This window comes from Anaeromonas gelatinilytica (genome assembly GCF_016820635.1).
Taxonomy (GTDB): Bacteria; Bacillota; Clostridia; order Tissierellales; family SIT17; genus Anaeromonas; species Anaeromonas gelatinilytica.
The window spans coordinates 1-49,494 of the sequence record NZ_WSFU01000017.1 but is presented as its reverse complement, the minus strand read 5'-3'; the positions used below and the strand labels follow the sequence as shown (position 1 = coordinate 49,494).

Sequence of the window (49,494 nt, the reverse complement as noted above, 5' to 3'; positions counted from 1 at the left end):
TAATCAAGTACAATTTAAGTAAAATTAAATTTTTTACTGGAAATTTGATGCGAAATCTCTGATTATTGCATAAGATTGTTGACAAAAAACAAGAAATTCAATATAATTGTTATGTTGCTAAGCATGAAAGGGTTTGCAAAGGCCATTTTATGATAGCTTTGAATTTTATATAAAATTTAATATTAATTTGAATGTTGATTTTGTTTAAGAAAGTTAATTAACTTAGCTTGAAAAAGGTCAACTTAGGTATTTGTGCCTAAGTTGACCTTTTTTATTATAATATTTTAAATTTATAAAATATAAAAAAATAATTAGTGGGGTGTAGAAATGGAAAGTGTAAAAAAGATTAAGTCGGGAAAAGGGTTAAAGCTTTTTGGTATGCCTGTACATTTATTTGCTATCTTTATAATTGTAATAGTTGCAGGAATGGCTACAGGAACGTTATCATCTGATTTAGCTGGTGGATTTGCAGTATTGTTTTTACTTGGAATTGTATTTGGAGAAATAGGAGATAGGATACCTATATGGAAAGAATATATAGGCGGGGGCTCAATTTTAGCGTTTTTAGGTTCAGCATTTTTAGTATATAAAGGTATATTACCTGAGGAATATGTTGACTCTGTAGGAAATTTTATGGGGGACTCAGATTTTTTAACATTATTTATTAGTGTGTTAATAACAGGATCAATATTAGCAGTAAATAGGAAATTATTAGTGAGATCTTTTATAGGATATGTTCCAGCAATTTTAGGTGGACTTGCTTTTGCTTTTATATTTGGAGGATTAGCAGGACTTGTAGTTGGTGTTCCATTTAAAGAAGTTGCAATAAAATATGTTTTACCAGTTATGGGTGGTGGAAATGGAGCAGGTGCCATTCCTCTAAGTGAAATATGGGAAGAGGTAACAGGACAACCTAGAGATGCATATTATTCTTTTGCGATTTCAATACTTACTATAGCAAATATCGTAGCAATATTTATAGGAGCATTATTAAATAAACTTGGGGAAATGAGACCTTCTTTAACAGGAGATGGTGAAGAAATAATTAGAAATTCTAAGACTCTTTTAACTGATGAAGACAATAGTGAAATACCAACTACTCATAGAGACGTTGCATCAGGATTAATATTAGCTACAATGTTCTATTCATTAGGAAGATTATTTGCAAAACATTTACTTCCATCAATAGGTGGAATAGTAATACATCATTTTGCATATATGGTTATATTTGTAGCTGTATTTAATGCTTTAGGATTGATTCCTGAAGAGTTAAGAAGTGGAGCTAAGAAACTACAAAAATTCTTTACTGGACAGTTTATGTGGGTAATAATGGCTGGAGTTGGTATTGCATATACAGACTTAGGAGAACTAGTGGAGGCAATTACTCTTTCAAATGTATTTATAGCGTCTTTTGTAGTTATTGGTGCAGTATTAGGGAGTGCTATAGTTGGATATTTTGTAGGATTCTTCCCAGTAGATACTGCAGTTACAGCAGGATTATGTATGGCAAATAGAGGAGGATCTGGAGATATAGCAGTTTTAGGTGCATCTAAGAGAATGGGGCTAATATCTTATGGACAAATTTCTTCAAGAATAGGTGGAGGAATAGTGCTTGTTGTAGGGAGTATAGTTTTTGGATTAATGTTCTAAATTAAATAAAATATCTATTTTTAAAACATATATTTATAAAAAATAGATTTACATAATACCTTCAATAAATTAATATATAATTAGTATATATATATATATTAATATACTAACTGTAATAGATGTGATAATATTTTATATGAGAGAAATATTTATATGTTGTAATGCAATGAAATGGAGGTATATAATTTTGAGTAAAGTTAGAGTAGGTATTATTTTTGGAGGTAAATCAGCAGAACATGAGGTCTCTTTACAATCGGCTATAAATATAATAGAAGCTATAGATAAGGAAAAATATGAGATAGTATTGATAGGAGTAGATAAGGAAGGTAAATGGTATTTAATAGAGGATTCTAATGTTTTATTAAATAGTGATGATCCTAAATTAATTAAATTAAATAGATCTGATAAACCTCTTGCATTAATAATGGGAGAAAATTCTAATCAATTATTAAGTATAAAGGATAATAAAACATTAGGAAAAATTGATGTTGTATTTCCAGTTTTACATGGACCATATGGTGAAGATGGAACTGTTCAAGGGTTGTTAAAATTAGCTAATATTCCTTTTGTAGGAGCTGATGTATTGGGGTCAGCTGTTGGTATGGATAAGGATGTTATGAAAAGGTTGCTTAGAGATTCAGGAATACCAATAGCTAAATTTTTAGTATATGAAAATGAGGATACAGACATAGACTATAAATATGTAAAGAAAGAATTAGGAATGCCTGTTTTTATAAAACCTGCTAATTTAGGATCTTCAGTAGGAATTAGTAAAGCTAAAAATAAGAAAGAATTTGATAAGGCTATAAGGTTAGCATTTGAATATGATACTAAAATTATAATCGAAGAAAATATAATTGGAAGAGAAATTGAATGTTCAGTGTTAGGGAATACTGAGCCTATAGCTTCATTACCAGGAGAAATATTACCTAGTGATGATTTCTATTCCTATGAGGCTAAATATATAGATGAAAAGGGTGCTAGACTTCAAATTCCTGCTGAGTTTTCTAAAAAACAGATTAAAAGAATTCAAGAATGTTCTATAAAAAGTTTTAAAGCATTAGCGTGTAAAGGAATGGCTCGTTTAGATGTATTTGTTAAGGAAAACGATGAAATAGTTGTTAATGAAATAAATACTATTCCTGGATTTACTAGAATAAGTATGTATCCTAAATTATGGGAAGTAAGTGGTATAGATTATACGGAATTAATAGATATGCTTATTCAATTTGCTCTTTCAAGATTTAATAATGAAAAAAAATTGAAGACTTCATTATAAAGCAAAAATCTGTTAAGTTTTAACTTAACAGATTTTTTGCTATTTCTTCTAATTTCATTCCTCTAGATCCTTTTAATAAAATAATGGAATTGTCTTTTAAAATTTCTTTAAGTGTATCGATTAATTTAGATTTATCATTAAATGAAAGAACTTTTTCTTTTGATGTTTTGTTTTTTGCTTCTTCTGCTGCATATTTTGCTAAGTCACCAAATGTGAATAAATAATCTATTTTAGTAAAATCAATCTTTTTTCCTATTTCTTTATGCATATTAATTTCTTCTTCTCCTAGTTCTAACATATCTCCAAATACAATAATTTTTTGAGTATAATTGTCTAGAGAAGTTATAGTATTTAGTGCAGCCTTAGTACTATCGGGATTTGAGTTATATGAGTCGTTTAATATATCAAATCCATTTCCATGGATGAGTTCACTTCTCATTCCTGTTAGTTCTATATTTGTTAGACCTTTATTTATCATGTCAAAGGATAATCCAAAATGCCTTGCCACTGCAATGGCAGATGAAGCATTAAATATTTGATGATTACCTAACATTGGCAAGAATAATTTTGGAGAATCAATACTTTTTATTTTAAAATTCAATCCATCTATATTACATGAGAGCATTTTCACCACATAATCATTTGTATCGTTTTTGCCAAATGTTATTTGTTTTTGAGGAATGTCTAAAGTATTTACTGCATTTTTCAAATCTCTATCATCACCATGATATACAAATAATCCATTAGATTTCAGACCTTTTACTATCTCTAGTTTAGCTTTTATAATATTGTCTTTAGTTTTTAACTCTTGTAGATGAGCGGTACCTATATTTGTAATGATAGCTACATTAGGAGAAGCTAAATTAGTTAATAATTCGATTTCTCCTAGACTAGACATGCCCATTTCAATAACTGCGAAATCTATGTCTTCTTCTAAAGATAAAAGCGTTAAAGGTACACCTAATTCGTTATTTAGGTTTCCTTGTGTTTTGTAAGTTTTATATTTAGTGTTTAAAATACTTGATAATATATCTTTTGTAGAAGTTTTACCGTTAGATCCAGTGATTCCTACAACTTTTATATCTAATTGATCTCTATATGCTTTAGAAAGATTTTGTATTGCCTTTAGTGTATTATCTACTAATATAAAAGGGAAGTCGATGTCAGGTATTGGATGTTTTTTATCCCAAAGAGTAGCAATGGCTCCATTTTCTATTGCTTTTTTTATAAATTCATGTCCATCAAAATTTTCACCTATTATAGGAATAAATAATTGCTCATTTTTTATAGTTCTAGTATCAGTAGATACCCCTTTAATGTATACATCATTATATTCATTATTCAGTTCTTGTCCTTTGATCATATTTTCTATTTCTTTTAATTTACGTTTTATCATTCATTTACCTCCAGGATTCTATACTTATTATTTTAATTAATGTCTATGTATTATTTTAATCTAAAATAAGTATTAATAAAAGGGGATAGTAGAAATTTAAATAGAGAAAAAGTCCTTGATTAATCAAGGACTTTTTCCATATATTCTTCTATTTCTTTAGCTGTTCCTATATTTACAACTTTGTTGGCAATTTCTTTAGCATCTTCATATTTTAATGAACGAATTAATTTTCTTGCTGACAGTATGGATATTGGGCTCATACTGAATTCATCTAGTCCCATACCTAGCAATATAGGGATTAATTTTTGATCTCCTGCCATTTCTCCACACATACCTACCCAAATATTCTCTTTATGACCATTATATATTACCATTTTTATAAGTCTTAATACAGCTGGATTAAATGGTCTATATAGGTAGCTTATTTTCTCATTCATTCTATCTACTGCGGTAGTATATTGAATAAGGTCATTTGTTCCGATACTGAAAAAATCTACATGTTTTGCTAATATGTCACTAATTATAGCTGCAGAAGGAACTTCTATCATCATTCCGACTTCAATATCTTTTGAGTACTCTATACCTTCATTGTTTAGATCTGCCTTTACACCTTCTAAAACTTTCTTAGCTTCTAATAGTTCTTCTAAACTAGATATCATAGGGAACATGATTCTAAGATTCCCATGATTACTTGCTCTTAGAAGGGCTCTTAATTGAGTTATAAAAATGTCTTTTTTATCAAGGCAAAGTCTTATTGCTCTATATCCTAAGAAAGGATTCATTTCATTTTCAAATTCAAGATATGGTAGATTTTTATCTCCACCTACGTCTAAAGTTCTTATTACTACTGGATTTGGATTCATTGATTCTAGAACTTTTTTATAGGATTCATATTGCTCATCTTCTGTAGGAAGGTTATCTCTATTCATATATAGAAACTCTGTTCTATATAGTCCAACACCTTCGGCGTCATTATTTTTTAATCCATCAATATCCTTAGGAGTACCAATGTTTCCAGCTAATTCTACTTTTCTTCCATCAGTGCTTATGCTTTCTTTTCCTTTCAGGGATTCTAGTTCTTTTTTCATTTTTTCATAATTTAATTTTAGCTTTTTATATTTTTCAATAGTCTTTTCGTCAGGATTAATAATAACTTCTCCTGAATCGCCATTAAATACTATATAGTCTTCATTGTTTACCTTTTCAGTTATATTTTTAAGTCCAACTACTGCAGGAACTTCTAAACTTCTAGCCATTATAGCTGTATGGGAGGTTCTACCTCCAGTATTGGTTAAAAATCCTAATACTTTGTCCTTGTTCATTGTAGCAGTATCTGATGGTGTAAGGTCATGGGCAATTAATATAACTTCTTCTTCTAGAGTTGCAAGATCTATTATAGTTTTACCTAACAAATGTCTTAAGACTCTATCAGATACATCTTTTATATCTGCAGCTCTTTCTCTCATATATTCATTTTCCATAGATTCAAATATAGTTATGAATTGATTGATTATTTCTTTAAATGCATATTCAGCATTTAAATTTTCATTAGTAATTTTATCTTTAGTACTTTTAATTAGTTCTGGATCATCCAATACCATTAGATGGGCTTCAAATATTTCTGCTTCTTCTTTACCTAGATCTTTTAAGGCCTTTTCTTTGACAGAATTTAATTCTTCTATAGACTTTTCCATTGCATCATCAAATCTTTTTAACTCTTCATCTACAGAATTTATATCTTTTTTTTCAATCACTAGTTCCTCATGTTTTACTATTAAAGCTTTTCCTAAGGTGATACCTGGTGATGCATTAGTACCTGTAAACATCATAAGTCCTCCTTTTATTAATCAAGTTGATTTTCTAATAGATCAACTAATTCATTAAGGGCTTTTTCTTCATCATCGCCCTTAGTTATTATAGTTATTTCAGAACCTTTACTCAGACCAAGGCTCAATAAATTCATTATTGATTTTGCATTTACAATCTTGTCCTGATATTTAATTTGAATATCTGACGCATAATTTTTTGCCTTGCTAACAAGTAAACCTGCAGGTCTTGCATGAAGTCCTGATTCATTAGATACTATTATAGTTTTTTCCATTTTAAATACCTCCTAAGTTTTAATATATCTAAAGGAAATCATAATAAATTATGACTTCCTAATGATTAATTTGATTATAGTTTAATTCTTAATAAATTTTCATTATTATTTACTTTACCCTCAGGTAATACTTCGAAATCTTTGAAGTCATTGATATTTGTAATTATTACTGGAGTAATCATTGATTTAGCTTTATTTTTAACAAAGTCTAAATCAAACTCTATTAATTTATCTCCAGCTTTTACAGTATCACCTTGAGATACGAAGGATTTGAAGCCTTCACCTTTTAACTGTACAGTATCAATTCCAATATGAATTAAAATTTCTATGCCTTCATTAGTGATTATACCAATTGCATGTTTTGTTTCAAATAATTGTGCAATTTTTCCACTAATAGGAGCAGTTATTGTCCCAGATGTAGGATCAATGGCTATTCCATCGCCTAAAAATTTCTGTGCAAAAGTTTCATCTGGTACATTCTCTATCTTTATCAATTTACCAGATAAAGGTGATTTCAATATTATTTCTCCTTCAGTAGAGATAGGAGTTTTACAGGATTTATTAGTTGTAGATTTTTCAGATAAATTATTATCATCTTTAATTTTTATAGCTTGTGTATCACCAACAGACATTATGTCTTTTATTTCTTCTTTTAATTGATTTGATTCTGTACCAAAGATTACTTGAATATTTTCTCCACCAGCATCCATTATTCCTGATGCACCTAGATTTTTAAGCCTTTTTTTATCTACTATAGAAGAGTCATAGAGATTTAATCTTAATCTAGTGATACATGCATCTATATTTTTTATATTTTTAGAATCTCCTAAGGCTTTTAGTACTTCAACTGCCTTTTCTGAGGCTGATACTTCAGGAAGTACAGAAACAGGCATCATTAATGATTTACCTATTTTTTGTAAAGTAGAAAAAATATTATTTTTTACATTACCCATAATTTTACCTCCTAAGATATTTTAAATAATAAAAAGACATGAACTAAGGTATATAATAGTTATTTCCATAATGATAAATAACTATTATATAAAATCCTTAGCTCATGCCTGATCGAATCAGTAACACGCTAATAGAATTATGAATTATTTAATTTATATAAATGAATTGCAATAAATCCTATTTCGTCTTCAGTGATTTTTATATTTAAATCTTTTTTGATAATTTCTGACATATCATAAGCAATTTTATACTCATATGTTATATCTTTTTTTAATTGTTTTAAAAATATATTTTTTATATTTTTATTTTTTTTACTTCTATCTAATACGCCTTTAAGGTGAGTGATAAATCTAATATAATCTAAAGAATTTTCATCTAAATTTAAATTAAGTTTTATTTTAATAAAATGAATTATTTTATTAATGATTTTAGAACTCTCAAGGGCATCATTTTTTGATTTATTATTATTTGCACCATATATATGAAATGCTATGAATCCAATTTCAGCCTCGGGAATATCTATATTTAAATTTTCTTTAAGTATTTTTACTGATCTTTTAGCTAAATCATATTCCATAGGGTAGAGTAGTTTAGTTTCTGATAAAAAAGGATTTACTATCTCGATTCCTTCTTTTAAGCGTTTTATAGCAAAATTAATATGGTCAATTAAACCTAAATGAAAATGAGGGTTTAATTGCTTATTAGTTTCATTAGAAATCATTGATACAATTTTTTGAGTTAATTCAATTATTTTAGGATCAACATTAGATATCATATCATTGAATTCTCCTGAATCTACAGCTTCTAAGGAAATAAAGGTATTTTCAATAGCTTGAGTATTACTTATTAATTGACCTTTTTTCTTTCCAAAACCTATTCCTTTACCTACAAGAATATAATCTTTATTTTGTTTTTCTACTAATACAACATTGTTGCTTAGAATTTTAATTATTTGGTATTTTTCCATTGGAGGCCTCCGGGAAAATATTTTCACAGTACATACTAAATTTGATTTTAATAAAAATAATATTAATTGTCAACTATTTATAAAATAAAATTTTGATTATTGTTGTATATTATTCAAAGCTTTTATAATAATGTTTCTTGCAATTGGAGCTGCATTAGCACCACCACTACCACCATTATTTTCTAACAATACAGATATTGCAATTTGAGGATTTTCAGCTGGAGCAAAAGCAACGAACCATACATGATCTTTACCTGAATTTTGGGCTGTACCCGTTTTTCCAGCAACATTTATACCATTTATCTTTGCCTGAGTTCCTGTTCCTTGATTTACTACATCTACCATCATTTCGGTTATATTATTTGCTATTTCAGAGGTAGTGACAGTAGATAATACTTTAGGTTCAGATTCTTCTATTATGGTACCATTAGAATTAATAACACTTTTTACAAGATTAGGAGTCATCATTTCACCATTATTTGCTATTGCTGAAGTCATTAGAGCCATATTGAGTGGAGTGACTTCTAATTTTCCTTGTCCAATACTTGTACTTCCTATTTCCGCTTTATCCATTTTATTTTTAGGGAAGATAGATTTTTTAGTATTTATATCAAAAGGAATTTTTTTATTGAACATAAATTTTTCCGAAATATTGTTTAAATTATCTTGACCTAATTGAACACCAATTTGTCCAAAACTAACATTACAAGATTTTATTAAGGCTTCAGATAAATTTACATTACCATGGGCACTTTGGTCTTTTAATATAAATCCTCCAATATTAATTTCACCTTCACAGTTAAATTGGGTGTCAATACCTTCAGTTTCTAAGGCAGCAGTAGTAGTTATAATTTTATATATTGATCCTGGAGTATATAATCCCTCAGTAGCTCTATTTATTAATGGATTTTCTTCATCAGAAGATATTTTTTCCCAATTGTTACTTAAATCATTTGGATTAAAATCAGGATAATTTACCATTGAAAGAATATCTCCATTTTTAGGATTCATAACTACTATAGAGCCTTTTCTATTACCTAATTGTTCTTTTGTATATTGTTGTAAAGCATGATCAATAGTCAAAACTAAACTATGCCCTTGAGATTCTTTAATTAAAGGTATGTTTTCTTCATTAATCTTGAAATTATCTAAAACTTGAAAAAAGACATTTTTAACATCATCTATAACATTACTGTCAGAAAGGGCAGAATTATATGATTTTTCTAATCCTGATTGACCATATATATTGTCATAATATCCTATAATATGACTATATAAATTATTGTATTCATAGTTACGTACTTGGGCATCATCATTTGATTTAGTACTATATGCTAATAAAGTTTTATTTCTATCATATATTGATCCTCTAAGGACATATTCATCATTAGCAGGTCTTTTATTATAGCTACTATTTTTAACTTCTTCTGCTCGAAAAAGCTCAAAATAGGTTAAGTATACTATTAGAGAAATAAATAATATACTTAAGAGAAAGAGTACTTTAATTATCCTCTTTTGTTCCTTGTTCATAATTCTCCTCCTGTTCTGAGTAAATATATTCTGAGGCAACTTGTAATATTCCTAAAGCTGCAAAACTCATGACTAGTGAACTACCTCCATAACTTAAAAAGGGAAGAGTGATTCCTGTAAGAGGTATAAGTTTCGTAACTCCTCCCAATATTATAAAAGTTTGAAATCCTAAGGTAAGTGTTATTCCCAAGGCAACTATTCTATAAAATTGATTTTTTTGCTCTAAGGAGATTTTAATACCTCTATAAATTAATATTAAAAATAACATTATAACAGCTATACCAGTAAGAATACCTAATTCTTCACATATCGCTGAAAATATAAAGTCAGTTTGTACTTCTGGTATAAAAGAAGGATACCCATTTCCAATTCCTTTTCCTAGAAAACCTCCTTCAGCTATAGCGAATAAAGATTGGGTTATTTGATAACCGTTACCAGATATATCACTCCACGGATTTAACCAAGCTTCTACCCTTATTTGAACATGCCCAAAGGCAAAATAACCTAATATTGCCATTAAAATAGCTGCTATAATATTTATTAATATAAATTTTCTGTCATTTTCATAAACATAAAATATTACAATAAAAACCATATAAAATAGCATTGCAGAGCCTAAATCTTTTTGAATAAATAAAAATCCAATATGAAGATAAACTATAATTGATAAAATATATTTGTTTTCAAATTTATTTCTATTTACATAATAGGATGCTAGAAAGAAAACAAAAAGAATCTTTATAACCTCTACTGGTTGAAATGTATGTCCTCTTATTTGTATCCAGTTAGTTGCTCCTTTGATTGTACTACCAAAGATTAAAGTTAATAAAAATAATAAGAATGATGCTCCAATATAGAGTTTCATACACTTTGGCCAAAATGTTATTTTTTTAATAATAAAATATGTCAAATAAAAAGTCATAATACCTATCACATACCATATAACTTGTGTAAAACCTAGTTCGGGGTTTATACGGTAAATCATTATTATCCCTAAACTCATCATCATACTTACAATTTGGAGAAGATAATGATCTCCTGATGAAATTTTAAGGAGTAATAGATTAGATATATATATTGTTAGTGTAAGCCCAACAACAACTCCAACTGATAATCTATCAAAGCTCTTATTATAGAGTATAACTAATGATAGACTTAATAAGTTTAAGAAAAAAAGAAAGTTTTGTGGGCGCTTAAAATTAACTTTACGAGTAGCCATAAAAACACCTCTTTATTGTTCAGTTACAAATAGAAAATTTATACTTCCTATTGTTATAATATCACCATTTTTTAATATAGCTGCATCCATTATTTCTTCACTATTCAAGAATGTTCCATTTGCGCTATTTAAATCTTCTATAAAATATTGATTTCTTTCTTTGATTATTTTAGCATGTTTTTTTGATATATAAGGATCTTTAATAATAATTTTATTATTTTTTGATCTACCTATAGTTACATTAGATACTAATGAATAAAATTCATCCACTTTAAATGGAAGAGAATCTTTTCTATTTATAAGTTTTAAATATGTATTTCCTCTTATTTCTTTATTTTTAATTCCCTTAATATCTAAATAGATTAATCGAATTATTCCAAACATAAAAAGATATATTAAAAGAATAAAAAGATATCTAAAAATTGAGGATAGTCCTGAAAAAATAATATCAAACATATAATCACCTGCTTTGCATTAATTTTCTTCCTACTTATTTTATCATATTATACAATAAATAAGTAAATAGTTATATAAAAAATAGAGTGGATAATATATACTATCTACTCTATTAAAAATTATTTTAAGGTTATTACATTTAATTATTTTAATTTGAAACTTTTTTACCGTAGAATCTTACTGTCAGATAGGCTAATATAAGACCCGTAATTAGAGATATAGCAGGATTTATACCTAATAGGGCAGCAGGTAAATATCCAGTAATAAGAGCAATTACTGAAACGGTTAATGCATAAGGCATTTGAGTTTTAACATGGTCTATATGGTCCGAAGCAGAAGACATAGAACTCATTATGGTAGTATCGGATATAGGAGAGCAGTGATCTCCAAAAACAGCTCCAGTAAATACAGCACCTATTGTAGCATATAATATTACACCTGTATCTCCACCACTTAAGTTATATACTAAAGGAACAGCTATAGGCATAAGAATTGCTGTAGTGCCCCATGAAGTACCTGTTGAAAAAGCTATTAATGCACCTAAAATAAAAACAGACATTGGTAATATATTAGCTGATATTTTACCATCTAATACTCCAACAAGATAATTCGCAGTTCCTAAGTCAGAACATATACTACCAATTCCCCATGCTAATACAAGAACCATTATAGCCATAATAAGAGATTTTGCTCCATCAACCCAAGCTTCAATGGTTTCTTTAAATGTTAAAATTCTTTGGGCTAAAACTAATATCATTGCAACAATACTACCTAAGAAGGAAGCCCACATCATTGCTACTGCGGCATTAGCATTACCTATCACGTCACGAATGACAGTGAAAGTATAAGGAGATTCATTAAGTCTAGCTATAAGTTCAGTATCTTCTCCAGCTAAGACAGTTCCACGACCGTTAATATATAATCCTATAATAACCATAATAACAACAGTAATGACTGGAATAATAGCGTTGTATGCTCTTAAAGGAGTATCTTCTTTTATTTTCATGTCAGTAAGTTCCTTAGAAGCAAGAGGAGTAGCTTCATCTTCAATTAGTTTTCCTTCTTTTCTAGCTCTTCTTTCAGCTTTAAGCATTGGGCCATAGTCTCTACCTGTTAGAGAAATCATAAGTACAAATCCTAACATAATTATGCTATAGAATCTAAAAGGAATAGATTGTATAAAAGCAGAATAAGTATTTACTTCTATTTCTATAACTGCGAAGGAATCCCTTAATAATCCCATTTCATAGGCTATCCAAGTAGATATTAATGCCATACTGGCAACTGGTGCTGCAGTTGAATCTGTAAGAAAGGCAAGTTTTTCTCTAGATATTTTATGATCATCAGTTAAAGGTCTCATGGTATTACCAACTAATAAGGTGTTAGAATAATCATCGAAAAATATAATTAGTCCCATTGCCCAAGCAGATGCCATAGCTTTTTCAGCAGTTCTTGCTTTTTTTCCTAACCATTCAGCTATAGCTTTAGAACCTCCTGATTTAGCTATTATTCCTATCATGCCGCCCAAAGCAATATCGAATATAATAATTCCTGCATTCCACTCATCGGCTACAGAACCTGCTATATATTTTTCGATAGTTTTGGAGAAACCTGTAAATATATTTCCATCGTGAATAATAGTAGATCCTATAAAAATTGCTGCAAATAATGATGGTAGAACTTGTTTTGTTTTAAATGCTAATAAAATTGCTATAAGTGGAGGGATTAATGATAAAATCCCATAATGTTCCACTACATTTCCCATATACATTCCTCCTTTAATAAATAGTATTATTTTAAAAGAGGAATATTACAGAAAATTAATAGTTATACATAAATAATAATAATATATAAATACTTCAATTTGTATAATATTAAAATTAAATGAGCCTAAATTTAGAATGAAGGAAAAGTGTATGTTTAAGGTAAAAATTAATATGAGTTAGGAGGAAATCAATGAGATTTAAATCTGTAAATGTAATAATCATTATATTCATATCATTAATTTTGACTATGAGTTACGCATTAAAACAAGAGCCATTATATATATTACAACCAGGATTTTATATAAAAAATATAGGTACTTTAAAAGATAAAGATAAGGATGGCATAAATGATGTAGAAGATATATTATCTGGAGCTAGACAAGAAATAAAAAATAAAACGGTATATAAAAATGGGTATTATGAAGGAGGTTATCCTCCAGAATATGAGGGCGTATGTACCGATGTAATTTGGAGAGCATATGAAAATGCTGGATATGATTTAAAGTTATTAATAGATGAAGACATAAGGGACAGTTTAGAAGATTATCCTAGAATTAATGGAAATCCCGATTCAAATATAGATTTTAGAAGGGTGAAGAATCAGCACATTTTTTTTGAGAAATATGGCAAAAGTTTAACTATAGATGTAATTCCTAATGATTATGATAATTTAAGTCAATGGCAGCCTGGAGATTTAGTTGTATTAAAAAAACCCGATCATATAGCTATTGTTTCAGATAAAAAAGGAAAAGATGGTGTTCCATATATAATACATAATGCAAAAGATTATCCTCAGGAAGTTAATCATTTATTGTATTGGAGTGAGGAAGGTAGGATAATAGGTCATTATAGATATTTTGATTGAGTAGAATATAGATAGTTTTTATGATATAATGGACGACAGTAGATTAATAGTTATGTGTGAAATGATGTTAGGAATGGAAATAACATAAATGGATTTTAGAAGATTATTAATTCTGTGGATAAGTCTATAGGTTTTAAAAATGAAAATATAATTAATAATATGATTAGAAAACTTATTTAAGGAAATTATATTAAATAAGTTTGTCTTAATTATAATATGCAATCATAATATGGTATACAGGATTGATTTTGGAGGTAATTATGAAAATTGGAATATTTGATTCAGGAGTTGGAGGTATTACTGTTTTAAAGGAAGCTTTAAGACAATTACCTAATATGGAATACATATATTATGCGGATACTGCTAATGTTCCTTATGGAACTAAACCTAAGGAAGAAGTAAGGGAATATATATTTGATGTAGTTAAATTTTTAGCTAAGAAGAATATTGATGCATTAGTTATAGCCTGTAATACAGCTACAAGTATTGCCGTCAAGGATTTAAGGGAGAAATATAGATTTCCAATTATAGGAATGGAACCTGCAGTTAAACCAGCAGTAGAGAAAAGTGAAGGTAAAAAGGTATTAGTTACAGCTACTTCTTTGACTCTCAAAGAAAAGAAATTTAATGATTTAGTAACTAAATTAAATTCAGAAGATATAGTACAACCATTACCATTACCTAAATTAGTAGAGTTTCCAGAGAATTTTATATTTGATGAAGACATTATTATTCCTTATTTAAAGGGGAAGTTATCTTCATATAATCTAAAGGATTATAGTACTATTGTTCTTGGATGTACTCATTTTCCTTTTTATAGAGAATATTTTAAAAGAATAGTTCCTGAGCATATAGATATAATAGATGGAAATGCTGGAACTATAAATCATTTAAAGAATATTTTAAATATAAAAGATGTTAATACATTGAAAGGTGATACTAAGGTAACCTTTTATTTATCTGGAAAAGAAGATGATGAAATATTAAAGAAGTATTTAGATATCATTGATTAATAGTAAAACTCAGGATTAAATCCTGAGTTTTTATCATTTAAATATTTTGCTGAATTTTCCTTCATTGTATAATTCTACTAGATCATCATATCCACCAATAAATTTTTTATTTACAAATATTTGAGGAACAGTATTACAACCAGTAAACTTTTCTAATCTATTTAATCCTTCTATGTTATCACTTATTTCTATTTCCTCATATTTGATATTTTCCTTATCTAATAAATTCTTAGCTTTAGTACAGAAAGGACAAGTACTAAAGGTGTATAGTTTTACTTCTTTATTCATTAGAATACCTCCTAAATTTATGTTGATTTATTATTATCTATAAATTATAACATTATTATTAATTGAGAATTGCACTTGTTAACTTTCTGTATTATTAATTGACAAGGTTATGGGATTGTAATAGAATGAAGTTGAAATATAATAGAAATCTGGGGAGCTGTATAGATTAGCTGAGAGGAGACTTATTTAGTTTCGACCCATAAAACCTGCACTGGATAATGCCAGCGAAGGGAGAATATTGTCTAATTTATTTTCTGATAGTATATCACCCCTTCGTTATATAACGAAGGGATTTTTTGTATTATTAAAGGAGGGATAAGATGTCAAATGTGAATGTAAGTTTACAGATCTTACCAATGGTAAAGGAAGAAAATATATATGATGTTGTAGATAAAGTTATAGATTATATTGATTCTTGTGGGGTGAAATACGAAGTAGGCCCTATGGAAACAACTATGGAGGGTGAATTTGATAAATTAATAGATATAGTTAAGGAAGCACAGACTATATGTGTAAAGGAAGGAGCTTCTAGAGTTGTATCTGTAGTTAAGATAGATTATAAATCAGAAGGTGTGACAATGAATGAAAAGGTGGGAAAGTATAGAGGATAAAGTAATACCGACAGTATTCTTTGTTGTGTTGATCTTTTTATGGGAATATATTGTACAAGTAGGCTTGATAGAAAGGTATATATTACCTTCTCCTACCGATATTATAAAAGCTTTTCCAGATATGCATCCAGATATATGGAAACATGTAATTACAACTGTCCAAGAAGCTGCCTTAGGATTTGGAATAGCAATTTTATTATCAATTATCTTGGCAATACTAATGGACAATGTAAAAATCATTAAAAAGGCATTATATCCCATAATAGTAATTTCACAAACAGTTCCAATAATAGCTTTAGCGCCATTATTTGCAGCTTGGTTTGGATTTGGTAAACTTCCAAAGATAATTGTAGTAGTGCTTGTATGTTTTTTTCCAATATTAGTTAGTTTAATTCATGGCTTGGAAAGTGTAGATAAGGATTTATTAAATTTGTTAAAGTCTATGGGAGCAAGTAAATTTCAGATATTTAAGATGGTGAAATTTCCAGCTACATTAATCAGTTTTTTTTCAGGGTTGAGAATAGCGGCTACATATAGTATTATGGGAGCCATTATAGGAGAATGGTTAGGGGGAAAGTCGGGTTTAGGTGTTTATATGCTAAGAGTTAAGCAGTCTTTTGCTTTGGATAAATTTTTTGGAGCGATAGTTATAATAGTGGTTCTTAGTATAATGTTATTTAAAATTATTGCCACTTTACAAGGAATGTTGATGCCCTGGGAAAAGGAACAAAATAAATCATAAGAGGTGTTAAACATGAAAAAGATAATTTCATTAATGATAATAATATCTATATTAGGAACAATTTCAGTGGGATGTGAAAGTGAAGATAATACTGCAGAAAATGAAGAATTGGAAAAAGTAACAGTTATATTAGACTGGATACCAAATACTAATCATACAGGTTTATATGTAGCAAAGGATAAGGGATATTATGAAGAAGAAGGATTAGATGTGGAGATAATACAACCTTCTGAGGGAGGTACAGCTGATTTAATAGCATCTGGACAAGGAGAATTTGGTATTAGTTATCAGGAGGAAGTTACTTATGCTAGAACAGCAGAGAAACCATTACCTATAAAGGCAATTGCAGCAGTGATACAGCATAATACTTCTGGATTTGCATCTTTAGAGGAAAAAGGGATAACTAGTCCTAAGGATTTTGAAGGTAAAGAATACGGTGGATGGGGAGCCCTTATGGAAGAAGCTATGTTAAGGGCGGTTATGGATAAGGATGGAGGAAATTTTTCTGAATTGAATATGGTTAATATAGGAAGTTTAGATTTCTTTACAGCGGTAAAAGAGCATGTGGATTTTACTTGGATATATTATGGATGGGATGGAATAGCATCAGAAGTTAAAAATGATCCTATTAATTTTATTAAATTACAAGACTTTGATGAAAATTTAGATTTTTATACGCCTACTATAATAGCAAATGAAGAATTAATAGAAGGTGAACCTGAATTAATTGAAAGATTCTTAGCTGCCACAACTAAGGGCTATGAATATAGTATAGAAAATCCTGAGGATGCAGTAGAATCTCTATTAAAGGATAATAGTGAGATAGACAGAGATATAGCAATAGAAAGTCAAAAGTATTTAGCAAATGAATATCAAGCAGAAGTCGATAGATGGGGTGAAATGAAGCCCGAAATGTGGGCGAATTTCGCCAATTGGATGTATGAAAGGGACTTAATAGAAAATGAATTAGATGTGGAAGAGGCTTTTACTAATGAATTCTTGCCAGAAAAATAAGGTTTTAATAAAAGGAGTAAGTAAAAGTTTTGAAAATTTGCTTATAGTAGATGATATTTCTATAGAATTAAGGGAAAAAGAATTTGTAACTATATTAGGTCCAAGTGGTAGTGGAAAGAGTACATTATTTAATATAATATCAGGGTTAATAAAGCCGGATAGTGGAAAGGTTTATATTGAAGGAGAAGATTTTACTGGTAAAACAGGAAGAGTAAGTTATATGTATCAAAAAGATTTATTATTATCGTGGAAAAAAATCATTGATAATGTATCTATGCCTTTAATTATAAAGGGAGAAAGAAAAGAAGATGCTAGAGAAAAAGTAAAAAAGTATTTTGAGATTTTTGGTCTAGAAGGATTTGAGTATAAATATCCTCATCAATTATCTGGAGGGATGAAGCAGAGAGCAGCTCTTATGAGGACATATATGTTTTCAAAAGATATAATTCTTTTGGATGAACCTTTTGGAGGTTTAGATGCAATAACTAAATCTAAGATGCAGTCTTGGCTACTGGATATATTAGATAGATTAGAAGCTTCAATATTATTTATAACTCATGATATTGAGGAAGCGATATTTCTGTCAGATAGGATATATATTTTGTCTGATAGACCAGCAAGAATAAAAGAAGAGATAAAAATTGATATATCAAAACCTAGAAACAGTGATGTTATAACAACAAATAAATTTAATAATATAAAAAGACATATTCTAGATTTACTATAAGCACAAAGGATGGGATATAAATGGCGTTTTTTGATAGCGAAGCAAAGACCTATGATTCCTGGTATGATACAAAGTTGGGAGAGTTTGTGGATGAGATTGAAAGAAAATGTGCTTTTAATCTTTTTTTACCCTTTGAAGGTAAAAGAATATTAGATATAGGTTGCGGTACAGGAAATTACAGCATTAGATTAGCTAAATTAGGATATGAGGTAGTAGGGATAGACATATCTGATGAAATGTTAGATATAGCAAAAGAAAAGGCAAAAGGAAAGAAACTTGATATTGAATTTTATAATATGGATATATATGATTTAAAATTTGATGATAATGAATTTGATGGAGCCTTTTCTATGGCAGCTTTTGAATTTGTAGAGGATACTGAAAAAGCTTTAGATGAAATATTTAGAGTTATAAAATCAGAAGGACAAGTATTAATTGGTACAATAAATAAGGACAGTAATTGGGGAGAATTATATCTTTCAGAAGATTTTCAAAAGAATTCGGTGTTCAAATATGCTCATTTCAAGACGATGGGAGATTTCACTAGAATATATCAAAATAAAATAGTGAATAAAAGAGAATGTCTTTTTATACCACCATCAATTAATGTAGAAGATATATCTATAGAGAAGGAAAAGGCACTTTCTCATAATGAAAGAGGTGGCTTCATATGTGTTCTATGGAAAAAATAGCCTCTTGTGAAATTTCTTTTATACCTATTAATAGTGGACAGTATCTAAAGGATATTGATAGGGTTTTAGATATAATAAGAGATTCGAAATTGGAATACAATATAGATATCTTATCTACAACAATAAGGGGAAATAAAAATAAAGTATTAAATTTAATTTCTACAATATATAATGACTTAGATTCTCAATGTGATTTCACAATGGATATAAAGATATCAAATATTTGCGGATGTAAAGGATAGCATAAGAAGCTATCCTTTTTGATTATCTTAAAATATTTAATATATATTCTACATTGTATTTAATAATAGTAAAAATCAAATCTGTTTTAGTTTTATTATCTAGAGTAGTAAAATCATTTTTCAAAGTATTAATTAGTTCTATTGGGATTTCTCTGTTGTAATTAGTTAATAGTATCGCTTTTATTATATTATTGGCTAGGGATCTTGATTCTTCAGTATCTTCTAATAGTATTACAATATCATTTATAAATTCTTTTTGGTCTGTATCTATATATTTTTCAATAGCTTTATCATTATTAATTTTATAAATGATTTTTAGATTATTATCATTTATATTTATATCGACTATATCTATTTCGTTAAAATTAGAGTTATCTATATATAAATTTTTTTCTGATTTAGATAATCCTAAAGGGTTTAAAATTAATTTTGGGATTGGTAATTTGCCTATTTTTACATTATTTAAATCAAAATATATTTTATCTTCCTTTATTATAGTTGTTATATCCATAGTTATTGTGCTAGGAATATTCTTAAGTTTTCCTTTTAATTTTATATTGTCTTGGTTTAAGTATAGATATAAATTTTCAAATTTCATATTAAAGAAAATATCTTTTGAATTTAATTTATTCATTAGTTTTGGAATTACTAATCCATTGAATTCTTCTTCTGTAAGTTCAATATTGCTTTCAGAATATATATCCAGTTCAGATTGTAGAATTAATTTATCTATTAAATAGTCTTTGTCTAATTTTTTTGCAGTATTAATTTCATCATTTGAAAACAATAATATACTTGTTATTATAATTACAATAAAAAATACTAATAATGGTTTTCTTAATTTCATAGGTTCCTCCTAAATAATTGTATGAATATATTTTTCTATATAGATTATATATTATATCTGTGGTTATAATCTATATTATAGAAAAAATAAATAGAAAAGTATAGGAGATATTTTGTAAGATGAAATTTATATCAAATAATGAAGATATTGAAGTGATAGCTTATGGTTATTCTCACAAGCCTTATTTGAAAGAAAAGGATAATATTATATATTGCAATTCTGGCAGTGTAGGAAGAAGAAGGTTCAAATTGCCTATTAGTTATGGAACTATGAGTATTCATAAAGATGATATTAATATTAAAATATATGAATTGTTTAATAATGAAATTTTTTTTAATAAAAGTTTTAGAAAAATAAATATAATATAAGGTTATAATAAGAGTTCAAATGATATATAATTAAGATTATTATATATAAAGTAAACTATTATATATAAAGTAAACTATTAAATATAAATAATAGTTTTTCATATATTTGTTGAGATATTCGTAGGGAGGAAAAAGATATGGAAACTAAAAAATTATATTCAAAGGGAGAAGAGATAACTAATTCTATATTACATGGTATAGGATTAGGATTTGCAATAGCAGCTTTAACTCTTCTAGTAGTATTAGCTTCAAATTATGGAGATGTATGGTATGTAGTTAGTTTTGCTATATATGGTTCTACATTAATTATTTTATATTTATCTTCAACGTTATATCATAGTTTTCCTGTAGGGAGTGTAAAGGATATTTTTCAAGTATTTGATCATGCCTCTATTTATTTATTGATTGCAGGTACATATACTCCTCTTACATTAATACCTTTGAGGGGAAAACTTGGTTGGAGTATATTTGGAATAGTATGGGGAATAGCTCTTATAGGAATAGTGTTTAAAATATTTTTTGTGAAGAAATTTGTTATAATGTCAACTATTTTATATATAGTTATGGGATGGTTGATAATAATAGCTATTAAACCGTTGATAAATACTATAAGTACTATTAGTATAGTATTTTTAGTTTTAGGGGGAATTTTTTATACTGTAGGAACTATATTTTTTATAAATAAAAAAATAAAATTTAATCATGCTATATGGCATTTATTTGTATTAGCAGGAAGTGCATGTCATTTTTTCACTATACTTTTTTTGTTGCCAAACATGGGATAGTTGAAATTTTAGAACAAAAAATAAAGATACTTAAATTTAAGTATCTTTATTTTTTGTTCAAACTTATTAATTTACCTCTTTGAGCTACATTATCGGTTTCATTTTCTCTTATTTTTATAATATTAGTTAAATTAATAAGAAAAAATACATTATAAATAACAATAAATCATAATATATATTAGATTATTTTAAATGGGGTGTATATTATGAAATATGATTTACCTTTAGAATTAAGAGAAATTATAGATGGATGTGAAATTACAAAAAATAATAAGGGATGGTCTGAAAGTGATGTATTTCAAATAGAAGATATATTAAAAGAAAAAGAGTATTATTTAAAAATATCTCCTGATGATGATTCTTCCTATTTAATATCTGAGAAAGAAAAACTAGAGTGGCTTCAAGATAAAATTCCGGTACCTAAGATTCATTTTTTTAAAGTAGAAAAGGGATTTCAATATTTATTAACATCTAAAATTTTAGGAGAAGATGCTTTGTCACGTAATGTTCGTAGAAGACCAATTATGTTAATTAAGGCAGTTGCTAAGGGATTAAAAAAAATTCATGCTATTGATATTGAGGATTGTCCTTTTGATGAAAGATTAGAAAATAAGCTAAATTTAGTAAAGGATATCCATATAGAAAATAAGAGGTTAAATTCACCAATAGATAGAATAAGAAATAAGAATATATTGGATTTGTATAATTATCTTATAGAAAACAAAAAAGAAGAAGAAGATTTAGTTTTTACTCATGGAGATTATTGCTTTCCAAATATCATTATAAATGGTGAGAATATATCTGGATTTATCGATGTAGGTAGGGCAGGAATAGGAGACAGATATGTAGATTTGTCTTTGATTATTAGGAGTATAAGAATAAATTATAGAAATAATAAATTGGTAGATAAATTTATTGAAGAATATGGATTAGATTATATAGATTCAGATAAATTAAAATATTATACCCATTTAGATGAATTGATAAATTAATTTTTATAAAGATAGCTTGATTAGTATAATTAAGCTATCTTTTATGATATAATAGAACTAACGTTCTTTATATGGAGGTACAAAAGATGAAAGGCAAGACACATTTAGTATTAGGAATAGCAGCTGGGGTTACAGTTGTCTTAAATAGAGAGACTCATAGTTTGCCTATGATGATATTAGGTACATCAATAGGATCTCTGATGCCTGATATTGATCATCCTAAAAGTAAAATTAATCAAAAACTATTAACACAGAAGAATAAAGCATATAAGATTTTATTTTATTCTTTAGTGGGAATCATTCTATTATATATTTATACATTAAAGAATAATGAGATCTATTTATTGTCAGGTTTAATATCAATTTTGATAGGCGTTTCTAGACATAGAGGTTTTACTCATAGTATTCTCGGAATATTTCTTTTTATGAAATTAGGAAATGAGCTTATTAATAGATTTGGTTATTATGATATATATTTAGGATTCTTAGTGGGTTATATATGTCATCTTTTTTCAGATTTTTTCACGAAAGGTGGAATAGAAGTATTTTATCCTTTTAGTGAAAATTTTTCTTTTCCACTAAATATTAAAGCTGGAGGTATAGTAGAAAATACTATAGTTTTTATAATGGGATTGTATTCATTTTATGTGATATTAAAATATTTAGGATTAGCAGTATAGAAATCTAGCTGTACCACTAGACCAGTTTTAAGGATTAATGATGTATTTATAGATCTTTTAGAAAATAAAGAATATGAAATCGTATATATTGTTGAGTAATTGAATATTTAATCCCTTCTTGTGATTTGAATCACAGAGTTATATTTATAGATATATTATCATGTATTTAGAAAGAAAACAGGGAGGTTGATTAAATGTCAATGTTTTGTTATCAATGTCAAGAGACAGCTAAAGGCCAAGGTTGTACTGTAAGAGGAGTTTGTGGAAAAACTAGTGATGTATCAAATTTACAAGATTTATTGATATATTTATTGAAAGGAATATCATTATACAGTACAGAGGCAAGAAAATTAGGGGTAGAAAATGATAAAGTTAATGTGTTTGTGATGGATGTATTGTTTAATACGATTACTAATGCGAATTTTGATAAGGAATTTTTTATTAATAGGGTGAAAGAAGCTCTTGAAATAAGAGATGATATTAAAAATGCATTTGTAAATGCTGGTGGAAATGTAGAAAAAATAAATCATGATTCAGCTCTTTGGAGAAGTAATGATCGTGATGAAATAATAGAAAAATCAGAAAAAGTTGGAATTCTTCAAACAGAAAATGAGGATGTAAGATCATTAAGAGAACTTATCACTTATGGAATCAAAGGTATGGCAGCTTATACTGAGCATGCACATAATTTATCATATGAAGATAAATCAATTCATGGATTTATGCAAGAAGCTTTAGCAGCTACATTAGATGACAGTTTAACTGCAGATGATTTAGTAGCATTAACATTGAAAACTGGTGAATATGGTGTTAAGACTATGGCGTTGTTAGATGAAGCTAATACTTCAACTTATGGTAATCCAGAAATTACTAAAGTTAATATTGGAACCAGAAATAATCCAGGTATCTTAGTAAGTGGTCATGATTTAAAAGACTTTGAAGAATTATTAAAGCAAACAGAAGGATCTGGAGTAGATGTATATACTCATAGCGAAATGTTACCAGCAAATTATTATCCAGCATTTAAGAAATACGATCATTTTGTAGGAAACTATGGAAATGCATGGTGGAAACAAGATAAAGAGTTTGAAAGTTTCAATGGAGTAATCCTTATGACTACAAACTGTTTGGTACCACCAAAGGCTTCATATAGAGATAGAGTATATACTACCGGAGCAGTTGGTTTTGAAGGATTAACTCATATTGAAAAAGATGAAAATGGAAAGAAAGATTTTTCACAAATCATAGAGCATGCGAAGAAATGTGAAGCTCCTATAGAAATAGAAAAAGGAGAAATTGTTGGAGGTTTTGCTCATGACCAAGTATTTAAATTAGCAGACAAAGTAGTAGATGCTGTTAAGACTGGAGCAATCAAGAGGTTCTTTGTAATGGCTGGTTGTGATGGAAGAATGAAATCAAGAAATTACTACACTGAATTTGCTGATAAACTTCCAAATGATACAGTTATACTTACAGCAGGATGTGCTAAATATAAATACAATAAATTGGATTTAGGAGATATCGGTGGAATTCCAAGAGTATTAGATGCAGGGCAATGTAATGATTCATATTCATTAGCTGTTATTGCAATGAAGCTTAAGGAAGTATTTGAATTAGAAGACATTAATGATTTACCAATATCTTATAACATTGCGTGGTATGAGCAAAAAGCTGTTATAGTATTACTTGCTTTATTACACTTAGGAGTTAAAGATATTCATCTTGGACCAACATTACCAGCATTCTTATCACCAAATGTAGCTAATGTATTAGTTGAAAACTTTGGTATTGCTGGAATAGGGGAAGTGGAAAGTGATATTGAAATGTTTATGAATGGAACAAAATAATTAGAACAAATATATAGATAAAATAAAGGATCCTTAAGATTTAAATCTTAAGGATCCTTTATTTATGATATTAATAATAAAAGGATCATATATATGGCCCTTTCTACTAAGTATTATTTGTTTAATGCTTCCAATAAGGTATTTATATCCATTCCATGAACCATAGCAGCTTGTTCCAAGGATTCCATTTGACTTGATGGACATCCTATACATCCCATGCCATGGGCCATTAATATTTCAGCTGCCTCAGGTTTTGCTCTTAATATCTCAGCTATTAACATATCTTTAGTTATTTTAGACATTGTTATTCCTCCTATTTTTTATTATTTTATGTTCTAATATATCATTACTTAAATTAAATTTGTATGTGTATGAATCATTTGCATTTTCAATGAAGTTTTTAGTCCATAATTTTCTTAAACCATATAAAACATCAAGATTTCCATTAACTGCTTCCCAATATTTCTTATGAAGGCAATTTATTACCTTCCATTGTAATTCGTCATTTTCTTGTAATACTATATTATTTGCATTATCACAAGGCATTCCATCTAATATATAATTATTTAAAGCTTTAAATAATTCTGGAGCTGTAGATACTGGATATTTTTCCTTAGCATCTTCACCACAATTGGTACCTTGCTTTTTAAATTCATTTTCTATTATATTTAAACTTTCTTCTGGGAATTTATCCAATACTGTGGTTACAAAGTCAGCAAATCTTCCTTCTGCTATATTAATTTTATTTTGTAACCATCCATGAATATTATTTGTATCAATTAATTCTTCTAAAGGTTTATTTTCTATAAAATCATCATATTTATTAGTGAAGTATTCGTGAGTTTGTGGTATTTCATTTCCATATTGTTTTTCTAAACTATGTAATATATTCTTTTCTAAGCTTTCATGGGTTTTTATTTTATTAAATAACCAAATATGTATTGGTCCTAAAAATTTACTCAATTAATTACCTCCTCTTTCTTACTTAGTATAAGTATATCTTTAATAAAATATTAAAAAAGTGATTTGCATCACGATTTATATTATTTTTTACTTTTTATATGATAATAGCTGTGATAAACTAAGGAAAATATGATAGTTATGAAGTACCTGTTTTAATTGAAATAGATACTTTTTTATTCTAATTAATCAAATTTGATATATTTATAGAAAAATGAAGGATTTTATGGATTTGTGTCGAATATATGTTCTGTAATGGAGGTGTAGTAATGAATATTTCATTTGTTCATACAGGAGATGTACATATAGGTATGAAGTTTGTAAAAGGAGAGATGAGTGGAGAACTAGGAAATGAAAAAAGAAGAGACATAATGGATACTTTTTTAAAAGTTATTGATAGATGTGATAAAAAAAATATAGATTTTCTTTTTATTGCTGGAGATTTGTTTGAAGATGAAGTTTGCTCTATTGCAGATTTAAAGATAATTAATGATAGATTTAAGCAATTAAAGAAAACAAAAGTAATAATGATTACAGGGAATCATGATTTTTTAAATGAAAAATCTTTATATAAATTGATTGATTGGAATGAGAATGTATATTTACTTGATAATAAAATGATAGAGAAAATCAGCTTTAAGGAAGAAAATATAGATATTTGGGGTATGAGCTGGTATGAAAAAGAGAAAGGAAAAGAAAATTTTAAAAATATAAGTTTAGATCATGATAAATATAATGTATTACTTTTACATGGAGATGTTTTTGATAAAAATTCTAGATATTTTCCTATTAATAAAAAAGATATTCAAGATTTAGGATTTGATTATATAGGGTTAGGGCATATACATAAACCTCAACATATATCTGAAAACATTGTTTATCCGGGAAGTCCTGAGCCCTTAGATTTTGGCGAGTTAGGTGATCATGGAATTATAGAAGGAAAAATATGGGGTAATAATTTAGATACAAAATTTATTCCTATTAGTAAAAGAAAGTATCATATTGTGAATATAGAAATTAATCAAAAAATGAGTTATAACGATGTTATGTCTCGATTATTAGATATAGCTTCTGAAACTATTAAGCAAAAGGATTTTTTTAGAATTATTATTAAGGGTTTTATAGATAGAGATTTAAAGGATAAGATTAAAGAAATGGAGTTTATATTGAATGAAAAGTTTTATTTTATTGAAATAATAGATAAAACAAAACCTGATTATGATTTAGATAAATTGTTAATTGAAAATGAAAATAATATAATTGGTGAGTTTATTAAAGAGATGATAAATCAAGGGTCAGATAATGAAATAATTAATAGAAGTTTATATTTAGGATTAGAAGAGTTACTTAGGGAGAAGGTGAGTTTAAATTGAGAATTGAAGAACTTATTATTCTTTCATTTGGAAAGTTCAAAAATAGAAATATTAAATTATCAGAAGGACTTAATCTTATTTATGGAGAAAATGAAGCAGGAAAGAGTACCATTCATAAATTTATAGAAGGAATGTTTTATGGCTTTTTTAAATCTTATACCAAAACTAAAAGATATAATAATAGTTATGATAGATATTTTCCATGGAATACTAATCAATATAAAGGGACATTAAAATATTTTAATGATAATAGTATTTATAGGATAGAACGAAATTTTGAAAAAGGTAATGATGAAGTTAGAGTATTGGATGAAAAGACTGGAGAAGATATCTCAAATATGTGTGAATATAATCCTATTACTAGAGTTATAGAACCTACCTCTTTACATATTGGAATTAATAAGAGTATTTATAAAAATACTATAAGTATTGCTCAACTTAATAATAAGACCGATGGAAATTTTGGAAGAGAAGTAAAGGATAAATTAATAAATCTAGGGGGAACTTTAGATAATGAGATATCTGTTAAGAATGTGATAGAAAGGTTAGAAAAAAAAGTTGATAATATTGGTACAAAAAATAGATTGAAAACATCTCCTTATGGAAAAGTTATTAGAGATTTAAATAAGTTAAACAAGGAAAGAGATAAATCTTATAAGATGTTTGAAAATACTAAGGAATATCAATATAAGATTACTAAATTAAAAAAGGAATTAGAAAGATTAATAAAGAAAAAAGATAAATTAGAAAATGATGTATATAAATACAAATGCAAAGAGATAGGTGATAAATATATTAAGGTTAAGGATTTATTAAATGAAATCGATGATCTTCACAAGGAAGCATATAAATTAAAAAGGTTTAAAAATATTAAAATAGAAGACTATGGTGAAATAATAAAACATGAAAATACTGTGGAGACAATGGAAGAAAATATATTGAGGATTAAAAAAAACATATTAAATATAGAAGAAAAATTAAATGATATAAATATATTAATGAATGGAGATAATTTATTAAAAGAAAATAATTTATTAAAAGAAAATCTTAGTATATATGAGGGTTTAAAGCATAAAGTAAAAGCAAGAAAATTCTTTTTTGGAGTCTTTTGTTTGATAATAATATTAGGATTATATTCAGGATATTTTTATCATAATATTTTCTATATTTTGTCTGGAATTATATTTTTATTTAATATATATATTGGTTTTAAAATTAAAAGTATAAATAATTCTATATTAGATGAAAAAGTTATAATAAAAGAACTAGAGGATGAAAAGATTAAAAAACAGAACGAATTAAGAGATACAGAGAAATTTCTTCATAATCAATTAATTGAAAAAAATACTGAAATAGAAAGATTGAAAACTAAATTAGCTGAAGAAAATATGGGTATTAAGTTTATATTGAATAAAAATGATTTTAATAATATAGATGATTTGAAAAAGGGGATAGAAAAGAAAAGATTATATGAAGAAGTAAACAATAAGATAAATTATAAAAGAGACATATTAAGTGGTATTTTAATGAAAGATACTTTTGAAGAATTAGAAGAAAAAGTTAAAAAGTGTATGAACGTGTCTATAGAAAATATTAATATTAAAGAAGATATTATGGAAGAGTTGGAAGAATTAAAAAATAGTATTACAATTAAAGATAAAGAGATATCTAATTTAGAAGAAAAGGTTAATACTATGCATTCATTATTTAGACCTATACAAGAAATAGATGAAGAAATATCTATAAAGAGGAGCTTAATAGATAAATATGAAAAAGAACTTGATGCTATTAATATAGCTAAATCTACTATAGAAAAAATTTCAAAAAACATTCATAGAGAATTTGCTCCTAAATTAAATGAAAAAGTATCTAGAATTATTAATGATATTACTTATGGTAGGTATAAAGAAGTAAAAATAACAGAAAGTTTGGAAATGAAGATTATAGATAGAAATAACAATCTAATAGATATAAATTCTCTAAGTTATGGTACTATAGATCAAATATATTTTTCGTTAAGATTTGCTATTATAGATATAATAAAAAAAGATAAGAATATTCCTTTAATACTAGATGATTGTTTTATTCAATATGATGATGAAATACTGTCAAATATTTTAGATTTTATATATAAAGAATCAATGAATAGACAGATTATTTTATTTACTTGTCAAAATAGAGAACAAAATATACTTAATAATAAAGAATATAAATTTAGTTATATTGAAATATAATATAGATGCTGAGGTGAAATAATGGCTATATATGGAATTGCAGATTTGCATTTAGATTCTATAGGTGATAAACCTATGGATATTTTTGGAAAAGAATGGATAAATCATGAAGAAAATATATTTAATAGTTGGAAGAAAAAAATTAAAGAAGATGATATTGTATTAATTCCTGGGGATATTAGTTGGGCATTAAAATTAAAAGATGCTATTATTGATTTGGAAAAAATAGATAAGCTTCCTGGATATAAAATAATTAGTAAAGGAAATCATGATTATTGGTGGGAAACGAAATCAAAACTTGAGGGATTAGAATTGAAAAGTATTCATTTTTTATATAATGATGGATATGAATATGAAAATATAGGGATTGCTGGTACTAGAGGATGGTGTTCAAAGGATAGTGATGATTTTAGAGAAAAAGATAATAAAATATTTAATAGGGAATTAAATAGATTAAAACTTTCTTTGGATCAAATTAAGAATTTATCTAAGAAGATTGTTATGATACATTATCCTCCATTTAATTCTGATGGAACACCTAATGAATTTATAGATATAATGAATCAATATAATGTAGAAATATGTGTATATGGTCATTTACATGCTGACGGACATAGATATGTTAGAGAAGGTATATATAAAGATATAAATTGTATATGTATAGCTAGTGATTTTATAAAATTTAGTCCCATAAAGATTTTAGATTAAATGATTATCAATTTTTTTTTCGGTTATAATTGAGTTAGATTTAATATCTAGTATTCCGTTAGAGAGTATAGTTGCCTCTTTTATATTTTTAATATTGTATATTTCTTTTTTTTGTAATGTGTTGATTAACCAATCTTTATCTTTTTTTATAGTATAAAGATTTTCATATAATATTTTACCATTTTTTATGATTGTAATAGGTAATACTATTTTACAATTGTATTTACTAAATTTTTTAGGTTTAATGATAAAAAAAACTAAAAATGAAATGAATAATAATACTATAATCATAATTATACCTCCAAAGATTATTATTATCGAATTTTATAATATTATACAAAGGAGTGATGAGATGGCTAAGGAACTTGAGGTAAAAGTCTTAGGTATTAATAGAAAAGAAATAGAAGAAAAGTTAACTAATATAGATGCGATAAAAATAAAGGATGAATATCAAAAGAATATAATATTGGATACTGAAGATAATATAATTGAAGAAAAATATAATGGTTATTTAAGGATAAGGGAAACAAAAAATTATATGAATAATGAGAAAAAAATAAATGTAACATTGAAGCAAATATTATCTGACGAGATTTATAGAGAAAATAAGGAATTTGAATCATCTATTGATAATCCTAAAGCGTTATTAGAGATTTTTAAAATATTAGGACTTACCATTAAATATATTGGATATAAGGAAAGAGTTTCTTATAAATATGAAGATATTCTTTTTGAGATTGATACATGGGATAATGATACATATCCAGAAACTTATATGGAGATTGAAATACAACGAAAAGATGATTTAGATAAAGCTATTAATATGTTAAATTTAGATAAAAATTCAATTACTACAAAATCAATAACAGAATTGAGAAAAGAAATAGGAATGGAATAAATAATAGCTAAAAATTCACCTTTATTTATAATAAACATATTATATTTGTATGAGAAGTTATTACAGAATAGAGGTGAATACTTTTGAATAATAAATTACCTGCTACAATGGAAAAATCCTCTTTTCCTCAGATTATAGGACTTATGATTTTTGTGTTTTTTTTATTAACTAAAGATAATAATTTAAAACTTGACATTAGTAAATTAAATTTTAACAAAGACTATAATAAACAAGTTAAAATGATGAAAGGTATAAAAGAGTATTTTCCTGATGAACAACAGGTTCTTTTATCAAAGATACAGGATATTTTTGATGTTTTAAGTAAGATTAATAGGATAAAATCTGATGAATATGATGAAGTAATACAATCTCAAAGCAATTTGCCTAGTATTGATAAAAAAGAGAAAATTCTAGCTGAATTAGGTAAATATAGTGATAGTAAAAATAAAGAATTGATTGATAAAGTAGTTGATACTAAAAGAAATATTTTTAAAACAAAAGATAATATAGAAAGACATAAAAAAATGGTAGAAAGTAAAGAAATGAGCAAATTAGAGTCTATTGCATTATTTATGGATTGTTTTAAACCAATATTAAGGGATGACATGAATAAAAAAGTAAGAAAAGTAGAGAAGGTTATGGAAGCATTAATGATTCCCTATGAAGATATATAAAGTCCATTGATATGAATATTTCTTAGAGGCCATTGGTCTCTTTTGCTTTTATAAATTTTATTGTATTATTTATAAGAGAGGAGGAATATAATGAAGGTTGGATTATGCCAAATGAAAATTAAAAAAGATAAGAGAAAGAATTTGTTAAGGGCTGAAAAGATGATAAATGAAGCTTCAAAATTAGGAGCTGATATTATAGTATTACCAGAAATGTTTAATTGTCCTTATGATAATAGCTACTTTGAAGAATATAGTGAGATAGAAGGAGAAAGTGAAACTTTAAAATTAATCTCTAATATAGCAAAAAGTATAAAGAAATACATAATAGCAGGTTCTATACCTGAAAATGATAATGGACATATATATAATACTAGCTATGCTTTTAATAAAAAGGGAGATATTATAGATAAGCATAGGAAAATTCATTTGTTTGATATTGATGTTGAGAATGGTGTTACATTTAAAGAATCAGATGTTTTAAGTAGAGGAGATAGTTATACAGTTTTTGATACAGAATATTGTAAAATAGGACTCCAAATATGTTATGATATTAGATTTCCTGAATTATCAAGATTGATGGTAAAGGATGGAGCAGATATAATAATAACTCCTGCATCTTTTAATATGACAACAGGACCTGCCCATTGGAAAGATTTATTTAAAGTAAGAGCTTTAGATAATCAAGTTTATACGATTGGATGTAGTGGAGCTTTGAATGAAGAGGCTAGTTATAATTCTTATGGTCATTCTATTATTGTAAGTCCTTGGGGAGATATTATTAATAATTTAGAATTTGAAGAAGACATTTTGATTGAAGAAATTGATTTAAATAGAATAAATGATATTAGAGAGCAATTGCCATTATTAAAACATAGAAGGTTAGATTTATATGATGTAATAAATAAAAAAGATTAGACTTAAGTCTAATCTTTTTTATTTATTCGACTGTTTTATCCCTTTCTCTAAATAGTAAACTAATGGAATATAATCCTGCTAATCCTACTAGACCATATACTACTCTGCTTAAAAAGGTAGTTTGACCGCCAAACAAGGAAGCCACTAAGTCAAATTGAAATAATGCTATTAACCCCCAATTTAATGCTCCTATAATTACAAGTATTAGAGCAAATCTATCCATTAAATATACCTCCTTAAATATAATTAAAATTTAATTATAAATAGTATTGCTAATATTTACATATATTATACATTTCAATATTTTTTATAATTATGCATTGTAACTTTAATAAATATAGTTGAATAATATGAATTGAGAAAATAAAAATATAAAGGGTGATATACATGTATTATTATACAAATAATTATTTTTCTAGAAATAATACTTCATATTCAAGAATATTACATGCTTCCCCAGATGCACCAGGGATGGATATATATTTAAATAATACATTGATTGGAAGAAATTTAACTTATAGAAATTTTACAGAATATATTCCATTAATGAGTGGTAGATATAGATTAGATATTTTTCCTACAGGAACAACTTCTAATCCAGTCATAAGTAGAGATATAGATGTAATACCGGATACTGATACTACTATTGCAATTAAAGGGTTGTTAGAAGATATAGATTTTTTAATAGTAAATGATACTGCTGCTAGAATCCCTTCAAATATGGCTGAAATTAAATTTGTTCATCTTATACCAGACGCACCGAGGGTAGACGTAACACTACCAGATGGCAGAAAACTATTTGAAAATATAGCTTTTAATGAAGTAAGTGAAAAATCAACAATTGAACCTGGTAGATATACAGTACAATTAAGAGTTGCAGGAACTGATAATATAATATTAACTGTTCCTAATGTAGTACTTAATTCAGGAAGATATTATACAATATATGGAGTAGGAACAATGAATGGTGCTAAACCTTTACAGGCTTTAATAGCATTAGATAAAGCCTCTTATTAAAAAAGATGATCGTTAACGATCATCTTTTTTTCCCATTTGATTCATAAATTCCATTGCTTGATTTAACCCATTTATTAATTCTGAGTGGATTTTTTCTTTTGCTGCTTCTTCTTTACCTTCTATTACAGTAATTCTACAAATATTCTTACCTATTTCTAATTTTTTAAAGTCTTCTTTTAGAATAGATTTTAATCCGTCTAATATCATTTTTTTATTTGTTTTTTCCTGTAAATAGGACTCATATTGATTTTGTACTGATATCAAGATTCTTTTTTCTTCGTCAAGTTTTATATATTTAATAAAAAAGTTTAGAGTATCCATATTTAGAACGCCCTCCATTGTTTAATAATTTATTTAATACAAAGTTTATATTATATTAAATAAAATTTCAATAAAATAACGGGGAATTTTTTAAAATTCTTCTATTTTAAATAGAATCCTTGACATAAACGAATATGTGTTCTATCTTATATGTAGGACTAGATGGAGGGAAGAGAATGAGAAAAAAATTTAATTTAGAGATAATAAGTGATAAATTAGCAGAAGAAATGTGGGGAAATATTCAAGAAAAGTTTATTATAATAAGCGGAGTAATATTATATGAGTGCAAAGATTATAAAGGAATAATATTTAATAATAAAGATTTTAATATAAACAAAGATTTTGAAAGAAAAATAAATCCAATGATATTGATTGAAATTTATGAGTATAGAGGGAAAGAATATGTCATTGAGCGTACAAATAAAAAAGAAAAAATTCCTAAAAAATTAGAAAGTAAGTTTAAAAATAAAAAATATAATGAAAGAATATCAATTTTTGCATTAACTGAAGAATATGTGAAACTAATTAAATATTATCACAAAGATATACTGAAGAATATATATGAGAAAAAAATAGATATAAAATCTAAAAAATATAAATCTTTAAATGGATATACAAGTAATGAGAAAAAAGAAGCCATTAGATATTTAGCATTAAATGCTCCAGAATTTATAAAAAGTAAGGATAGAAAGAAAGCTATAAAAGTTTTAGATGAAAAATTAAATAAGGAAATAAAGGATTTAGAAATGAGGAGTGAAAACAATAATATAAGTAAAGAATTATTAAAGGATAAATATCTTCAAAGTAAAGAATTAATCAGATAGGAGACCAACGTGTTCAAAGATAAAAATGATTTATTAAATCAAGATTTTTCTCTTTCATTATTGGTTATAATTAGAGTAATGTTATCTAAAATATAGTACTTTTAAATTTGACAAGGGTAATTTATTTTGTTAACATTAGGAACCGTACAATGAATGGTCGAAGAATGGTCGAAAAAATAGAATAAGAAGGAGGAACCAGATGTCATTGATCGAAGTTAAGAACTTGTATAAGATTTTTGGTAATAAACCAAAAAAGGTAGTTCTATTATTAGAAAAAGGTTTATCTAAAGATGAAATATTGAATAAAACGGGAAATACAGTAGGAATAAGTAATGCTAGCTTTGAAGTTGATCAGGGTGAGTTTTTTGTAGTAATGGGACTATCAGGTAGTGGTAAATCTACATTAATAAGATGTTTAAATAGACTTGTTGAACCAACAACTGGAGAAATAATAATAGATGGTGATGATATTTTAAAGGCTGATAAAGATAAGTTAAAGGATATAAGAAGAAAAAAAATATCAATGGTATTTCAACATTTTGGCTTATTTCCCCATAGAACAGTAATTGCTAATGTAGAATATGGACTAGAAATTCAAGGTGTAGAACCACAAAAGAGAACGGAGAAGGCTAAAGAAGCAATTAAGCTTGTTGGATTAGAGGGTTATGAAGATAGCATGCCTAATGAATTAAGTGGAGGTATGCAACAAAGAGTGGGGTTAGCTAGAGCATTAGCTAATGATCCAGATATATTATTAATGGATGAAGCTTTTAGTGCATTAGATCCTCTTATAAGAAAGGAAATGCAAGATGAGCTTTTAGAGTTACAATCAAAAATGAAAAAAACAATTATATTTATAACTCATGACTTAGATGAGGCATTAAAATTAGGAGATAGAATTGCAGTAATGAAGGATGGTAAGGTTGTTCAAATCGGTAGCGCTGAGGATATATTAACTAATCCGGCTAATGATTATGTTAAGGAATTTGTTCAAGATGTAGATAGATCTAGAGTTGTTACTGCGGAAGCAATAATGAGAAAACCTGATGCTTTGATATCTTCAAAAGATGGTCCTAGAGTAGCGGCTAGAAAAATGAAGGAAAATGAATTTAGTAGTATATATGTAACTGATAAAAATAGAAAGTTGCAAGGTATTGTAAGAATTGAAGATGCTAGTAAAGCAATAGAAAGAGGAGAAAAATCATTAGAAAATATAATAATAAAAGATGTACCTAAGACTTCTCCTGAACAACAGATCATTGATTTGTTGCCTACTGCTAAGACTTCTGATTATCCTATAGCAGTAATAGATGAACAAAATACTCTTCTAGGAATTATAGTAAGAGCATCTATTATATTAGGAATTATAGGAGAGGAGGTTTAATATGTTTGATTTGAACATAGGATCATATTTTGAAATTTTTGTATTATGGTTAAAAGATAATTTTGATTTTTTATTTGATTTCATAAAAAATGTATTAGAAGGATCAATTAATGGCATAGAATACTTACTGAATGTTATACCTGTTATAATTTTAATACTATTATTTGGATTATTAGCATGGAAGGTATCTAGTAAAGGAGTTGCAATATTTACTATTATAGGGTTACTTTTGATAGATTCTATGGGATTGTGGGCAGAGACAGTATCCACACTAGCATTAGTATTAAGTGCATCTTTTATTACTTTAATTATAGGAATTCCTTTAGGAATTATTGCTTCTAAAAGTGATGGTTTTGATAGAATATTGAGACCAATATTAGATTTTATGCAGACTATGCCTGCATTTGTATATCTTATTCCAGCAGTATTATTCTTTAGTTTAGGAAAAGTACCTGGAGCATTTGCAACTATAATATTTTCAATGCCACCAGTTGTTAGACTTACTAATCTAGCTATAAGACAAGTACCTAAAGAAGTAGTAGAAGCAGGTAGATCTTTTGGATCTACATCAAAACAGATGTTATTTAAAGTTCAATTGCCTATTGCATTACCTACTATTTTAGCAGGAGTTAATCAAACCATTATGTTAGCTTTATCTATGGTTGTAATTTCTGCAATGATAGGTTCTGGAGGATTAGGTAAGATAGTACTTAGAGGGATACAAGAGTATAAAATAGATTTGGGATTTGAAGGTGGATTAGCTGTTGTAATTTTAGCTATGATTTTAGATAGAATTACCCAAGGACTTGGGGATATAAATAAGGATAAATAATAAATATAGGAGGTTTTTTTGATGAAGAAATTGGGAACAATTTTATTGGTTTTATTGTTGACAATGAGTTTGGTATTAACGGCATGTGGAGATACTGAGAATTCAGAAGACTCTAATGATAAAGATGGTGGAAAGGTCGAAGAAAAAGGGGAAGTAAAATTAGGAGTTGTTAATTGGGCAGAAGGTATTGCAATGACAAATTTAGCAGAAGCTATATTAGAAGAAAAAATGGGCTATGATGTAACTAGTACTACAGCAGAACCTGGATTAATATTCACATCTCTTGCTGAAGGAGATTATGATGCATTTTTAGATGGATGGTTACCAGTAACTCATAAGAGCTATATGGATCAATTTGGTGATCAATTAGAAGATTTAGGATATAATTACGAAGGAGCAAGAATAGGTTTAGTTGTACCTTCATATGTAGATGTAGATAGCATAGAAGAACTTAATGATAATAAAGATTTATTTGATGGTAGAATAGTTGGAATTGATTCTGGTGCTGGAATAATGGAAGCTACAGAAGAAGCTATAGAAGAATATGATTTAGATTTTGATTTAATGGAAAGTAGTGGACCGGTTATGACAGCTGAATTAGCTAGTTCTATTGATGATGAAGAACCTGTTGTAGTTACAGGGTGGAGTCCACATTGGAAATTTGCTAGATATGATTTGAAATTTTTAGAAGATCCTAAAGGAATTTATGGAGAAGCAGAGAATCTTCATACAATAGCTAGAAAAGGAATTAAAGAAGATATGCCTGAAGTTGCAGAATTTCTAGAAAACTTTAAGATGAGTGATGATCAATTAGGTGAATTGATGGGAGATATAGCTGATAGTGATGAAGAGCCATTAGAAGTTGCTAAAAAATGGATGAATGAAAATGAAGATTTAGTAAATAGTTGGTTACCAGAAAGTGAATAATATAAATTAAAGACTGGGATTTCCCAGTCTTTAATTTATATTATATAGTTTATCTAAATATAAGTATAACTTGATTTTTATAAAAAGATGATATATTCTTTAGGTATAAAATAATAAGTATTTAAATTCAAATTTAACATGGAGGTAATGATATGAAAAAATTTCTTGTTACAGGAGCTTTAGGTCAAATTGGATCTGAGTTAACTATGGAATTGAGAGGGCGTTATGGAAATGAGAATGTAGTGGCTAGTGGAATTCACAAAAGAGATTCAGTTGTAGTGGAATCTGGACCTTTTGAAATTGTAGATATAACTAATTATAATCAAGTGTCAGAAGTAGTAAAAAAATATGATATCGATTGGATAGTAAATTTAGCAGCTATATTATCTGCTGTAGGAGAGGAAAAACCAAGTTTGGCTTGGCAAGTTAATATGAATGGATTATTTAATGTATTAGAGGTAGCAAGAGAAAACGGTTGCGGAGTATTTACTCCAAGTTCAATAGCGGCATTTGGTCCAAATACTCCTAGAGATAATACTCCCCAAGATACCATACAAAGGCCTAATACAATGTATGGAGTTACTAAAGTGTCTGGAGAATTATTATGTGATTACTATTATGAGAAATTTGGAGTAGATACTAGAGGAGTACGTTTTCCAGGTTTGATATCTTATGAAACTCTTCCAGGAGGAGGAACAACTGATTATGCAGTACATATTTATTATGATGCATTACAAAAAGGCAAATTTACCTGTCCATTAGATAAAGATACTTATATGGATATGATGTATATGCCAGATGCAATTAATGCAATTATCGATTTAATAGAAGCTGATGGTTCAAAGTTAAAGCATAGAAATGCTTTCAATGTAACTTCAATGAGCTTTAATCCTGAAAGGATATATAATGAAATTAGAAAACATATACCTGAATTTACGATGGATTATGATGTAAATCCAAATTTACAAAAAATAGCTAATTCATGGCCAAATTCCTTGGATGACTCTGCAGCTAAAGAAGAATGGGATTGGACTCCTAAGTATAATTTAGAAGAAATGACAAAAGATATGCTTAAAAAATTGAAAGAAAAATTAAATGATAAATAGTAAAAATAGAGGCTTGAGCCTCTATTTTTCCATATAAAAAATACCAACAGTTTTTCTTCCACAGTGGCTAGATATTACACAGCCTGCTTCCATAGTTATAATTTCCTTAAAGGAAACATTTTTTTCAAGTTCTTCTTTTAGATATATTAAATCTTCTGGAGAAAAAGAGTCTCCAATTATTATTCGATTTAAATTGATTGAATTTTTGTTTTTATAAATATTATTCAATACTATATCTAAAGCTTTTTGTTTTTTACCTCTTGGTTTCTGACCTACAATAATTTTTCCATCATTTAGTTTAAGTATAGGTTTTATTTTAAAAATACTTCCAACTAAATTTTGTATACCACTGCATCTACCACCTTTGTATAAATAATCAAGAGTGTCAATTATAAAAGAAGATTTTACATTGGAAACATCATATTTTACTTCTTTTACTATTTCATCTAAGGGTTTTCCTAAATTAATTAAATCACTAGCTTTTAAAATTAAAAGACCAATACCAGAGGATAGGTTTTTAGAATCTATTACATGTATATTAGTATTTTCAAATTCAGAAGCTGCTATTTTTGCATTTTGTATTGTAGAAGATAAGTCTGAAGATAATCCTATGTAGATAATGTCTTTTCCTTTTTCTACATGAGGTTTAAAAGCATGATAAAAGTCACTAGGGGTAGGTGCCGATGTTTTAGGCATAATACCTGTTTTATCTACTTTATCATACAACTCTTTTGGTGTTATATCGATACCATCTTTAAAGGATCCTTCATTAAAAACGACATATAGCGGGATTACAGAAATATTATTTGAAGTAAGTATACTTTTTGGTAAGTCACAAGTACTATCGGTTATAAGTTGAATATTATTCATTATTTTGCCCCTTTCATTTTATGAATTAAATATAAGTGCATATATATTATATATATTACTAAATATAATTGAATATATAAAGCAATATGAAGATTAATATGGATATATTATTTCTATATAATAATTATTATTAAAATGGTAATAATTTTTAATATATTTATAGTGAAGCTGTCTGAATTAATAATAATTATAACAAAATAATTAATAATGTGTTATTATATAATTAATATTACAAAATGAAAAGGAGTATTGCAATGAAAATAATCTCAGATAGTGGTTGTGATTTAAATGAAAAAATAAAGAAAAAACTAAATTTAGCTATGGTTCCTCTTTCTATTAGAGTAGATGATAGAGAGTTTATTGATGATGAAAGTTTAGATAGAAAAGAATTATTAAAAGTGATGAAAAATAGTGAAGATTATCCTAAAACAGCGAGTCCATCTCCTAAGAGTTTTTTAGATAAATATAAAAATAGTGAAAAGAGTTTTGTTGTTACAATATCTTCGGCTTTAAGTAGTACATACAGTAATGCAATAATGGCAAAAAATATGATGATGGAAGAAGTTAACGAAAAATTCATACATGTATTTGATTCAGTTAGTGCATCGGTAGGAGAAACATTAATATGTATAAAATTAAATGAATTAATTGATAATGGATTAACTGAAAATGATATTGTGGAAAAAACTAATAATTATATAAAAGAGATGAAAACTTTTTTTGTATTAGAGTCATTAGATAATTTAATTAAAGCAGGAAGAATGAGTAAGATAAAAGGGAGAATTGCTTCTGTGCTCTCTATAAAACCAATAATGGGTGCTACTGATGATGGTAATATAAGATTAGTAAAAAAAACTAGAGGTACAAAAAAGTCATTAAGTAAATTAGTAGATGTTATCGGTGAAGAAGGGAATATTGGTAAATTTAAAGAGAAGATATTAGGTATTTCCCATGTGAATTGTAAAGATAGAGCAGAAAAATTGAAAAACGATATTATGAAAAAATATAATTTTAAAGATATTATAATAGTAGATGCTGGAGGAATAAGTACTGTATATGCTAATGAAGGTGGTATAATTATATCGTTTTAATTGTTAATAAGGACAATAATATAGAATATGTTGATGAGGTTACAAATCATCCAGACTATGATAAAGCATTAGAGGAAATAAAAAAATTAGTATAAATTAGTGAAACAATATGTAATGTAAAATTATTTATTATATAATTGTCTTGAGACATATACATCACTCCTAAATATAATTTAGCGATTATATTTTATCAGAGTTGATGCTTATATGTCTCATTTTTCTTCACCAATACTATATATTATAGACTCTATATCAAAAAAAGGGTTAAATTACTTATTTTTATACAAAAAAAAGAGTCTGTAGATAGATGAATAATTCAAATAATTTTTATCCACAATGGTTATTTTTTAATGTCTTGAAAAAAATGGGAGAAATCTAATGAGTGTAATGTATTGAGGTATTATCTTGAATGTGATAGATTGTAAATACTATCATGATTAAATAAGGTTTAAGAATAAAAAATGGTATTGTTTTAAAATGGGAGGAAATATTTTGTCAGGTAAAAGGAAAGATAACATATCCATAGAACAGATTTGTTGTATCAAAGCTTTTAAAAATTTAGAAAAAGATACTCAACAAAAAATTTTGTCCATTTGTGAAAGTCATGTTTATAAAAAAGGCCAAATTTTATTTTTGGAAAAAGATCAAGTCAATGTATTTTATGCTATTTTATCAGGTAAGGTTGCCATGTCTAGATATTCAGGATGGGGACAGAAACGTATATTTTTTATTCTAGGTGTAGGTGAATTAATTAATGAAGTGGTATTTGATGATTTACCTGTTTCTGTAGTCTGCGAAGTTTTTGAGAATGCTACTATTTTAAAATTTAGAAAAAAAGACTTTTTAAACATTATGAAAGAAGACTTTACTCTTACATTAAATATTATGAACTCCATAGGCAGAAAACAGAGAAGGCTATATAGGCAATTAAAAAATACTGTTCCTATCAAAATGGACAAGAAATTAGCAGCTAAGCTATGGAAATTATCCAGAGATTATGGCATACAAAGGGATGAGTGGATTCAAATCAACTTAAAAATCACAGTAACTCATTTATCCTATATGCTTGGAAGTTCGAGAGAAACCATTTCTAGGGCCATGACCATACTTATTGAAGCTGGAATTATTAAGTGGCAAGGGAAGCAATTGCTTGTAAGGGAGGAAAAACTGTTACAGTATTATCGTAACCCATAAATTATAAATGCTCTTAATAATAATACTTTTTAAACTTAACATAGGAGACCATTCTAAAGAAGATGAGATAATGGCAATCATAAGAATGCCGAAATTAAAAAAATGTATATGCGCTTAGGGTTATTGAATATTATACAAAAGTTATCTAAAATATGGTTATTATATACCATAAGAGATGGTTGATTAATATAAAGAAGAAATGTGTGATGAAAGTCACATATTTCTTCTTGTTTTTCATATAGAATAATAAATAGCCCACATTGATGTTGTTTGTTTAATTTTTGTCAATATAGTGGCTTAAAGGGAGAAGTTTATTTTGTAAAAAGAATAAGGGGGAGTTCAATGTTTAAAGAAACACTCATGAAGCTCGGTAATGCAGCAATATCAAAGGCCAAAATGTCAAAGGAGACAAAGGGTAGCTATATTGTGGCATCGGCATTAGCAGGTTTTTATGTAGGATTGGGTATTTTACTTATCATGACAGTGGGTAGTCAACTATCCATTGCTGGATCAGCGGCTACGAAGATTATTATGGGAGGTTCCTTCGGTATTGCTTTAAGTCTGGTTATTATGGCTGGATCCGAACTATTTACAGGGAATAATCTCATTATGACAGCAGGTGCATTGGAGAAACGGGTGACTTGGAAGGATGCTGGCTGTGTCTGGTTTTATAGTTACATTGGTAATTTCATAGGCTCAGCTGTAGTAGCAGGTCTCTTTGTCATGACTGGGTTAGCCAAGGGTAACACAGGTGACTTTATTATTCAAGTAGCTAGTACCAAAATGGCGGGTGGATTTATACCACTTTTGGCTAAAGGTATCTTGTGCAATATTCTTGTTTGTTTAGCCGTACTATGTTCCATTAAGATGAAAAGTGAATCCGGTAAACTTATTATGATCTGGTGGTGTTTATTTGCCTTTATTACTACGGGATTTGAACATAGTGTTGCTAACATGACTCTTTTTTCCATCAGTTTGTTCATGCCCCATCCTGAATCCATTTCAGTAATGGGTATGTTTAACAACTTAATACCTGTTACAATAGGTAACTTTATTGGAGGGGCCATTCTATTAGGAGGAAGTTACTATCTGTTGGGTAAGGATAATCAAAGAAAGGTGGTACAATATGAAAATAGAGATAAGCAAAGAGGATTTTAATAAAAGTCTTCATAGATTAGGAGATGAATACAGGATTTATGCACCTGTAGCCATGGCATATAAAGGGACTTTTTCTGATACAGATTCCATACGCTATAAGGAGATTAATACTCTTGATGAAATAGAATTCAACCTAAAATCTCATTTTTCGCCTAAAGAAGTCATACTTCCAATTACACAAGTACTCTTTTATTTCACTGAAGATCAATACAAGGAGCCAGAAACGGAAAAGAAAAAGTTATTGGTATTCCTAAGAGCCTGTGATATTCATGCTGTTAAACGCATGGATCAAATCTATCTTGAAAATGGTCAGAGGGATCCTTACTACCAAGAAGTGAGAGATACTGTGAAGTTTGTTTTAATAGGCTGTGAAAAGAGTTATAGAAATTGTTTTTGTGTTAGTATGGGAACTAATAAAACAGAAGATTATAGCTTAGGGATAAAGCCAGTTGGCGATCAAGTTTTATTGGATATTAAAGATGAGGAGCTAAACGCCTATTTTTTTGGAGAAGAAAAAGATTTTGAAATGAATTATGTGACCTCTAATGATATAAAGGTGCTAATACCGGAGCCCCATCAAATAGCAAAAGACATAGCAGAAGCCCCTCTCTGGCGAGAATATGATGAACGTTGTGTTGCATGTGGTAAATGTAATTTTGTCTGTTCTACCTGTACTTGCTTTAGGATGCAAGATATTTTCTATAAAGATAATGAAAATAATGGTGAAAGACGTAGGGTTTGGGCTTCTTGTCAGGTTGATGGCTATACAGATATGGCAGGAGGTCATAGTTTCAGAAAAAGACACGGTGATCGCATGCGTTATAAAGTTTTACATAAAGTATACGACTACAATAAGCGTTTTGGTTATCACATGTGTGTTGGTTGTGGTAGATGTGATGATGCGTGTCCCCAGTATATATCCTTTTCTACCTGTGTCAATAAATTACATGATTTAGGAAAGGAGGAGAGGTAATGATCGATACTAATGTATATATGCCTATAAAATCAAATATTATGGAAATTATTCAGCATACAGATGTAGAGTATACCTTCAGAATGGCTTATAAGGGAGAGGTCAAGCCAGGTCAATTTTTTGAGGTCTCCATTCCTAAATACGGTGAATGCCCTATCTCTGTTTCTGGAATAGGTGAAGAGTTTATTGATTTCACCATTCGTCGAGTAGGTAAAGTAACCGATGAACTGCATAAATTTAAAGTCGGTGATATATTTTTTATTAGAGGACCCTACGGAAATGGATTTCATATGGATGATTATAAGAATAAAGAGGTTATTATAGTGGCGGGAGGTAGTGGTTTAGCTCCAGTTAAAGGAATCATCGATATTATCCATCAACAACCAAAAGACTATGAAGGCTTTAACCTGCTGGTTGGTTTTAAATCCCCAGATGATATACTATTTAAAGAAGAATTAAAGATCTGGAACGAAGACTTGAAGCTTATTTTAACAGTAGATGGAGCAAAGGAGGACTACAGAGGAAAGGTTGGGCTTGTCACTCAATATGTTGATGACATTATTATTAAGAACATGGATAATGTAGCGATTATCATTGTGGGACCTCCCATGATGATGAAGTTTACAGTAGAAGCTTTCTTAAAGCGTGGTGTTGCTTGTGAAAATATATGGGTATCCTATGAAAGAAAGATGCACTGTGGTATCGGTAAATGTGGGCATTGCCGTATGGATGATACTTATATATGTTTAGATGGTCCAGTCTTTAATTTTAGTAAAGCAAAGCATTTATATGATTAGGAGGGAGCTTACAATGGATATTAATACGAAGAAAGTAACGAAAAATGCCTATCGAATAACGAAGCAACGCTATAAAACAGCCTTGAGAGTGAGAGTACCTGGTGGTCGATTAAAGGCAGAGTATTTGGAAATCCTTCAAAAAATTGCTGATGAATATGGTGATGGTGACCTCCATCTTACGACAAGACAGGGATTTGAGATTACTGGAATCGATATGGATAAAATAGATGAGGTTAATGCTATCATACAGCCAGTAATAGAAGGTCTTGAGATTAATCAAATCAATCCCAATACTGGCTATACAGCAGCTGGAACAAGGAATATTTGTGCATGCATTGGCAATCGTGTATGTCCTAAAGCTCAGTATGAAACCAGTGGCTTTGCTAAAAGGATTGAACAGGCCATTTTCCCTAATGATTTCCATGTGAAAGTAGCGTTGACAGGGTGTCCAAATGACTGTATAAAGGTTAGAATGCATGACTTTGGTATCATTGGGATGACTTTGCCCCAATATGATAAGCAACGTTGTGTTAGTTGTGGCCGATGTGTGGAGAAATGTACTAAGCTCTCGACAGGTGCATTGACCATGGAAAATTACAAGGTGACTAGGGAACATGATAAATGTATTGGCTGTGGAGAATGTGTTTTAAATTGTCCAACCAATGCATGGACCAGGAATGAGGAAAAGTTTTATCGTTTAGCCATAATGGGAAGAACAGGAAAAAAGAATCCAAGATTGGCAGAAGATTTTATTCTATGGATTGATGAAGATAGTATTATTAAAATCATAAAAAATACCTATGATTATATTGGTGAGTATATTGATCGAAGTCTACCAAAAGAGCATATCGGTTACATAGTAGACCGTACTGGTTTTATAGAATATAAAAAATGGGCTCTAAAAGATGTAGAGCTTTCTCCTATGGCTAAAGTTGCTAGTAATATTTATTGGGGTGGTATCCGTTATTAAAAATTAATTTATAATATAACTTATAAATGCAACGAAGAATTCATTTTCTCTATGGGATGAGTACTTCGTTCTTTTTTAAAATTCATATTTATGAAAATATTATTATGATATAAAATAGTTTCTATCTAAAATTTCTATTGAAGATACTGGATAGTTTTTCCCACAAGGAGAGTTATAATTGTTAATAAGGACAATAATATAGAATATGTTGATGAGGTTACAAATCATTTAGACTATGATAAAGCATTAGAAGAAATAAAGAAATTAGTATAAAGTTAGTGAATGATGTATTTACAAAAATACTATAATAATATATAATATAAAATTAAATAATGAAAAATTTATGACTAAGATTAGTAGGATTAGATACTGACTATAGCGAACCGATGATGGTGGAAGATCGGTGTCAAGACTTGTCTGAATGGACCTAGGAGATTAAGTTTGAATAATAGTAGGACTTAACGGTATCCTCCGTTATGGGATTTAAGATGACACATTGTCAATTAGAGTGGTACCGTGATTTTACCCATCGCCTCTATGAATTTAGAGACGGTGGGTTTTTATATTTTAGATATAGTAAAGAAGAGAGGATGAAGAAGATGGAAGATAAAAAAGTTATTTTTAGTGGAGTACAACCTTCTGGAGATTTGACTTTAGGGAATTATTTGGGAGCAGTTAAAAATTGGGTAGCGCTACAAGATGAGTATGATTGTTATTATTGTGTTGTAGATCTACATTCTATAACTGTTCCACAAGATCCTAAAAATTTAAGAAGAAGAACGTTAGAAGTTATGGCTTTATATATGGCAGCAGGTATTGATCCTAATAAATCCACAATATTTATTCAATCTCATGTATCATCACATATAGAGTTATCATGGGTACTTGGTACAATGACATATTTAGGTGAACTTAATAGAATGACTCAATTTAAAGATAAGATTCAAAAGAACGAGAAAAATTTAAATTCAGGTCTATTTACTTATCCTGTTTTAATGGCTGCAGATATTCTCTTATATCAAACTGATTTAGTTCCTGTAGGGGATGATCAAAAACAACATTTAGAATTAGCTAGAGATTTATCTCAAAGATTTAATAATAAATATAGTGATACTTTTATAGTACCGGAACCAATGATATCTAAGGTCGGAGCTAGAATCATGGATCTACAGGATCCTACTGTGAAAATGTCAAAATCAGGAGATAATGAAAATGGATATATTTTATTAATGGATGCCCCGGATACTATCAGAAGAAAAATAAAGAGAAGTGTCACTGATTCTATGAATAGAGTTAAATATTGTGATGAACAACCAGGAGTTAAAAATCTATTGACTATATATTCTAAAATAACTGGCGAAAAAATTGAAAATATTGAAGAAAAATATAGAGATAAAGGATATAAAGAATTTAAAATTGATTTAGCAGATATTATAGTTGAAGAATTAAAACCTATTAGAGAAAAATATCTAGAATATATGAATGATAAGAAGTACTTAGAAAAAGTATATAAAGATGGTGCAGCTAAAGCAGAGAAAGTTGCTAGAAAGACATTGAGAAAGGTTTATAAAAAGACAGGTTTTATTCCTAGATAATATTTATTTAATGATTTTATTCCTTAGATAAAATTTTTATTTAAAAATTTTATATGTTTTTTTAATAATAAACTCCCCTTATAATAAATGGTTATACTTTTAAAATGTTTGTTATAAGGGGAGAATATCAGTATCTGCGTTATTTTTTCATTGTTTTTTCGGCAAATTCTGTATTGACTATTTTATCATAAGGAGCTCTTTCATCAAGTTCGCCAGCTAGCTCCATGATTTCCATCATATGGTTTAATCCTTCTTCAGTTAAAATCAAATCAGGTTTCCAAGTATCTTGATCTTTATATCTATCTACTATGGTTATAAGCGATTCTTTATCAGAATCAGGGAATTGAGGTTCAATAGCCTCAGCTATTTCCTCTGAGGAATGTTCATTAACCCAAACCATACCACTATAAATAGCATTAGTAAATTTTTGAATTATCTCTGGATTTTTATCAATATAATCTTTAGTAGCACTATAACAAGTATAAGGAATATATCCGCCTTCTTCACCAATTGAGGCAACTATGGATCCTCTTTTTTCCATCTCTAATTCTGTAGCTACAGGTTCAAAGAGAGCTACATAATCTCCTTCACCACCTAAAAATGATCCTGCCATTGCAGCGAACTGTACATCAGTTCTAACTTCAACATCTTCACCAATAGTTAATCCATTAGATTTAAGAACATATTCTAATGTCATTTCTGGCATACCGCCTTTTCTACCACCGATAATTGTTTTTCCTTTCAATTTATCAAAGGTAAAGGCTTCATCTGGATTTCTACCAACAAGGAAGGAACCATCTTTTTGAGTAAGTTGAGCAAAATTAATTGCAAAATTTTCTCTACCTTCGTTGTATACATATACTGAAGCTTCTGGTCCCATAAATCCAATATCGGCTTCATCTGAAAGTAGTGCTGTCATAACCTTATCTGCACCTTTACCATCGATTAGATCAACATCTAATCCTTCATCTTCAAAGAACCCTTGCGTTAATGCTACATATTGAGGGGCATAAAAAATAGAGTGAGTTACTTCCATTAGTTTTATAGTTTCTAAATTATTGCTACTGCAACCTGAAAATATAGGTAAGATGAATATGAAAATTATTAAAAAAATTGTAATTAATTTCGATTTCATGTACACACCTCCACTATAATATATAGTACATTATATTTTTCAATGTATGAATTGTTACATTATTATATATTGTTTGAAAATAATTAGAAGGTTTATAATTCTTAAAAATAAAAGGATAATCTATTGACAAAAATGATAATATATATATATAATGAAACATAATAAAATAGGTATAGGCTATGAAGAAGAGGAGTAAGTAAGAGAACTTTTAGAGAATGGTGTCCCTTGGCTGGAAGGACCCAAAAGTGAACTTTTGCTGAATGTAGCTTCTGAGCTTTCGGATTGAATTAATAGTAGGTCTGAACGGATAAAATCCGTTAATATAATTGAGAGTCAAGATTTTCTTGAAATTAAGGTGGTAACGCGGGTACCTTCGTCCTTATTATAGGGCGAAGGTGTTTTTTATTGTCTAGGAAAGTTAATTTAACAAAAGTTTTAGACTACTGATAAACACGAGGGTTAATAGTTACAGAAAATATTGGAAGACAATAAAAAAGAGGGGTTGTA

52 protein-coding genes, 1 riboswitch and 2 other annotated features are annotated in these 49,494 nt (G+C 28.0%); of the genes, 34 read left to right on the top strand and 18 right to left on the bottom strand.

Features of this window, described 5'->3' with window-relative positions; translation table 11 throughout:
- Positions 1 to 327 precede the first annotated feature (327 nt).
- Complete coding sequence (gene citS, locus GOQ29_RS01725; RefSeq protein WP_203370807.1) at positions 328 to 1,650, top strand: citrate/sodium symporter CitS; 1,323 nt, start codon at positions 328 to 330, stop codon at positions 1,648 to 1,650.
- A 187-nt stretch (positions 1,651 to 1,837) separates the two neighbouring features.
- Entirely contained in the window at positions 1,838 to 2,929 is a 1,092-nt protein-coding gene (gene ddlA, locus GOQ29_RS01720; RefSeq protein ID WP_203370805.1) for a D-alanine--D-alanine ligase, read from the top strand.
- Between the two features lie 19 nt (positions 2,930 to 2,948).
- On the opposite strand, the gene GOQ29_RS01715 is transcribed toward ddlA, so the two are convergent.
- The 9 genes from GOQ29_RS01715 to GOQ29_RS01675 form a co-directional block, all read right to left on the bottom strand.
- A complete protein-coding gene (locus tag GOQ29_RS01715) occupies positions 2,949 to 4,325 on the bottom strand; it encodes a UDP-N-acetylmuramoyl-tripeptide--D-alanyl-D-alanine ligase (protein ID WP_203370804.1) in 1,377 nt (458 codons plus the stop codon).
- A 119-nt stretch (positions 4,326 to 4,444) separates the two neighbouring features.
- Entirely contained in the window at positions 4,445 to 6,151 is a 1,707-nt protein-coding gene (gene ptsP / locus GOQ29_RS01710) for a phosphoenolpyruvate--protein phosphotransferase (RefSeq protein ID WP_425475061.1), read from the bottom strand.
- A 17-nt stretch (positions 6,152 to 6,168) separates the two neighbouring features.
- Entirely contained in the window at positions 6,169 to 6,426 is a 258-nt protein-coding gene (locus GOQ29_RS01705) for an HPr family phosphocarrier protein (RefSeq protein WP_203370800.1), read from the bottom strand.
- 74 nt (positions 6,427 to 6,500) lie between these two features.
- Positions 6,501 to 7,379, bottom strand: a complete 879-nt coding sequence (locus tag GOQ29_RS01700) for a PTS sugar transporter subunit IIAB (protein WP_203370798.1) — start codon at positions 7,377 to 7,379, stop codon at positions 6,501 to 6,503.
- A gap of 137 nt (positions 7,380 to 7,516) precedes the next feature.
- A complete protein-coding gene (locus GOQ29_RS01695) occupies positions 7,517 to 8,347 on the bottom strand; it encodes a BglG family transcription antiterminator (protein WP_203370796.1) in 831 nt (276 codons plus the stop codon).
- Positions 8,348 to 8,443: 96 nt separating this feature from the next.
- Entirely contained in the window at positions 8,444 to 9,877 is a 1,434-nt protein-coding gene (locus tag GOQ29_RS01690; protein WP_203370794.1) for a peptidoglycan D,D-transpeptidase FtsI family protein, read from the bottom strand.
- Positions 9,849 to 11,096 carry an FtsW/RodA/SpoVE family cell cycle protein gene (locus tag GOQ29_RS01685; RefSeq protein WP_203370792.1) on the bottom strand — a complete coding sequence of 416 codons (1,248 nt, stop codon included), beginning with the start codon at positions 11,094 to 11,096 and terminating at the stop codon, positions 9,849 to 9,851. Before GOQ29_RS01685 ends, GOQ29_RS01690 begins: the two co-directional genes overlap by 29 nt.
- A gap of 12 nt (positions 11,097 to 11,108) precedes the next feature.
- Complete coding sequence (locus GOQ29_RS01680) at positions 11,109 to 11,552, bottom strand: FHA domain-containing protein (protein ID WP_207750627.1); 444 nt, start codon at positions 11,550 to 11,552, stop codon at positions 11,109 to 11,111.
- A gap of 148 nt (positions 11,553 to 11,700) precedes the next feature.
- Positions 11,701 to 13,317 carry a Na+/H+ antiporter NhaC family protein gene (locus GOQ29_RS01675; RefSeq protein ID WP_252187481.1) on the bottom strand — a complete coding sequence of 539 codons (1,617 nt, stop codon included), beginning with the start codon at positions 13,315 to 13,317 and terminating at the stop codon, positions 11,701 to 11,703.
- Between the two features lie 191 nt (positions 13,318 to 13,508).
- Between GOQ29_RS01675 and GOQ29_RS01670 the strand changes: the two genes are divergently transcribed.
- A complete protein-coding gene (locus GOQ29_RS01670; protein ID WP_252187480.1) occupies positions 13,509 to 14,183 on the top strand; it encodes a DUF1287 domain-containing protein in 675 nt (224 codons plus the stop codon).
- A 260-nt stretch (positions 14,184 to 14,443) separates the two neighbouring features.
- Positions 14,444 to 15,196, top strand: coding sequence for a glutamate racemase (gene murI, locus GOQ29_RS01665; protein ID WP_203370790.1), 753 nt, complete (start codon positions 14,444 to 14,446; stop codon positions 15,194 to 15,196).
- A 33-nt stretch (positions 15,197 to 15,229) separates the two neighbouring features.
- Here murI and GOQ29_RS01660 read toward each other — a convergent pair whose 3' ends face one another.
- On the bottom strand, positions 15,230 to 15,484 hold the full coding sequence (locus GOQ29_RS01660; RefSeq protein WP_203370788.1) for a glutaredoxin domain-containing protein: 255 nt from the start codon (positions 15,482 to 15,484) through the stop codon (positions 15,230 to 15,232).
- Positions 15,485 to 15,624: 140 nt separating this feature from the next.
- Positions 15,625 to 15,734: riboswitch (TPP riboswitch) on the top strand.
- A 70-nt stretch (positions 15,735 to 15,804) separates the two neighbouring features.
- Here GOQ29_RS01660 and GOQ29_RS01655 point away from each other — a divergent pair.
- From GOQ29_RS01655 to GOQ29_RS01630, 6 genes are read left to right on the top strand one after another with little or no spacing between them, the layout of a single operon-like run.
- Entirely contained in the window at positions 15,805 to 16,095 is a 291-nt protein-coding gene (locus GOQ29_RS01655) for a thiamine-binding protein (protein WP_203370786.1), read from the top strand.
- Positions 16,067 to 16,837 (top strand): ABC transporter permease, encoded by a 771-nt coding sequence (locus tag GOQ29_RS01650; RefSeq protein ID WP_203370784.1) that lies wholly within the window; start codon positions 16,067 to 16,069, stop codon positions 16,835 to 16,837. Before GOQ29_RS01655 ends, GOQ29_RS01650 begins: the two co-directional genes overlap by 29 nt.
- 12 nt (positions 16,838 to 16,849) lie before the next feature.
- A complete protein-coding gene (locus tag GOQ29_RS01645; RefSeq protein ID WP_203370782.1) occupies positions 16,850 to 17,851 on the top strand; it encodes an ABC transporter substrate-binding protein in 1,002 nt (333 codons plus the stop codon).
- Complete coding sequence (locus GOQ29_RS01640) at positions 17,829 to 18,578, top strand: ABC transporter ATP-binding protein (protein WP_203370780.1); 750 nt, start codon at positions 17,829 to 17,831, stop codon at positions 18,576 to 18,578. Before GOQ29_RS01645 ends, GOQ29_RS01640 begins: the two co-directional genes overlap by 23 nt.
- A gap of 20 nt (positions 18,579 to 18,598) precedes the next feature.
- Positions 18,599 to 19,270 (top strand): class I SAM-dependent methyltransferase, encoded by a 672-nt coding sequence (locus GOQ29_RS01635; RefSeq protein WP_203370778.1) that lies wholly within the window; start codon positions 18,599 to 18,601, stop codon positions 19,268 to 19,270.
- Positions 19,258 to 19,512, top strand: a complete 255-nt coding sequence (locus GOQ29_RS01630) for a YkoF family thiamine/hydroxymethylpyrimidine-binding protein (protein WP_203370776.1) — start codon at positions 19,258 to 19,260, stop codon at positions 19,510 to 19,512. Before GOQ29_RS01635 ends, GOQ29_RS01630 begins: the two co-directional genes overlap by 13 nt.
- Before the next feature lie 22 nt (positions 19,513 to 19,534).
- On the opposite strand, the gene GOQ29_RS01625 is transcribed toward GOQ29_RS01630, so the two are convergent.
- Positions 19,535 to 20,359, bottom strand: coding sequence for a hypothetical protein (locus GOQ29_RS01625; RefSeq protein WP_203370774.1), 825 nt, complete (start codon positions 20,357 to 20,359; stop codon positions 19,535 to 19,537).
- A gap of 119 nt (positions 20,360 to 20,478) precedes the next feature.
- Between GOQ29_RS01625 and GOQ29_RS01620 the strand changes: the two genes are divergently transcribed.
- The 5 genes from GOQ29_RS01620 to hcp all read left to right on the top strand — a co-directional run bounded on the left by GOQ29_RS01620 (position 20,479) and on the right by hcp (position 25,031).
- Positions 20,479 to 20,727 carry a metallophosphoesterase family protein gene (locus tag GOQ29_RS01620; protein ID WP_203370772.1) on the top strand — a complete coding sequence of 83 codons (249 nt, stop codon included), beginning with the start codon at positions 20,479 to 20,481 and terminating at the stop codon, positions 20,725 to 20,727.
- Positions 20,728 to 20,864: 137 nt separating this feature from the next.
- Positions 20,865 to 21,512, top strand: coding sequence for a PAQR family membrane homeostasis protein TrhA (gene trhA / locus GOQ29_RS01615; protein WP_203370770.1), 648 nt, complete (start codon positions 20,865 to 20,867; stop codon positions 21,510 to 21,512).
- A gap of 206 nt (positions 21,513 to 21,718) precedes the next feature.
- On the top strand, positions 21,719 to 22,504 hold the full coding sequence (locus GOQ29_RS01610) for an APH(3') family aminoglycoside O-phosphotransferase (protein WP_203370768.1): 786 nt from the start codon (positions 21,719 to 21,721) through the stop codon (positions 22,502 to 22,504).
- 86 nt (positions 22,505 to 22,590) lie between these two features.
- Positions 22,591 to 23,184 (top strand): metal-dependent hydrolase, encoded by a 594-nt coding sequence (locus GOQ29_RS01605; RefSeq protein WP_203370766.1) that lies wholly within the window; start codon positions 22,591 to 22,593, stop codon positions 23,182 to 23,184.
- A gap of 194 nt (positions 23,185 to 23,378) precedes the next feature.
- Positions 23,379 to 25,031 carry a hydroxylamine reductase gene (gene hcp, locus GOQ29_RS01600; RefSeq protein ID WP_203370764.1) on the top strand — a complete coding sequence of 551 codons (1,653 nt, stop codon included), beginning with the start codon at positions 23,379 to 23,381 and terminating at the stop codon, positions 25,029 to 25,031.
- Positions 25,032 to 25,144: 113 nt separating this feature from the next.
- Here the strand turns inward: hcp and GOQ29_RS01595 are convergent, their stop codons facing one another.
- Both GOQ29_RS01595 and GOQ29_RS01590 read right to left on the bottom strand, forming a co-directional pair.
- Positions 25,145 to 25,333 (bottom strand): DUF1858 domain-containing protein, encoded by a 189-nt coding sequence (locus GOQ29_RS01595; protein WP_203370762.1) that lies wholly within the window; start codon positions 25,331 to 25,333, stop codon positions 25,145 to 25,147.
- Positions 25,326 to 25,994 carry a hypothetical protein gene (locus GOQ29_RS01590; protein ID WP_203370760.1) on the bottom strand — a complete coding sequence of 223 codons (669 nt, stop codon included), beginning with the start codon at positions 25,992 to 25,994 and terminating at the stop codon, positions 25,326 to 25,328. The genes GOQ29_RS01595 and GOQ29_RS01590 overlap by 8 nt, the downstream gene beginning before the upstream one ends.
- Positions 25,995 to 26,260: 266 nt before the next feature.
- On the opposite strand from GOQ29_RS01590, the gene GOQ29_RS01585 reads away from it, so the two are divergent.
- The 3 genes from GOQ29_RS01585 to GOQ29_RS01575 are packed head-to-tail and all read left to right on the top strand — an operon-like array spanning position 26,261 to position 30,306.
- Positions 26,261 to 27,364 carry a metallophosphoesterase family protein gene (locus GOQ29_RS01585; RefSeq protein ID WP_203370758.1) on the top strand — a complete coding sequence of 368 codons (1,104 nt, stop codon included), beginning with the start codon at positions 26,261 to 26,263 and terminating at the stop codon, positions 27,362 to 27,364.
- On the top strand, positions 27,361 to 29,598 hold the full coding sequence (locus GOQ29_RS01580) for an ATP-binding protein (protein WP_203370756.1): 2,238 nt from the start codon (positions 27,361 to 27,363) through the stop codon (positions 29,596 to 29,598). Before GOQ29_RS01585 ends, GOQ29_RS01580 begins: the two co-directional genes overlap by 4 nt.
- Before the next feature lie 21 nt (positions 29,599 to 29,619).
- Positions 29,620 to 30,306: a metallophosphoesterase gene (locus tag GOQ29_RS01575; protein ID WP_203370754.1), complete on the top strand. Its 687-nt coding sequence runs from the start codon at positions 29,620 to 29,622 to the stop codon at positions 30,304 to 30,306.
- On the opposite strand, the gene GOQ29_RS01570 is transcribed toward GOQ29_RS01575, so the two are convergent.
- Positions 30,298 to 30,597: a YetF domain-containing protein gene (locus GOQ29_RS01570; RefSeq protein ID WP_203370752.1), complete on the bottom strand. Its 300-nt coding sequence runs from the start codon at positions 30,595 to 30,597 to the stop codon at positions 30,298 to 30,300. The two genes, GOQ29_RS01575 and GOQ29_RS01570, sit on opposite strands and share 9 nt — an antisense overlap.
- 61 nt (positions 30,598 to 30,658) lie before the next feature.
- Here GOQ29_RS01570 and GOQ29_RS01565 point away from each other — a divergent pair, with 61 nt between their 5' ends.
- The 3 genes from GOQ29_RS01565 (at position 30,659) to GOQ29_RS01555 (ending at position 32,793) form a co-directional block, all read left to right on the top strand.
- Positions 30,659 to 31,204: a class IV adenylate cyclase gene (locus GOQ29_RS01565; RefSeq protein ID WP_203370750.1), complete on the top strand. Its 546-nt coding sequence runs from the start codon at positions 30,659 to 30,661 to the stop codon at positions 31,202 to 31,204.
- An 83-nt stretch (positions 31,205 to 31,287) separates the two neighbouring features.
- Positions 31,288 to 31,878, top strand: a complete 591-nt coding sequence (locus GOQ29_RS01560) for a hypothetical protein (protein ID WP_203370748.1) — start codon at positions 31,288 to 31,290, stop codon at positions 31,876 to 31,878.
- A gap of 90 nt (positions 31,879 to 31,968) precedes the next feature.
- A complete protein-coding gene (locus GOQ29_RS01555; RefSeq protein WP_203370746.1) occupies positions 31,969 to 32,793 on the top strand; it encodes a carbon-nitrogen hydrolase family protein in 825 nt (274 codons plus the stop codon).
- A gap of 22 nt (positions 32,794 to 32,815) precedes the next feature.
- Here GOQ29_RS01555 and GOQ29_RS01550 read toward each other — a convergent pair whose 3' ends face one another.
- Positions 32,816 to 33,016 carry a DUF378 domain-containing protein gene (locus GOQ29_RS01550; RefSeq protein ID WP_203370744.1) on the bottom strand — a complete coding sequence of 67 codons (201 nt, stop codon included), beginning with the start codon at positions 33,014 to 33,016 and terminating at the stop codon, positions 32,816 to 32,818.
- Between the two features lie 164 nt (positions 33,017 to 33,180).
- Between GOQ29_RS01550 and GOQ29_RS01545 the strand changes: the two genes are divergently transcribed.
- Entirely contained in the window at positions 33,181 to 33,810 is a 630-nt protein-coding gene (locus GOQ29_RS01545) for a DUF4397 domain-containing protein (protein ID WP_203370742.1), read from the top strand.
- 12 nt (positions 33,811 to 33,822) lie between these two features.
- Here the strand turns inward: GOQ29_RS01545 and GOQ29_RS01540 are convergent, their stop codons facing one another.
- A complete protein-coding gene (locus GOQ29_RS01540) occupies positions 33,823 to 34,131 on the bottom strand; it encodes a hypothetical protein (protein ID WP_203370740.1) in 309 nt (102 codons plus the stop codon).
- Between the two features lie 176 nt (positions 34,132 to 34,307).
- Between GOQ29_RS01540 and GOQ29_RS01535 the strand changes: the two genes are divergently transcribed.
- From GOQ29_RS01535 to GOQ29_RS01515, 5 genes are all read left to right on the top strand, one after another.
- Complete coding sequence (locus GOQ29_RS01535; protein WP_203370738.1) at positions 34,308 to 34,955, top strand: hypothetical protein; 648 nt, start codon at positions 34,308 to 34,310, stop codon at positions 34,953 to 34,955.
- A 199-nt stretch (positions 34,956 to 35,154) separates the two neighbouring features.
- Positions 35,155 to 36,339: a quaternary amine ABC transporter ATP-binding protein gene (locus tag GOQ29_RS01530; RefSeq protein WP_203370736.1), complete on the top strand. Its 1,185-nt coding sequence runs from the start codon at positions 35,155 to 35,157 to the stop codon at positions 36,337 to 36,339.
- Between the two features lies 1 nt (position 36,340).
- Complete coding sequence (locus GOQ29_RS01525; RefSeq protein WP_203370734.1) at positions 36,341 to 37,171, top strand: ABC transporter permease; 831 nt, start codon at positions 36,341 to 36,343, stop codon at positions 37,169 to 37,171.
- 21 nt (positions 37,172 to 37,192) lie between these two features.
- Positions 37,193 to 38,098: a glycine betaine ABC transporter substrate-binding protein gene (locus GOQ29_RS01520; protein WP_203370732.1), complete on the top strand. Its 906-nt coding sequence runs from the start codon at positions 37,193 to 37,195 to the stop codon at positions 38,096 to 38,098.
- Positions 38,099 to 38,250: 152 nt separating this feature from the next.
- Positions 38,251 to 39,204, top strand: a complete 954-nt coding sequence (locus tag GOQ29_RS01515) for an L-threonine 3-dehydrogenase (protein WP_203370730.1) — start codon at positions 38,251 to 38,253, stop codon at positions 39,202 to 39,204.
- 21 nt (positions 39,205 to 39,225) lie between these two features.
- On the opposite strand, the gene GOQ29_RS01510 is transcribed toward GOQ29_RS01515, so the two are convergent.
- Positions 39,226 to 40,074, bottom strand: a complete 849-nt coding sequence (locus GOQ29_RS01510) for a DegV family protein (RefSeq protein ID WP_203370728.1) — start codon at positions 40,072 to 40,074, stop codon at positions 39,226 to 39,228.
- A gap of 254 nt (positions 40,075 to 40,328) precedes the next feature.
- Between GOQ29_RS01510 and GOQ29_RS01505 the strand changes: the two genes are divergently transcribed.
- From GOQ29_RS01505 to trpS, 7 genes are all read left to right on the top strand, one after another.
- A complete protein-coding gene (locus GOQ29_RS01505) occupies positions 40,329 to 41,165 on the top strand; it encodes a DegV family protein (RefSeq protein ID WP_252187479.1) in 837 nt (278 codons plus the stop codon).
- A gap of 492 nt (positions 41,166 to 41,657) precedes the next feature.
- Positions 41,658 to 42,359: a Crp/Fnr family transcriptional regulator gene (locus GOQ29_RS01500; RefSeq protein WP_252187478.1), complete on the top strand. Its 702-nt coding sequence runs from the start codon at positions 41,658 to 41,660 to the stop codon at positions 42,357 to 42,359.
- 342 nt (positions 42,360 to 42,701) lie between these two features.
- Positions 42,702 to 43,517 (top strand): formate/nitrite transporter family protein, encoded by an 816-nt coding sequence (locus tag GOQ29_RS01495; protein ID WP_203370724.1) that lies wholly within the window; start codon positions 42,702 to 42,704, stop codon positions 43,515 to 43,517.
- Positions 43,486 to 44,490 (top strand): anaerobic sulfite reductase subunit AsrA, encoded by a 1,005-nt coding sequence (gene asrA, locus GOQ29_RS01490; RefSeq protein ID WP_203370722.1) that lies wholly within the window; start codon positions 43,486 to 43,488, stop codon positions 44,488 to 44,490. The genes GOQ29_RS01495 and asrA overlap by 32 nt, the downstream gene beginning before the upstream one ends.
- Entirely contained in the window at positions 44,490 to 45,287 is a 798-nt protein-coding gene (gene asrB / locus GOQ29_RS01485; protein ID WP_203370720.1) for an anaerobic sulfite reductase subunit AsrB, read from the top strand. The genes asrA and asrB overlap by 1 nt, the downstream gene beginning before the upstream one ends.
- The gene (asrC, locus tag GOQ29_RS01480) at positions 45,241 to 46,257 is read left to right on the top strand and encodes a sulfite reductase subunit C (protein WP_484477047.1); all 1,017 of its coding nucleotides are present in this window, start codon (positions 45,241 to 45,243) and stop codon (positions 46,255 to 46,257) included. Before asrB ends, asrC begins: the two co-directional genes overlap by 47 nt.
- Positions 46,258 to 46,591: 334 nt before the next feature.
- Positions 46,592 to 46,797: a binding site (T-box leader), on the top strand.
- A gap of 59 nt (positions 46,798 to 46,856) precedes the next feature.
- Complete coding sequence (trpS, locus tag GOQ29_RS01475) at positions 46,857 to 47,852, top strand: tryptophan--tRNA ligase (RefSeq protein ID WP_203370716.1); 996 nt, start codon at positions 46,857 to 46,859, stop codon at positions 47,850 to 47,852.
- 139 nt (positions 47,853 to 47,991) lie between these two features.
- Here trpS and GOQ29_RS01470 read toward each other — a convergent pair whose 3' ends face one another.
- Entirely contained in the window at positions 47,992 to 48,987 is a 996-nt protein-coding gene (locus GOQ29_RS01470; RefSeq protein WP_203370714.1) for an ABC transporter substrate-binding protein, read from the bottom strand.
- A gap of 170 nt (positions 48,988 to 49,157) precedes the next feature.
- Positions 49,158 to 49,371 (top strand) — a binding site (T-box leader).
- Positions 49,372 to 49,494 lie beyond the last annotated feature (123 nt).

Bases quoted from the DNA above. Each gene is read 5' to 3' on its own strand.
- citS (WP_203370807.1), top strand. From the start codon at position 328: ATGGAAAGTGTAAAAAAGATTAAGTCGGGAAAAGGGTTAAAGCTTTTT.
- GOQ29_RS01715 (WP_203370804.1), bottom strand. From the start codon at position 4,325: ATGATAAAACGTAAATTAAAAGAAATAGAAAATATGATCAAAGGACAA.
- ptsP (WP_425475061.1), bottom strand. From the start codon at position 6,151: ATGTTTACAGGTACTAATGCATCACCAGGTATCACCTTAGGAAAAGCT.
- GOQ29_RS01705 (WP_203370800.1), bottom strand. From the start codon at position 6,426: ATGGAAAAAACTATAATAGTATCTAATGAATCAGGACTTCATGCAAGA.
- GOQ29_RS01700 (WP_203370798.1), bottom strand. From the start codon at position 7,379: ATGGGTAATGTAAAAAATAATATTTTTTCTACTTTACAAAAAATAGGT.
- GOQ29_RS01695 (WP_203370796.1), bottom strand. From the start codon at position 8,347: ATGGAAAAATACCAAATAATTAAAATTCTAAGCAACAATGTTGTATTA.
- GOQ29_RS01690 (WP_203370794.1), bottom strand. From the start codon at position 9,877: ATGAACAAGGAACAAAAGAGGATAATTAAAGTACTCTTTCTCTTAAGT.
- GOQ29_RS01685 (WP_203370792.1), bottom strand. From the start codon at position 11,096: ATGGCTACTCGTAAAGTTAATTTTAAGCGCCCACAAAACTTTCTTTTT.
- GOQ29_RS01680 (WP_207750627.1), bottom strand. From the start codon at position 11,552: ATGTTTGATATTATTTTTTCAGGACTATCCTCAATTTTTAGATATCTT.
- GOQ29_RS01675 (WP_252187481.1), bottom strand. From the start codon at position 13,317: ATGGGAAATGTAGTGGAACATTATGGGATTTTATCATTAATCCCTCCA.
- GOQ29_RS01670 (WP_252187480.1), top strand. From the start codon at position 13,509: ATGAGATTTAAATCTGTAAATGTAATAATCATTATATTCATATCATTA.
- murI (WP_203370790.1), top strand. From the start codon at position 14,444: ATGAAAATTGGAATATTTGATTCAGGAGTTGGAGGTATTACTGTTTTA.
- GOQ29_RS01660 (WP_203370788.1), bottom strand. From the start codon at position 15,484: ATGAATAAAGAAGTAAAACTATACACCTTTAGTACTTGTCCTTTCTGT.
- GOQ29_RS01655 (WP_203370786.1), top strand. From the start codon at position 15,805: ATGTCAAATGTGAATGTAAGTTTACAGATCTTACCAATGGTAAAGGAA.
- GOQ29_RS01650 (WP_203370784.1), top strand. From the start codon at position 16,067: ATGAAAAGGTGGGAAAGTATAGAGGATAAAGTAATACCGACAGTATTC.
- GOQ29_RS01645 (WP_203370782.1), top strand. From the start codon at position 16,850: ATGAAAAAGATAATTTCATTAATGATAATAATATCTATATTAGGAACA.
- GOQ29_RS01640 (WP_203370780.1), top strand. From the start codon at position 17,829: ATGAATTCTTGCCAGAAAAATAAGGTTTTAATAAAAGGAGTAAGTAAA.
- GOQ29_RS01635 (WP_203370778.1), top strand. From the start codon at position 18,599: ATGGCGTTTTTTGATAGCGAAGCAAAGACCTATGATTCCTGGTATGAT.
- GOQ29_RS01630 (WP_203370776.1), top strand. From the start codon at position 19,258: ATGGAAAAAATAGCCTCTTGTGAAATTTCTTTTATACCTATTAATAGT.
- GOQ29_RS01625 (WP_203370774.1), bottom strand. From the start codon at position 20,359: ATGAAATTAAGAAAACCATTATTAGTATTTTTTATTGTAATTATAATA.
- GOQ29_RS01620 (WP_203370772.1), top strand. From the start codon at position 20,479: ATGAAATTTATATCAAATAATGAAGATATTGAAGTGATAGCTTATGGT.
- trhA (WP_203370770.1), top strand. From the start codon at position 20,865: ATGGAAACTAAAAAATTATATTCAAAGGGAGAAGAGATAACTAATTCT.
- GOQ29_RS01610 (WP_203370768.1), top strand. From the start codon at position 21,719: ATGAAATATGATTTACCTTTAGAATTAAGAGAAATTATAGATGGATGT.
- GOQ29_RS01605 (WP_203370766.1), top strand. From the start codon at position 22,591: ATGAAAGGCAAGACACATTTAGTATTAGGAATAGCAGCTGGGGTTACA.
- hcp (WP_203370764.1), top strand. From the start codon at position 23,379: ATGTCAATGTTTTGTTATCAATGTCAAGAGACAGCTAAAGGCCAAGGT.
- GOQ29_RS01595 (WP_203370762.1), bottom strand. From the start codon at position 25,333: ATGTCTAAAATAACTAAAGATATGTTAATAGCTGAGATATTAAGAGCA.
- GOQ29_RS01585 (WP_203370758.1), top strand. From the start codon at position 26,261: ATGAATATTTCATTTGTTCATACAGGAGATGTACATATAGGTATGAAG.
- GOQ29_RS01575 (WP_203370754.1), top strand. From the start codon at position 29,620: ATGGCTATATATGGAATTGCAGATTTGCATTTAGATTCTATAGGTGAT.
- GOQ29_RS01570 (WP_203370752.1), bottom strand. From the start codon at position 30,597: ATGATTATAGTATTATTATTCATTTCATTTTTAGTTTTTTTTATCATT.
- GOQ29_RS01565 (WP_203370750.1), top strand. From the start codon at position 30,659: ATGGCTAAGGAACTTGAGGTAAAAGTCTTAGGTATTAATAGAAAAGAA.
- GOQ29_RS01555 (WP_203370746.1), top strand. From the start codon at position 31,969: ATGAAGGTTGGATTATGCCAAATGAAAATTAAAAAAGATAAGAGAAAG.
- GOQ29_RS01550 (WP_203370744.1), bottom strand. From the start codon at position 33,016: ATGGATAGATTTGCTCTAATACTTGTAATTATAGGAGCATTAAATTGG.
- GOQ29_RS01545 (WP_203370742.1), top strand. From the start codon at position 33,181: ATGTATTATTATACAAATAATTATTTTTCTAGAAATAATACTTCATAT.
- GOQ29_RS01540 (WP_203370740.1), bottom strand. From the start codon at position 34,131: ATGGATACTCTAAACTTTTTTATTAAATATATAAAACTTGACGAAGAA.
- GOQ29_RS01535 (WP_203370738.1), top strand. From the start codon at position 34,308: ATGAGAAAAAAATTTAATTTAGAGATAATAAGTGATAAATTAGCAGAA.
- GOQ29_RS01530 (WP_203370736.1), top strand. From the start codon at position 35,155: ATGTCATTGATCGAAGTTAAGAACTTGTATAAGATTTTTGGTAATAAA.
- GOQ29_RS01525 (WP_203370734.1), top strand. From the start codon at position 36,341: ATGTTTGATTTGAACATAGGATCATATTTTGAAATTTTTGTATTATGG.
- GOQ29_RS01520 (WP_203370732.1), top strand. From the start codon at position 37,193: ATGAAGAAATTGGGAACAATTTTATTGGTTTTATTGTTGACAATGAGT.
- GOQ29_RS01515 (WP_203370730.1), top strand. From the start codon at position 38,251: ATGAAAAAATTTCTTGTTACAGGAGCTTTAGGTCAAATTGGATCTGAG.
- GOQ29_RS01510 (WP_203370728.1), bottom strand. From the start codon at position 40,074: ATGAATAATATTCAACTTATAACCGATAGTACTTGTGACTTACCAAAA.
- GOQ29_RS01505 (WP_252187479.1), top strand. From the start codon at position 40,329: ATGAAAATAATCTCAGATAGTGGTTGTGATTTAAATGAAAAAATAAAG.
- GOQ29_RS01495 (WP_203370724.1), top strand. From the start codon at position 42,702: ATGTTTAAAGAAACACTCATGAAGCTCGGTAATGCAGCAATATCAAAG.
- asrA (WP_203370722.1), top strand. From the start codon at position 43,486: ATGAAAATAGAGATAAGCAAAGAGGATTTTAATAAAAGTCTTCATAGA.
- asrB (WP_203370720.1), top strand. From the start codon at position 44,490: ATGATCGATACTAATGTATATATGCCTATAAAATCAAATATTATGGAA.
- asrC (WP_484477047.1), top strand. From the start codon at position 45,241: ATGGTCCAGTCTTTAATTTTAGTAAAGCAAAGCATTTATATGATTAGG.
- trpS (WP_203370716.1), top strand. From the start codon at position 46,857: ATGGAAGATAAAAAAGTTATTTTTAGTGGAGTACAACCTTCTGGAGAT.
- GOQ29_RS01470 (WP_203370714.1), bottom strand. From the start codon at position 48,987: ATGAAATCGAAATTAATTACAATTTTTTTAATAATTTTCATATTCATC.